The organism is Pseudomonas sp. TH39(2020) (assembly GCF_016650715.1).
GTDB classification, from domain to species: domain Bacteria; phylum Pseudomonadota; class Gammaproteobacteria; order Pseudomonadales; family Pseudomonadaceae; genus Aquipseudomonas; species Aquipseudomonas mandelii_C.
In genome coordinates this window covers 1816915-1873399 of sequence record NZ_JAEKFF010000006.1, presented here as the reverse complement: position 1 = coordinate 1873399, position 56485 = coordinate 1816915, and the positions used below count along the sequence as shown (strand labels likewise).

The 56485-nt window shown below is 59.4% G+C and carries 52 protein-coding genes and 3 pseudogenes (2 of these 55 running past the window's edge); 25 read left to right on the top strand and 30 right to left on the bottom strand.

The genetic code is table 11. The annotated features are described in order from the left end of the window. Both cysW and JFU47_RS16315 read left to right on the top strand, forming a co-directional pair. Positions 1 to 577, top strand: the 3' portion of a protein-coding gene (gene cysW / locus JFU47_RS16320) for a sulfate ABC transporter permease subunit CysW (protein WP_111449511.1). It extends 293 nt beyond the left edge of the window; the window shows 577 of its 870 coding nt (coding positions 294–870); the start codon falls outside the window, past its left edge; the stop codon is at positions 575 to 577. Between the two features lie 3 nt (positions 578 to 580). Continuing rightward, positions 581 to 1570: a sulfate/molybdate ABC transporter ATP-binding protein gene (locus tag JFU47_RS16315; protein WP_008148216.1), complete on the top strand. Its 990-nt coding sequence runs from the start codon at positions 581 to 583 to the stop codon at positions 1568 to 1570. A gap of 113 nt (positions 1571 to 1683) precedes the next feature. Here JFU47_RS16315 and JFU47_RS16310 read toward each other — a convergent pair whose 3' ends face one another. Then, positions 1684 to 2208: an Mpo1 family 2-hydroxy fatty acid dioxygenase gene (locus tag JFU47_RS16310; RefSeq protein WP_201184285.1), complete on the bottom strand. Its 525-nt coding sequence runs from the start codon at positions 2206 to 2208 to the stop codon at positions 1684 to 1686. A gap of 84 nt (positions 2209 to 2292) precedes the next feature. On the opposite strand from JFU47_RS16310, the gene JFU47_RS16305 reads away from it, so the two are divergent. After that, a complete protein-coding gene (locus JFU47_RS16305; RefSeq protein WP_201184282.1) occupies positions 2293 to 2979 on the top strand; it encodes a Crp/Fnr family transcriptional regulator in 687 nt (228 codons plus the stop codon). Between the two features lie 70 nt (positions 2980 to 3049). Further along, positions 3050 to 3415 (top strand): response regulator, encoded by a 366-nt coding sequence (locus tag JFU47_RS16300; protein ID WP_140680393.1) that lies wholly within the window; start codon positions 3050 to 3052, stop codon positions 3413 to 3415. 127 nt (positions 3416 to 3542) lie between these two features. Here JFU47_RS16300 and JFU47_RS16295 read toward each other — a convergent pair whose 3' ends face one another. Then, entirely contained in the window at positions 3543 to 4547 is a 1005-nt protein-coding gene (locus tag JFU47_RS16295; protein ID WP_140680394.1) for an AraC family transcriptional regulator, read from the bottom strand. 100 nt (positions 4548 to 4647) lie between these two features. Between JFU47_RS16295 and JFU47_RS16290 the strand changes: the two genes are divergently transcribed. From JFU47_RS16290 to JFU47_RS16275, 4 genes are all read left to right on the top strand, one after another. After that, positions 4648 to 5721 (top strand): fatty acid desaturase, encoded by a 1074-nt coding sequence (locus tag JFU47_RS16290; RefSeq protein WP_201184279.1) that lies wholly within the window; start codon positions 4648 to 4650, stop codon positions 5719 to 5721. Between the two features lie 470 nt (positions 5722 to 6191). Beyond that, positions 6192 to 6773, top strand: coding sequence for an alpha/beta hydrolase (locus JFU47_RS16285; RefSeq protein WP_140680400.1), 582 nt, complete (start codon positions 6192 to 6194; stop codon positions 6771 to 6773). Positions 6774 to 6846: 73 nt separating this feature from the next. Beyond that, positions 6847 to 7779 (top strand): sigma 54-interacting transcriptional regulator, encoded by a 933-nt coding sequence (locus tag JFU47_RS16280; protein ID WP_201184276.1) that lies wholly within the window; start codon positions 6847 to 6849, stop codon positions 7777 to 7779. 161 nt (positions 7780 to 7940) lie between these two features. Next, on the top strand, positions 7941 to 8723 hold the full coding sequence (locus tag JFU47_RS16275; protein ID WP_010464830.1) for a MetQ/NlpA family ABC transporter substrate-binding protein: 783 nt from the start codon (positions 7941 to 7943) through the stop codon (positions 8721 to 8723). A 465-nt stretch (positions 8724 to 9188) separates the two neighbouring features. Here the strand turns inward: JFU47_RS16275 and JFU47_RS16270 are convergent, their stop codons facing one another. Further along, positions 9189 to 10349 (bottom strand): AAA family ATPase, encoded by a 1161-nt coding sequence (locus tag JFU47_RS16270; RefSeq protein WP_201184273.1) that lies wholly within the window; start codon positions 10347 to 10349, stop codon positions 9189 to 9191. Between the two features lie 157 nt (positions 10350 to 10506). Between JFU47_RS16270 and JFU47_RS16265 the strand changes: the two genes are divergently transcribed. The 4 genes from JFU47_RS16265 (at position 10507) to JFU47_RS16250 (ending at position 18083) form a co-directional block, all read left to right on the top strand. Beyond that, positions 10507 to 11610 carry an efflux RND transporter periplasmic adaptor subunit gene (locus JFU47_RS16265; RefSeq protein WP_201184269.1) on the top strand — a complete coding sequence of 368 codons (1104 nt, stop codon included), beginning with the start codon at positions 10507 to 10509 and terminating at the stop codon, positions 11608 to 11610. Beyond that, the gene (locus JFU47_RS16260; protein ID WP_201184266.1) at positions 11607 to 12674 is read left to right on the top strand and encodes an efflux RND transporter periplasmic adaptor subunit; all 1068 of its coding nucleotides are present in this window, start codon (positions 11607 to 11609) and stop codon (positions 12672 to 12674) included. The genes JFU47_RS16265 and JFU47_RS16260 overlap by 4 nt, the downstream gene beginning before the upstream one ends. Further along, positions 12671 to 15724 carry an efflux RND transporter permease subunit gene (locus JFU47_RS16255; protein WP_201184262.1) on the top strand — a complete coding sequence of 1018 codons (3054 nt, stop codon included), beginning with the start codon at positions 12671 to 12673 and terminating at the stop codon, positions 15722 to 15724. The genes JFU47_RS16260 and JFU47_RS16255 overlap by 4 nt, the downstream gene beginning before the upstream one ends. Before the next feature lie 100 nt (positions 15725 to 15824). Further along, a complete protein-coding gene (locus JFU47_RS16250; protein ID WP_446739635.1) occupies positions 15825 to 18083 on the top strand; it encodes a glycoside hydrolase in 2259 nt (752 codons plus the stop codon). 40 nt (positions 18084 to 18123) lie between these two features. Here JFU47_RS16250 and JFU47_RS16245 read toward each other — a convergent pair whose 3' ends face one another. The 12 genes and pseudogenes from JFU47_RS16245 to JFU47_RS16190 form a co-directional block, all read right to left on the bottom strand. Then, entirely contained in the window at positions 18124 to 18753 is a 630-nt protein-coding gene (locus JFU47_RS16245; RefSeq protein WP_201184259.1) for a class I SAM-dependent methyltransferase, read from the bottom strand. 105 nt (positions 18754 to 18858) lie between these two features. Beyond that, positions 18859 to 19503: a methionine ABC transporter permease gene (locus JFU47_RS16240; protein WP_201184255.1), complete on the bottom strand. Its 645-nt coding sequence runs from the start codon at positions 19501 to 19503 to the stop codon at positions 18859 to 18861. Then, positions 19493 to 20614 carry a methionine ABC transporter ATP-binding protein gene (locus JFU47_RS16235; protein ID WP_201184252.1) on the bottom strand — a complete coding sequence of 374 codons (1122 nt, stop codon included), beginning with the start codon at positions 20612 to 20614 and terminating at the stop codon, positions 19493 to 19495. Before JFU47_RS16235 ends, JFU47_RS16240 begins: the two co-directional genes overlap by 11 nt. A 2-nt stretch (positions 20615 to 20616) precedes the next feature. Further along, positions 20617 to 21426 (bottom strand): MetQ/NlpA family ABC transporter substrate-binding protein, encoded by an 810-nt coding sequence (locus JFU47_RS16230; protein ID WP_140680419.1) that lies wholly within the window; start codon positions 21424 to 21426, stop codon positions 20617 to 20619. A gap of 159 nt (positions 21427 to 21585) precedes the next feature. Next, on the bottom strand, positions 21586 to 22944 hold the full coding sequence (locus tag JFU47_RS16225; protein WP_201184249.1) for an LLM class flavin-dependent oxidoreductase: 1359 nt from the start codon (positions 22942 to 22944) through the stop codon (positions 21586 to 21588). Then, positions 22944 to 24149 carry an SfnB family sulfur acquisition oxidoreductase gene (locus JFU47_RS16220; protein WP_201184246.1) on the bottom strand — a complete coding sequence of 402 codons (1206 nt, stop codon included), beginning with the start codon at positions 24147 to 24149 and terminating at the stop codon, positions 22944 to 22946. The genes JFU47_RS16225 and JFU47_RS16220 overlap by 1 nt, the downstream gene beginning before the upstream one ends. Positions 24150 to 24172: 23 nt before the next feature. Continuing rightward, positions 24173 to 25413 (bottom strand): annotated as a pseudogene (locus JFU47_RS16215) (SfnB family sulfur acquisition oxidoreductase). 292 nt (positions 25414 to 25705) lie between these two features. After that, on the bottom strand, positions 25706 to 26470 hold the full coding sequence (locus tag JFU47_RS16210) for a hypothetical protein (protein WP_201184242.1): 765 nt from the start codon (positions 26468 to 26470) through the stop codon (positions 25706 to 25708). A 501-nt stretch (positions 26471 to 26971) separates the two neighbouring features. Continuing rightward, positions 26972 to 27727 carry an L-cystine ABC transporter ATP-binding protein TcyN gene (gene tcyN / locus JFU47_RS16205; RefSeq protein WP_123367079.1) on the bottom strand — a complete coding sequence of 252 codons (756 nt, stop codon included), beginning with the start codon at positions 27725 to 27727 and terminating at the stop codon, positions 26972 to 26974. Positions 27728 to 27731: 4 nt separating this feature from the next. Then, a complete protein-coding gene (gene tcyL, locus JFU47_RS16200; RefSeq protein WP_033058489.1) occupies positions 27732 to 28397 on the bottom strand; it encodes a cystine ABC transporter permease in 666 nt (221 codons plus the stop codon). Beyond that, positions 28397 to 29197, bottom strand: a complete 801-nt coding sequence (gene tcyJ, locus JFU47_RS16195; protein ID WP_123367077.1) for a cystine ABC transporter substrate-binding protein — start codon at positions 29195 to 29197, stop codon at positions 28397 to 28399. Before tcyJ ends, tcyL begins: the two co-directional genes overlap by 1 nt. Positions 29198 to 29513: 316 nt before the next feature. Continuing rightward, the gene (locus tag JFU47_RS16190; RefSeq protein WP_140680431.1) at positions 29514 to 30506 is read right to left on the bottom strand and encodes a D-cysteine desulfhydrase; all 993 of its coding nucleotides are present in this window, start codon (positions 30504 to 30506) and stop codon (positions 29514 to 29516) included. 193 nt (positions 30507 to 30699) lie between these two features. Between JFU47_RS16190 and epsC the strand changes: the two genes are divergently transcribed. Together epsC and betT are read left to right on the top strand one after the other, a co-directional pair. Beyond that, positions 30700 to 31626, top strand: coding sequence for a serine O-acetyltransferase EpsC (gene epsC / locus JFU47_RS16185; RefSeq protein WP_201184239.1), 927 nt, complete (start codon positions 30700 to 30702; stop codon positions 31624 to 31626). A 428-nt stretch (positions 31627 to 32054) separates the two neighbouring features. Then, positions 32055 to 34010: a choline transporter BetT gene (gene betT, locus JFU47_RS16180; RefSeq protein ID WP_170206231.1), complete on the top strand. Its 1956-nt coding sequence runs from the start codon at positions 32055 to 32057 to the stop codon at positions 34008 to 34010. A 26-nt stretch (positions 34011 to 34036) separates the two neighbouring features. On the opposite strand, the gene JFU47_RS16175 is transcribed toward betT, so the two are convergent. Further along, positions 34037 to 34297: a hypothetical protein gene (locus JFU47_RS16175; protein WP_201184236.1), complete on the bottom strand. Its 261-nt coding sequence runs from the start codon at positions 34295 to 34297 to the stop codon at positions 34037 to 34039. Positions 34298 to 34498: 201 nt separating this feature from the next. On the opposite strand from JFU47_RS16175, the pseudogene JFU47_RS33650 reads away from it, so the two are divergent. The 4 genes and pseudogenes from JFU47_RS33650 to mgrA form a co-directional block, all read left to right on the top strand. Beyond that, positions 34499 to 34612: pseudogene (locus JFU47_RS33650) on the top strand (LysR family transcriptional regulator); the annotation flags it as partial. A gap of 125 nt (positions 34613 to 34737) precedes the next feature. After that, entirely contained in the window at positions 34738 to 34920 is a 183-nt protein-coding gene (locus tag JFU47_RS16170) for a type II toxin-antitoxin system HicA family toxin (RefSeq protein WP_046045491.1), read from the top strand. Further along, the gene (locus JFU47_RS16165) at positions 34917 to 35381 is read left to right on the top strand and encodes a type II toxin-antitoxin system HicB family antitoxin (protein ID WP_192409809.1); all 465 of its coding nucleotides are present in this window, start codon (positions 34917 to 34919) and stop codon (positions 35379 to 35381) included. The genes JFU47_RS16170 and JFU47_RS16165 overlap by 4 nt, the downstream gene beginning before the upstream one ends. Before the next feature lie 119 nt (positions 35382 to 35500). Continuing rightward, on the top strand, positions 35501 to 36538 hold the full coding sequence (mgrA, locus tag JFU47_RS16160; RefSeq protein WP_046052249.1) for an L-glyceraldehyde 3-phosphate reductase: 1038 nt from the start codon (positions 35501 to 35503) through the stop codon (positions 36536 to 36538). Positions 36539 to 36674: 136 nt separating this feature from the next. Here mgrA and tauD read toward each other — a convergent pair whose 3' ends face one another. From tauD to JFU47_RS16125, 7 genes are all read right to left on the bottom strand, one after another. Beyond that, positions 36675 to 37517, bottom strand: coding sequence for a taurine dioxygenase (tauD, locus tag JFU47_RS16155; RefSeq protein WP_201184233.1), 843 nt, complete (start codon positions 37515 to 37517; stop codon positions 36675 to 36677). Positions 37518 to 37658: 141 nt separating this feature from the next. Beyond that, a complete protein-coding gene (tauC, locus tag JFU47_RS16150) occupies positions 37659 to 38492 on the bottom strand; it encodes a taurine ABC transporter permease TauC (protein ID WP_201184230.1) in 834 nt (277 codons plus the stop codon). Next, on the bottom strand, positions 38489 to 39283 hold the full coding sequence (tauB, locus tag JFU47_RS16145) for a taurine ABC transporter ATP-binding subunit (RefSeq protein ID WP_201184226.1): 795 nt from the start codon (positions 39281 to 39283) through the stop codon (positions 38489 to 38491). The genes tauC and tauB overlap by 4 nt, the downstream gene beginning before the upstream one ends. Before the next feature lie 15 nt (positions 39284 to 39298). Further along, the gene (gene tauA / locus JFU47_RS16140; RefSeq protein ID WP_201184223.1) at positions 39299 to 40276 is read right to left on the bottom strand and encodes a taurine ABC transporter substrate-binding protein; all 978 of its coding nucleotides are present in this window, start codon (positions 40274 to 40276) and stop codon (positions 39299 to 39301) included. 252 nt (positions 40277 to 40528) lie between these two features. Further along, the gene (gshA, locus tag JFU47_RS16135) at positions 40529 to 42112 is read right to left on the bottom strand and encodes a glutamate--cysteine ligase (RefSeq protein WP_140680447.1); all 1584 of its coding nucleotides are present in this window, start codon (positions 42110 to 42112) and stop codon (positions 40529 to 40531) included. Positions 42113 to 42394: 282 nt separating this feature from the next. Further along, positions 42395 to 42778: a PaaI family thioesterase gene (locus tag JFU47_RS16130; protein WP_007903088.1), complete on the bottom strand. Its 384-nt coding sequence runs from the start codon at positions 42776 to 42778 to the stop codon at positions 42395 to 42397. Beyond that, complete coding sequence (locus tag JFU47_RS16125; protein WP_033058447.1) at positions 42778 to 45102, bottom strand: Tex family protein; 2325 nt, start codon at positions 45100 to 45102, stop codon at positions 42778 to 42780. The genes JFU47_RS16130 and JFU47_RS16125 overlap by 1 nt, the downstream gene beginning before the upstream one ends. 361 nt (positions 45103 to 45463) lie before the next feature. Between JFU47_RS16125 and ompR the strand changes: the two genes are divergently transcribed. Together ompR and JFU47_RS16115 are read left to right on the top strand one after the other, a co-directional pair. After that, positions 45464 to 46204, top strand: coding sequence for an osmolarity response regulator transcription factor OmpR (ompR, locus tag JFU47_RS16120; protein ID WP_123367064.1), 741 nt, complete (start codon positions 45464 to 45466; stop codon positions 46202 to 46204). 115 nt (positions 46205 to 46319) lie between these two features. Next, positions 46320 to 47633 (top strand): ATP-binding protein, encoded by a 1314-nt coding sequence (locus JFU47_RS16115; RefSeq protein ID WP_008149285.1) that lies wholly within the window; start codon positions 46320 to 46322, stop codon positions 47631 to 47633. Positions 47634 to 47777: 144 nt separating this feature from the next. Here the strand turns inward: JFU47_RS16115 and rimK are convergent, their stop codons facing one another. From rimK to rimA, 3 genes are read right to left on the bottom strand one after another with little or no spacing between them, the layout of a single operon-like run. Continuing rightward, the gene (rimK, locus tag JFU47_RS16110) at positions 47778 to 48683 is read right to left on the bottom strand and encodes a 30S ribosomal protein S6--L-glutamate ligase (protein ID WP_095127616.1); all 906 of its coding nucleotides are present in this window, start codon (positions 48681 to 48683) and stop codon (positions 47778 to 47780) included. Continuing rightward, complete coding sequence (gene rimB / locus JFU47_RS16105; RefSeq protein WP_123367063.1) at positions 48680 to 49159, bottom strand: retropepsin-like aspartic endopeptidase RimB; 480 nt, start codon at positions 49157 to 49159, stop codon at positions 48680 to 48682. The genes rimK and rimB overlap by 4 nt, the downstream gene beginning before the upstream one ends. Positions 49160 to 49175: 16 nt before the next feature. Then, a complete protein-coding gene (gene rimA, locus JFU47_RS16100; protein ID WP_201184221.1) occupies positions 49176 to 49955 on the bottom strand; it encodes a S6 modification regulatory phosphodiesterase RimA in 780 nt (259 codons plus the stop codon). 116 nt (positions 49956 to 50071) lie between these two features. Here rimA and JFU47_RS16095 point away from each other — a divergent pair, with 116 nt between their 5' ends. Then, positions 50072 to 50479 (top strand): S4 domain-containing protein, encoded by a 408-nt coding sequence (locus JFU47_RS16095; protein ID WP_201184218.1) that lies wholly within the window; start codon positions 50072 to 50074, stop codon positions 50477 to 50479. A 13-nt stretch (positions 50480 to 50492) separates the two neighbouring features. On the opposite strand, the pseudogene JFU47_RS33135 reads toward JFU47_RS16095, so the two are convergent. Next, a pseudogene (locus JFU47_RS33135) lies at positions 50493 to 50695 on the bottom strand (phosphatase PAP2 family protein); the annotation flags it as partial. Positions 50696 to 50799: 104 nt separating this feature from the next. Between JFU47_RS33135 and hslO the strand changes: the two are divergent. Next, positions 50800 to 51702 carry an Hsp33 family molecular chaperone HslO gene (gene hslO / locus JFU47_RS16090; protein ID WP_140680456.1) on the top strand — a complete coding sequence of 301 codons (903 nt, stop codon included), beginning with the start codon at positions 50800 to 50802 and terminating at the stop codon, positions 51700 to 51702. 182 nt (positions 51703 to 51884) lie between these two features. Beyond that, positions 51885 to 53426 carry a phosphoenolpyruvate carboxykinase gene (locus JFU47_RS16085; RefSeq protein WP_201184215.1) on the top strand — a complete coding sequence of 514 codons (1542 nt, stop codon included), beginning with the start codon at positions 51885 to 51887 and terminating at the stop codon, positions 53424 to 53426. A gap of 144 nt (positions 53427 to 53570) precedes the next feature. Here JFU47_RS16085 and JFU47_RS16080 read toward each other — a convergent pair whose 3' ends face one another. From JFU47_RS16080 to JFU47_RS16070, 3 genes are all read right to left on the bottom strand, one after another. Then, positions 53571 to 53924, bottom strand: coding sequence for a DUF1493 family protein (locus JFU47_RS16080; RefSeq protein ID WP_201184213.1), 354 nt, complete (start codon positions 53922 to 53924; stop codon positions 53571 to 53573). A gap of 231 nt (positions 53925 to 54155) precedes the next feature. Further along, positions 54156 to 54452: a hypothetical protein gene (locus JFU47_RS16075; protein WP_123367054.1), complete on the bottom strand. Its 297-nt coding sequence runs from the start codon at positions 54450 to 54452 to the stop codon at positions 54156 to 54158. Between the two features lie 435 nt (positions 54453 to 54887). After that, a complete protein-coding gene (locus tag JFU47_RS16070; protein ID WP_201184211.1) occupies positions 54888 to 55166 on the bottom strand; it encodes a hypothetical protein in 279 nt (92 codons plus the stop codon). A gap of 309 nt (positions 55167 to 55475) precedes the next feature. Between JFU47_RS16070 and JFU47_RS16065 the strand changes: the two genes are divergently transcribed. Both JFU47_RS16065 and JFU47_RS16060 read left to right on the top strand, forming a co-directional pair. Then, on the top strand, positions 55476 to 55979 hold the full coding sequence (locus tag JFU47_RS16065) for a polysaccharide deacetylase (RefSeq protein ID WP_201184208.1): 504 nt from the start codon (positions 55476 to 55478) through the stop codon (positions 55977 to 55979). A gap of 129 nt (positions 55980 to 56108) precedes the next feature. Continuing rightward, positions 56109 to 56485 carry the beginning of a RecQ family ATP-dependent DNA helicase gene (locus JFU47_RS16060; RefSeq protein WP_201184205.1) on the top strand. It continues 1558 nt past the right edge of the window, so 377 of the gene's 1935 nt are visible here — the first part of the coding sequence; it begins with the start codon at positions 56109 to 56111; the stop codon falls past the right edge of the window.

Sequence of the window (56485 nt, the reverse complement as noted above, 5' to 3'; positions counted from 1 at the left end):
GTTCCGTGGCAAAAGTATGCTGGTCACTCTGATCGACTTGCCGTTTTCGGTGTCGCCGGTCATCGCCGGTCTGGTCTACGTGCTGATGTTCGGTGCGCAGGGCCTGTTTGGTCCGTGGTTGCAGGACCATGACATCCAGATCGTCTTCGCCTTGCCGGGCATCGTGCTGGCGACGATCTTCGTCACCGTGCCGTTCGTGGCGCGCGAGCTGATCCCGCTGATGCAGGAACAAGGCACGCAGGAAGAAGAGGCCGCGCGCCTGCTCGGGGCCAATGGCTGGCAGATGTTCTGGCACGTCACCGTTCCCAACATCAAATGGGGCCTGATCTACGGCGTGGTGCTGTGTACGGCGCGGGCCATGGGTGAGTTCGGGGCGGTATCGGTGGTTTCAGGGCACATTCGCGGGGTGACCAACACCCTGCCGCTGCACGTCGAGATCCTCTACAACGAATACAACCACGTGGCCGCGTTCGCCGTGGCGAGCCTGTTGCTGATCCTGGCGCTCTTCATCCTGCTGCTCAAGCAGTGGAGCGAAAACCGTATTAACCGCCTGCGCGCCAGCGCCGCGGAGGAATAAGTCATGTCGATTGAAGTGCGTAACGTCAGCAAGAATTTTCACGCGTTCAAGGCGCTGGACAACATCAGCCTGGACATTCAAAGCGGCGAACTTGTGGCGCTGCTCGGCCCGTCCGGTTGCGGCAAAACTACGTTGCTGCGGATCATCGCCGGCCTGGAAACCCCGGATCAGGGCAACATCGTGTTCCACGGTGAAGACGTTTCCGGCCACGACGTGCGTGATCGCAACGTCGGCTTCGTGTTCCAGCACTACGCCCTTTTCCGCCACATGACGGTGTTCGACAACGTCGCGTTCGGCCTGCGCATGAAGCCGAAAAACCAGCGCCCGAGCGAAAGCCAGATCGCGGTGAAAGTCCACGAGCTGCTGAACATGGTGCAACTGGATTGGCTGTCGGATCGCTACCCGGAACAACTCTCCGGCGGTCAGCGTCAACGTATTGCTTTGGCTCGTGCCTTGGCGGTGGAACCGAAAGTCCTGCTGCTCGACGAACCCTTCGGCGCCCTCGACGCCAAGGTCCGTAAAGAACTGCGTCGCTGGTTGGCGCGGCTGCACGAAGACATCAACCTGACCTCGGTGTTCGTGACTCACGACCAGGAAGAAGCGATGGAAGTCGCCGACCGCATCGTGGTGATGAACAAGGGCGTGATCGAGCAGATCGGCTCACCGGGCGACGTCTACGAAAACCCGGCCAGCGATTTCGTTTATCACTTCCTGGGTGACTCGAACCGGTTGCATCTGGGTGAAGACAACCATGTGCTGTTCCGTCCTCACGAAGTGTCGCTGTCGCGTCATGAGCTGGAGGATCACCACGCGGCCGAGGTGCGGGATATTCGTCCGTTGGGCGCGACGACACGGGTGACGTTGAAGGTCGAAGGCCAGAGCGAATTGATCGAAGCTGAAGTGGTGAAAGATCACGACAGCCTGATCGGGTTGGCGAAGGGCGAGACGCTGTTTTTCAAGCCGAAGGTCTGGCAGAAACTCGCCAACATCTAAGATCAAAAGATCGCAGCCTGCGGCAGCTCCTACAGTGGATTTGGGTTAAGCACACGTGTGGCCAACCGAAAAACCTGTAGGAGCTGCCGCAGGCTGCGATCTTTTAAAGCGTCCTACGCTGCAGCGTTCTTCTGACGCAAACGCACCCCACCCACCCGCGCCTCGATCTGCTCTTTGAGGTCATGCCGCAACCCCAGCAAAAACGCCAACTCAACCACCACAAACAACGGCCCGACAATCAACCCCGTCACATCATCGACAAACGCCGGTTTGCGTCCTTCGTAGTGATGACCGACAAATTGAATCGCCCAACCCACCACAAACATCCCGATGCCGCTCACCAGCCAAACCAGCGTGCTTTGCTGCGCGAGCACATGACCCAGCCAAACGCAAAGGCCCAGCAATATCGTCATCAGCACACCCAGCCGTAACTCCAGTCGCAGATAAAACCACGCCGAAGCCAGCGCCAAAAGCACTGCCGGTGACACCCAAACCCCGGCCAGCGACCACTCGGGCCGTGACAGCAGCACCGCAACGGCGACAACGATCAGCGGAATACCGATAAAGTGGCTGGCAATATTGCGCGGGTCACGGTGGTAGGCGGCGTATTGACTGAGATGGTCAACGAGGCTTTTCATTGTTGTTCCTCCTGTTGGGTGATGGATCATGCCCCGGGTCCACATTTCGCTCTGTCAGGCAGGCGACAATCTCTAGGAGTTTTCATGGATATGCAGGTCTGGCGTCCACGCCTGATGAGCGGCCAGTGGTTCAGCCATTTACCTGTTTCCTTACAGGATAGTCTGCTGGCCGCCGCCAGGGTGCGGCGGTTGTCGCCGGGCCAGCGGCTGTTCAAGCGCGGCGATCCACCGTGCGGGCTGTACGCGGTGCTCGAAGGTTCGGTGCGCATCGGCGCAGTGAGCGAGCAGGGCAAGGAGGCGCTGTTGAGCCTGGTGGAGTCGCCCCACTGGTTCGGCGAAATCTGTCTGTTCGATGGCCAGCCGCGCACTCATGATGCGTTCGGTGTGGGTCATTGCACCCTGCTGCACATTTCGCAAACCGCGCTGCTGACGTTGCTTGATGAACAACCGGTGTATTGGCGACAACTGGCGTTGCTGATGAGCCACAAGCTGCGCCTGACGTTCATCAATCTCGAACAGCTGAGCCTCATGCCGGCAGCGGCCCGACTGGCGCATCGCTTGCTGATGATCGCCGAGGGCTATGGCGAGATCGACCCGCCGCGACGGGTGTTGCAACTGCCCCAGGAACAATTGGCGTCGATGCTGTCGCTGTCGCGCCAGACCACCAACCAGATTCTCAACGACTTGCAGGGGCAGGGGATTGTGAATCTCAAGTACGGCGAGATCGAGATTCTGGATGCGCAACGATTGCGGATGTTGGCGATTATCTAAAACCCGGCGTTAGTGGTGGGCTTTGGACGCGAAGGCGCCTAGCCTGTGATGACGACAATCGAGGTGTGCCATGCGTGTGCTGTTAGTGGAAGACGAACCCGAGACCGCCAAACTCCTGGCTAAAGGCCTGAGCGAGGCAAGTTACTCAGTCGATGTGGCGGTCAACGGTATGGACGGCCGACGCTTTATCGAGTCCGGCGAATACGAGCTGATCATCCTCGACGTGATGCTGCCCGGGCTCAATGGCTGGCAGTTGCTGCAGCAGATCCGCAAGCTCGGCGAAACGCCGGTGCTGTTCCTGACCACCAGGGACGGCATCGAGGATCGCCTGCGCGATCTGGAGTTGCATGAGGATGATTACCTGCTCAAGCCATTTGCCGTAAGCGAGTTGGTGAAGCGGGTGCGCAAGTTGTTGCGGCGGGATCGGGGGCGCTGAGGCGTTTCTGTAGCGTCTGGTCTGGCCTCTTCGCGAGCAGGCTCGCTCCCACATTGGAATGCGGTCAACTGTGGGAGCGAGCCTGCTCGCGAAGAGGCAAGACCAGACAACCCACTTTCAGAATCTGTTACCGCAACCCATCTCGAAATTGCCCCGGTGTCATCCCGGTCCAGCGCTTGAATGCGCGGCTGAAGCTGCTCGTGTCCGCAAATCCCAGCAGATAGCTGATCTCGCTCAATGAGCATTGCTGATCGCGTAAATGCAGCAGCGCCAGGTTCTCGCGACTTTCGTTGAGCAGCGTATCGAACCGGCAACCCTCGTCCGCCAGATGCCGTTGCAGGCTGCGCAAACTCAGATGCAGAGCCTGGGCGATGTGTTCGGCGCTGGGCTCACCTTCCGGCAATTGCTCCTCAATGGCGTCGCGAACCTTGCGTTCCCAGGTCAGGGGTTTGAGCTGGGCGAGGGTGCGTTTGAGCACGGCTTCGTTGTGTTCGGCCAGTTCCGGATTGGCGTCGTCCAGGTGGCTGTCGAAGTCCACGACGGCGAATTCCAGTCGGTCTTCATCGGCGGCGAAGTACACCGGTGAGCGGAAGACTTTGTGCCATTGATGCGGGTCCGCCGGTTCCGGGCGACGCAGGTACACCGCCAGCGGGGCGTAATCGCGGCCCAGGCGATTGCGGCAGGTGCGTACGTAAATCGCTGTGAAGGCGTCGATGGCTTCGAAGGCCGGGGCCGGATTGCCTGGCGGGATTTTCAGGCGGAAGCGGTAGCGGTCCTCGGTGCGGGTCAGTTCCAGGTCCAGGGCATCGCTGACCACCTGGTGATAACGCACGATGCGCTCGAACACTTCTCGCAGACTGCCGCTGGCCACCAGCGCATAACCGAGTGCGTGAAACGTGGTGGGGCTGACGAAGCGCGATACCCGCAAACCAATCGCCGGATCACCGCTGACCTGCACTGCGATTTCCCACAGGCGCGTGGTGCCGGACAACGGGTAACGGGCGTTCGGGTCGTCCATCAGTTGCGGGTCGAGCCCCGCCTGTTGGCACAGGGCGGTGCTGTCGAGGCCCAGCGCATCGAGTTGCTTGCGCAGGGCGCGGGTCCAGCTGGCGAGGGAGGTCGGTTCAGTCATGCTGATTGGCGCTTCCGGTCAACAGGTTGGCGTTCACGGCTACCGCGTTGCGAGGGTTCACAAGGCAGGATGCGAACATCAATAACCAGAGGATGGAAGCATGCACGGTACTTCTGCAAGTCCCCAGCGACTGAATGCAACTCAGCGATCAGCGCATATTCGCCAAGTGGTGCTGGCCAAGGGTGTCGAACTGCGTCAGCGCTATCCGATTCTCAACCATCAAGACGCTTTGGGCGCAGGTATTTTGGCCTTCGCGCTGATCGGGATGATCGGCTCGGCGACGCTCTACACGACCGGGCACATGGCCTGGTGGGCATGCCTGTTGCTCAACGCCTTTTTTGCCTCGTTGACCCACGAGCTGGAACACGACCTGATCCATAGCATGTACTTCCGCAAACAGCGCGTGCCGCACAACCTGATGATGGGCCTGGTGTGGCTGGCGCGTCCGAGCACGATCAATCCGTGGATTCGCCGGCATCTGCACCTCAATCACCACAAGGTCTCCGGCACGGAATCCGACATGGAAGAGCGCGCCATCACCAACGGCGAGCCTTGGGGTTTCGCGCGGTTGCTGATGGTCGGCGACAACGTGATGTCGGCGTTCATTCGTATGCTGCGGGCCAAGACCTGGGCTCACAAGATCAGCATCATCAAGCGCACCCTGAGGGTCTACGCGCCGCTGGCGTTGGTGCATTGGGGGGCGTGGTACCTGTTTCTCGGCTTCCATGCGGCCAATGGCATCGCCTATCTGATGGGAACGTCGATCGAATGGTCGGCGACCACGCTGTCGGTGATGCAGGTGATCGACATCGCTGCCGTGGTGATCATCGGCCCGAACGTCTTGCGTACCTTTTGCCTGCATTTCGTCAGCTCGAACATGCACTACTACGGTGACGTGGAGCCGGGCAATGTCATCCAGCAGACCCAGGTGCTGAACCCGTGGTGGATGTGGCCGTTGCAGGCGTTCTGCTTCAACTTCGGCAGCAGCCACGGCATCCATCATTTTGTGGTGAAGGAACCGTTTTACATCCGTCAGATGACCGTGCCGGTGGCGCATAAAGTGATGCGCGAGATGGGCGTGCGGTTTAATGATTTCGGGACGTTTGGGCGGGCGAATCGATTTGTGCGCAAGGAAACAACAGAGGCACAGGAGGTTCGTGCGGCTCAGGTTTGATCGATGTGTCCGGAAACTCAACACGGCAAAGGCGGCCGTCATCAATCTGACCCAAAAGGTCGCTACGTTATGACGCAAGCAGGGTTGCTGGGTGGTTACCGTATCGCTGATTGATATATGCGTTTTTGACCTAATAAAGTAATTAAATATTCCTTTATTGGATATCAATTTCAGCCAATCATCGCGCTTTCAAATGTTGAGTTTCCGGGGCCGTCTCCTTGGCAGGGTGCGGTCCCTTTTTTATTCCGGACAAACACCAGACCCTGTGGGGGCGAGCCTGCTCGCGATGGCGTCGCTACATCCAACATGGATGGTGACTGATCTACCGCTATCGCGAGCAGGCTCACTCCCACAGGTGATCGATTTTATATTCGATATAGGTCTTAATAAATAGCTTCTTATTCCTTAACGAATATAACTCTCCTCCCTATACTTGCTCGGGAACAGACAAGCAGCAGGAGAGCTCCCCCATGCGCAACGAATCAATTCGCTATCTGATTGTGCCGGGCTGGCAAGGATCGCCAGAAGATCATTGGCAAAGCCACTGGCAGAACAGCCTGCCGAACAGCGCGCGGGTGGAGCAGGCCGACTGGCTGACACCACGTCGTGAAGACTGGGTCGCGGCACTGGCTGAGGCGATTGCCGCCGACAGCACGCCGGTGATCCTGATCGCCCATAGCCTGGGTTGCATCACTGTCGCGCATTGGGCTGCCACGGCGCCCGTGCCGTTTTTGCGTCAGGTCCGCGGCGCCTTGCTGGTCGCCCCGGCGGACGTCGAGCGTCCGTCCTGCGCACCGGCCCTGCGCAATTTCGCACCGATTCCGACCCATCTGCTGCCGTTCCCGAGTCAGGTTGTCAGCTCCGACAATGACGGCGCCGTGAGCACGCCGCGTGCGTTGGAACTGGCACGTCACTGGGGCGCCGAGGCGGGGATTTTGTCGGGTGCCGGACACATCAACGTGAAGTCCGGTCACCAACGCTGGGAGCAGGGTTTTGCTTATCTCTATCGCCTGCAAAACCGAATGGAACACCACGCCCTGCGCCGCGCTTGAACCTTTTCTTTTTTGCTTTTGTTTTTTAAAACAACGCCCCCCGTCTCCCGGCGGTTTAGGGCGGGAGTCTGCCATGAGTTTTGAAGCCTTCGGTCAGCCGCTGCTGACCTTCCCCGACGCAGAAAAAAGCCCCCTGAGCATTCGCGCCAAGGCGCTGGTGTTTGTCGATCCGCGTTCGCGTCAGTTACGCCAGGAGCTGGAGCTATTGGCGCCGCGTTCGATCTCGGTGTTGATCCGGGGCGAAACCGGCAGCGGCAAGGAGTTGCTCGCGCGGCACATCCATCGCGCGAGTGATCGTGGTGGGTTGTTCGTCTCGGTCAACTGCGGCGCGATCAGCCCGACTTACGCTGATGCTGAATTGTTCGGTTATGCCGCTGGCAGTTACAGCGGTTCAGCCAGCAGTCGTGCGGGGTGGTTCGGTTCTGCCAACGGCGGGACGCTCTATTTGGATGAAATCGGCGACTTGCCGCTACCAATCCAGATCAAATTGCTCGTGGCGCTGGAAAACCACGAAGTCACGCGGGTCGGCGCTCACCAACCAAGCCCGGTGGACGTGCGCCTGGTGGCGGCTACCAGCATCGACCTGGCCCAAGCGGTGGCCGCCGGAAAATTCCATGAGCGTCTCTACCACTACCTCAGCGAAGGCCAGCTCGAACTGCCGGCCTTGCGTGAACGGGTGGGCGATATTCTGTCGCTGTCCGAATATTTCCTCGGCATCTATAGCCAGCGCCTGGACCTGCCAGTGCCACTGATCAGCGAAGCCGCGCAGCATTTGTTAGAGCAACACAGTTGGCCAGGCAACACCCGGGAGCTGGAGAACGTCATTCACTTTGCGTTACTGGTCAGTACTGGTGATGAGATTTTGCCGGAGCATTTGAATCTGCCCGAGGCGCCGCCGTCATTGGTGCAGATCGAGCAACAAGCGGCTCTGCTGATTAAAAACGGCACGGCTGGCGAGCGATCGGCACTCAAGCATTTGCTCGAAAGCCTGACGCAGACGCTGTAGCGATCTGTATGAACAAAATGGAATATGAAAGTGAATAAAAGATATTGTTCGGGAATAAAAAATCCCGGTATTGTCCGCGTCACGCCAGCGATAGCACTTCACTGGCACTCGTACTAAAAGCCGTCGTCGATGACGACCGTGATTTTCGATAAGGACACTGCATGAAAAAGGTTCTGTTGTTCACCGCATTGGCGGCTGCCCTGACTGCGGGCCTGGCCCAGGCTGGCGAGAAACTGGTGGTGGCGGCGACTCCGGTTCCACACGCCGAGATTCTGGAACTGATCAAGCCAACCCTCGCCAAAGAAGGCGTGGACCTGGAAATCAAAGTCTTCACCGACTACGTTCAGCCGAACGTACAGGTCGACCAGAAGCGTCTGGACGCCAACTACTTCCAGACCCTGCCGTACCTGAAAAGCTTCAACGAAGGTAAAGGCACCAACCTGGTGACCGTGATCGGCGTGCACGTCGAACCCTTCGGCGGTTACTCGAAGAAAGTCAAAACCCTGGCTGAGCTGAAAGACGGCGCAACCATCGCAATCCCGAACGAAGGCAGCAATAGCGGCCGTGCTCTGATCCTGCTGCAGAAGGCTGGCCTGATCGAGTTGAAAGACCCGAAAAACGCTCTGGCCACCCCGAAAGACATCGCCAAGAACCCGCACAACTTCAAGTTCAAGGAACTGGAATCGGCCATGCTGCCGCGTGTTCTGGACCAGGTCGACCTGGACATGATCAACACCAACTACGCGCTGGAAGCAGGTCTGAACCCGGCTAAAGACGCGCTGGTGATTGAAGGTGCCGATTCGCCTTACGTGAACTTCCTGGTGGCGCGTCCGGACAACAAGGACAGCGTAGCCATCCAGAAACTGGCCAAGGCTTTGACCAGCCCGGAAGTGAAAGCATTCATCGAGAAGAAGTACAGCGGCGCGGTATTGCCGGCGTTCTGATTCGCGAGGTAAACCCCTTCAAGGTTTCAACGCCGACGGCTGATATAGCGTCGGCGTTTTTTATGGACGCAATTCATGTGGGAGCGAGCCTGCTCGCGAAGAGGGAGTGTCAGTCGACATTACTTTTGCTGATACGCCGCTTTCGCGAGCAGGCTCGCTCCCACAGGGGAATTTACTCGTTCAGGCCACCCTGGCCTTCAACGCCCTGCGCAACGCCACCAGCAACTTCACGATGTCCTGCGGATCCAGCCGCTGTGGCACTTTTACGTCAGCCATTTTCTCTTCCTTGTGATGGTTCGGCCGGGGAGTCTGGCCAAAAGCTGTGCGTCCTTGGAGGGGGATTACGAAAAAAAGATCCTTCCTACAACGCAAAGAAAAATAGTCGTCTTCTGCTGCCTCAGCAAATTCGGAGGATAGTTTTTGCGCGATATGGATGATCGTTCCCACTCAGTGCGTGGGTCGGGGTTAGTCCGGCCAATACCAAGCCGGCTCATCCAGCATCCGCTGCCCGACAATCCCGGTCTGGCTCAGGTTCTTCTCCAGCACAATGCAATTGCACTCCGGGTCCTCCTGCAGCGCCGAAATCAACCGCCGTGCATGAGAAACCACCCACACCTGACACTGCTCCGACGCCCGGATAATCAACCGCGCCAACGCGGGCAACAGGTCCGGGTGCAAACTGGTTTCCGGCTCGTTCAGCACCATCAGCGTCGGTGGCCGAGGCGTCAGCAGCGCTGCGACCAGCAGCAAATAGCGCAACGTCCCGTCCGACAACTCGGCCGCCGACAAGGGCCTCAATAAGCCTTCCTGGTAAAACTCGATTGCAAACCGCCCCCCCTGAAGCGGCGCGATGTTCAATCGCGCGCCAGGGAAGGCGTCGCTGACGGCGGCCTGCAAGGCCTCGGGGTCGCCGATTTCGCGGATTGTCTGCAACGCGGCCGCCAGATCCCGACCATCGTGATGCAGCACCGGCGTGCGGGTGCCTAATTGCGGTTGGCGCACCGGCGCATCAGCGTCGCTGCGAAAGTGATCATAGAATCGCCAGCGGCGGATGAACTCACGCAACTGCATGACTTCCGGCGAGGTGCGAAAGCTGCCGACCTGATCGAACAGGCTGTCGAAATTCGGCGTGTGTTGGGCCAGCACCTCCCAGCCGCGCCCGGCCCGGGCCCGGATCATCGGGCCGTTTCGATCCACCAACAGGCTGGCCGGACGGTAAAACGGGCCGGACCAGATGCATTCCTTCTTGATTTCCGGGTCCAGAGAAAACGCGGAAAGGCTCGGCTCCGGCAGCCCCAGCGCGATTGAGTAGCTGAAATCTTCCCCGGCAAACCCCAGGCGCAGGCGTTTGGCACTGTGTCGAACGGTCGCCTCGATCGGGACTTCACCATTACGCATCCGTCGAGTGATGTTTTCCGGCCCGGCCCAGAAGGTCGAATCCAGCCCACCCTCGCGGGCCAAGGCATTGACCACGCCGCCCTGAGCGGTTTCCGCCAGCAGGCGCAACGCGCGGTAGAGGTTGGATTTACCGCTGCCGTTGGGGCCGGTGATCAGGTTCAACCTGCCCAGCGGAATCACCAATTTATTGATCGAGCGGTAATTGGCCACCGCGAGGGTTTTGAGCATGGGAGGCTTCCTGCTGCGTGGTGCGCGATTCTGCCTTATTGTCGACGTCATCGTGCGCCAGGCTTTATTTCAAACCGTGAGGCGCACCCTTGGAACCCTGTTCTACGCTCACAGTCGTATCGCCATTGGCACGTTCGTACAACGCAAAGGAGTCTGCATGGTAGGTCCCGGATTGAAAACAGTGGTTGGTCTGAGCCTCCTTGTCCTGCTGAGTGCCTGTGGCGATAAAAAACCGGTCGAAAAGGACCGTCCGCGGGTATTCGTGCAAGAGGTAAAACCTGCGGATTACGCGGCGACGGTAACCCTGACCGGTGATGTTCAGGCGCGGGTCCAGACTGACCTGTCGTTCCGCGTTGGCGGCAAGATCATCCAGCGCATGGTCGATGTCGGTGACCGGGTATCGGCCAAACAAGTGCTGGCCAAGCTCGATCCCAAGGACCTGCAAACCAGCGTCGACTCGGCCCAGGCACAGGTTGTTGCCGAGCAGGCCCGGGTCAAACAGACTGCCGCCGCATTCGTTCGCCAGCAAAAACTTCTGCCCAAGGGCTACACCAGCCAAAGCGAATACGATTCCGCCCAAGCTGCATTGCGCAGCAGCCAAAGCGCCCTGACGGCTGCCCAGGCGCAGCTGGCCAACGCCCGGGAACAACTGGGCTATACCGCGCTGATTGCCGACGCGCCGGGGGTGATTACCGCGCGTCAGGCCGAGGTCGGCCAGGTGGTGCAGGCCACTGTGCCGATTTTCAGCCTGGCCCGGGACGGTGAGCGCGACGCCGTGTTCAACGTCTACGAATCGCTGCTGAAAGAGCCTCCAGAGGATAAAACGGTGGTCGTCAGCCTGCTCGACAACCCCGCGATCAAAACCACCGGCACCGTTCGGGAAATCACCCCGGCCGTCTCCGCGCAGACCGGCACGGTGCAGGTCAAAGTCACGCTCAACGGACTACCGGAAGGCATGCAGCTCGGTTCGGTGGTGAGTGCCACGGCCAAGACGCCAGGCAAATCGGCGGTCGAACTGCCCTGGTCGGCTCTGACGAAAAATCTCAGCGACCCGGCGGTGTGGCTGGTGGACGGCGAGGGCAAGGCACAGCTGCACACCGTCACGGTCGGCCGCTACCTGACCGGCAAAGTGATCATCAGCGACGGCCTGAAAGGTGGCGAAAAAGTGGTCATCGCCGGCGGCCAGTTGCTGCACCCCGGCGTGAAGGTGGAAATCGCCGAAAACACCTATAAGGATTTAGCCGCGGGAGCCCAGCCATGAAGCGTCTGTTGCTGGTTTGCGCCGGAGTGATGCTGGTGGCCTGCTCGAAAAAGGAACCGCCGCCGGAGCCTGTGCGTCCGGTGCTGTCCATCAAGGTCCAGTCCCTGGACGAAGAAAGCCTGGGCCGCTTCGCCGGCAACATCCAGGCCCGGTATGAAAGCAATGTCGGGTTCCGGGTGCCGGGACGCATTGCCAGCCGTCATGTCGATGTCGGTGCCGAAGTCCAAAAGGGCGCGTTGCTCGCCACGCTCGACCCCACCGATCAACAGAACCAGTTGCGTTCCGCTCAGGGTGATCTGGCCAGCGTTCAGGCGCAATTCATCAACGCCCAGGCCAACGCCCGGCGTCAGCAAGAGTTGTTCGATCGTGGCGTGGGCGCCCAGGCGCAACTCGACATCGCACAGACCGACCTTAAAACCACCCAGGCCTCCCTCGATCAAGCGAAGGCTGCGGTCGATCAGGCCAAGGACCAGCTCAACTACGTTGAACTGCGCGCCGACCACAAAGCCGTGGTCACCGCGTGGAACGCCGAAGCCGGGCAAGTCGTCAGCGCCGGCCAGCAAGTGGTGACCCTGGCGCAGCCGGACATCAAGGAAGCCGTAATCGATCTGCCGGATACTTTGGTCGACCAGTTGCCGGAAGACGTGGTGTTTCAGGTGGCCGTCCAGCTCGACCCGAGCATCACCACCACCGCCATCATTCGCGAAATCGAACCCCAGGCGCAAAGTGCGACCCGCACCCGTCGCGCCCGCCTGACACTGACCGAGACACCACCGGGTTTTCGCCTGGGCACGGCCATCAGCGTGACCCTCAGCTCCGCGATCAAACCGCGTATCGAACTGCCCCTGACTGCGCTTCAGGAGGTCGATGGCAAACCGCGGATCTGGGTCATCGACCCGCAGACCCAGACCGTTTCCCCGCGAGACGTCAGCCTGCTCAGTCGCACTGACGCAACCATGGTCCTGGCGAACGGCGTGAAGTCCGGCGAGCGGGTGGTCAGTGCCGGCGTGAATAGCCTGAAACCGGGGCAGAAAGTAAAAATCGATGAGGACAGCCCGCAATGAAAGGGAGTTTCAACTTGTCCGAATGGGCCCTCAAGCATCAGTCGTTTGTCTGGTATTTGATGTTCATCGCGCTGCTGATGGGCGTGTTCTCGTACATGAACCTCGGCCGTGAGGAAGACCCGTCGTTCACCATCAAAACCATGGTGATCCAGACCCGGTGGCCGGGCGCGACCCAGGAAGAAACCCTCAAGCAGGTTACTGACCGGATCGAGAAAAAACTCGAAGAGCTCGACTCTCTCGACTACGTGAAAAGCTACACCCGCCCCGGCGAGTCGACGGTCTTCGTAAACTTGCGTGATACCACCAGCGCCAAGGACATCCCGCAAATCTGGTACCAGGTGCGCAAGAAGATCAACGACATTCGCGGCGACTTCCCCCAAGGCCTGCAAGGGCCGGGATTCAACGATGAATTCGGTGACGTGTTCGGCTCGGTGTACGCCTTTACCGCCGACGGTTTGTCGATGCGCCAATTGCGCGATTACGTCGAGCAAGTCCGCGCCGAGATCCGCGAAGTGCCGGGGCTGGGCAAGGTCGAGATGGTCGGCGAGCAGGATGAAGTCCTCTACCTGAACTTCTCCACCCGCAAACTGGCGGCGCTGGGCATCGATCAGCGTCAGGTGGTGCAGAGCCTGCAATCGCAAAACGCGGTGACCCCTGCCGGTGTGATCGAGGCCGGTCCCGAGCGGATTTCCGTGCGTACGTCCGGACAGTTTGCCTCCGAGAAGGACCTGGAAAACGTCAACCTGCGACTCAACGACCGTTTCTACCGTTTGGCCGACATCGCCGACATCAGCCGTGGCTATGTCGACCCGTCGACACCGGAATTCCGCTTTAACGGCCATCCTGCCATTGGCCTCGCCATTGCGATGAAGAAGGGCGGCAACATTCAGGTGTTCGGCAAGGCGTTGCACCAGCGCATGACCGACCTGACTGCCGATCTGCCGGTGGGCGTCGGCGTGCACAACGTTTCCGACCAGGCCGAAGTGGTGGAAAAAGCCGTCGGCGGCTTCACGAGCGCGTTGTTCGAAGCGGTGGTGATCGTGCTGATCGTCAGCTTCATCAGCCTCGGCGTACGTGCCGGATTGGTGGTGGCCTGCTCGATCCCGCTGGTGCTGGCGATGGTCTTCGTCTTCATGGAATACAGCGGCATCACCATGCAGCGGATTTCCCTCGGCGCGTTGATCATCGCCCTGGGATTGCTGGTGGATGACGCGATGATCACTGTCGAGATGATGGTCACGCGCCTGGAAATGGGCGAGACCAAGGAGCAAGCGGCCACGTTCGCTTACACCTCGACCGCGTTCCCGATGCTCACCGGTACGTTGGTGACGGTGGCCGGTTTCGTGCCCATCGGCCTGAACGCCAGCTCGGCCGGCGAGTACACCTTCACGCTGTTCGCGGTGATCGCGGTGGCCATGATCGTGTCGTGGATTGTCGCGGTGCTGTTCGCCCCGGTGATCGGCGTGCACATCCTCAGCACCAACGTGAAACCGCACGCCGCTGAACCGGGACGCATCGGTCGGGGGTTCAATTACGGCATGCTCTGGGCCATGCGCAATCGCTGGTGGGCGATCGGCATCACCCTCTTGCTGTTCGTGGCGTCGGTGTTTTCCATGCAGTTTGTGCAGAACCAGTTCTTCCCGTCCTCGGACCGCCCGGAAATCCTCGTCGACCTGAACCTGCCACAAAACGCTTCGATCGCCGAAACCCGCAAGGCAGTGGACAAGCTCGAAGCGACCCTCAAGGGCGACCCGGACATCGTGCGCTGGAGCACTTACATCGGCGAAGGTGCGATCCGTTTCTACCTGCCCCTCGACCAGCAATTGCAGAACCCGTATTACGCGCAACTGGTGATCGTCAGCAAAGGTCTGGAATCGCGTAACGCGCTTAGCCAGCGCTTGCGCGAACGGCTGCGTAAAGATTTTGTCGGTATCGGCAGCTACGTCCAGGCACTGGAAATGGGCCCGCCGGTGGGGCGGCCGATTCAGTACCGGGTCAGCGGCAAGGACATCGATCAGGTGCGCAAGCACGCCATCGCCCTGGCCACCGAACTGGATAAAAACTCGCACATTGGCGAGATCATTTACGACTGGAACGAACCGGGCAAAGTCCTGCGCATCGACATCGCACAGGACAAGGCACGGCAATTGGGACTGTCGTCAGAAGACGTGGCCAACCTGATGAACAGCATTGTGGTCGGTGCACCGGTGACTCAGGTCGATGACGATATCTACCTGATCAACGTGGTGGGCCGCGCGGAAGACGCCGAACGCGGCACCCCGGAAACCCTGCAGAATTTGCAGATCGTCGCGCCGGGCGGCACGTCGATTCCGCTGCTGGCTTTCGCTTCTGTGCGTTATGAACTTGAGCAGCCGCTGGTCTGGCGCCGTGACCGCAAACCGACCATCACCATCAAGGCTGCGGTTCGCGATGAGATTCAGCCGACCGACCTGGTGAAACAACTCCAACCCGACATCGACAAATTCGCCGCCAGTTTGCCGGTGGGTTACTCGGTCGCCACGGGCGGCACGGTGGAGGAAAGCGGCAAGGCCCAAGGGCCGATTGCCAAGGTCGTGCCGTTGATGCTGTTTTTGATGGCGACCTTTCTGATGATCCAGTTGCACAGCGTGCAGAAGCTGTTCCTGGTGGCCAGCGTCGCGCCGCTCGGCTTGATCGGCGTGGTGCTGGCGCTGATCCCGACGGGCACGCCGATGGGCTTTGTGGCGATCCTCGGGATTCTGGCGCTGATCGGCATCATCATCCGCAACTCGGTGATTCTGGTGACGCAGATCGACGCCCTGGAGAAGGACGGTCATGCACCGTGGGATGCGGTGGTGCAAGCCACGGAGCATCGTCGCCGACCGATTCTGCTGACGGCTGCGGCGGCGAGCCTGGGGATGATCCCGATCGCCCGGGAAGTGTTCTGGGGGCCGATGGCGTACGCGATGATTGGCGGGATTATTATTGCGACGTTGCTGACATTGCTGTTTTTGCCGGCGCTGTATGTGGCTTGGTACAAGATTCGGGAGCCGAAGAAAGAAGCGCAGTAATTGATGCGTTGATCGTTCCCGAGTGACGTTTGGGAACGGTCCTACTTACATGGTCGGTGCGTTGCTGTACGGTCCCTTTCCAAATGGAGGAGGGGCTTCGATGTCACCGATGACCTATTGTCTGCGCTATGTGCTGTTGCTCGGCGCTCTGTTGTGTTCACCCCCGACGCTGGCCGGCAGCGTGCTGGAAAATTCGCTGTGGCGCGTCGAACTCGATCCCGCCACGCTGGCGATCCGCGTCATCCCCGCACAACATTCGCCAGTGCAAGCCTCGTCGGGCGTTACCGGGTATAAGGTCAGCAACCTCAAGCAAAGCGCCAATCGCATGGACTGGCAGTGGGATGACGGCGCCTGGACGCTGAGTGCCGCCCTCGATCAGCGTGACCTGTCCCTGTCCATCACGGCCCGTGATCCCGGTGAGCTGAGCTTTCTAAAGCAGCCCGGCAGTTCTATGGGCAAAGGACTGATCTGGCCGCTGGCCGAGGGGCGTTATGTGCCTGCCGGTGATCGGCTGTGGCAAACCTTTCTGCTCGATCAGGGGGCGTTCAATACCACCCAAGACCTGAGTTTGCCGCTGTGGGGCGTTGATCACGGCGGCTTCACGCTGAACTGGCTGATGACCAACCCTTACAACAATCGCCTGATCTTCAGCGCCGAAAACAACAACACCCTTGCTCTGACTGTCCATCATCAATTCACCTCCCTTGAGCCCAATGCACCGTTAACCTTCAAGCTGTCGTTGGGTGATACCGATCTGTTGGCGGGTGCCAAGCGCTATCGGAAATGGTTGGTCGATAACGGGCAATACGAAACCTTGAGCGACAAACTGCTGAAGACTCCCGAAGCCAAAAAGCTCCTGGGAGCCAGTCATGTTTATCTGTGGGGTAACGACCTGCTCGGACCGGACGATGTTCGAAGCTGGCCAGCTTTGCTGAAAGGGTTGCGCGGTAACGGTGTACTGGCCAGCGAGTTACGTACCAGTTTTGACGCTGAAAGCTCGCAGTTACTGGCCCGGGCTGAGCCACCGCTTGATCGTTACCAGCAAGTCACGTTGCTACGCAGCCTCAATGCTGCGCTCAACAAGAAGGCACGCAGCGGCTGGCAGTCTGTCGTCGAACCGGACATGAAAAAACTGGCTGACGGCTACGGCTTGTTACGTGCAGAGCTGGCAGTGGCGTTCTCCGATGCTGTGACGATAATATCGGAACGCTGGGGCAATACCTTGTCACCAACGACTATCGAACAACTGAAAGCTGCGGGCTTGTCGCGATTATGGCTAGGCCTTGGCGAGGGTTGGGAAGGTGGTCTCTGGCACCCTGAAACGGTGCGGCAAGGCGTTGCCGCAGGTTATCTGGTGGCGCCTTATGATTCCTATGAGACGGCGTTGACCATCACTGAAAACCCGGACTGGACCACCGCGCATCTGGGCTCCAGAGCCAATCAGGAATGTGCGATCGTGCTGGAAACCGGGACGTTCAAAAGCGGGTTTCAGCAATCGGGGCATTACACCGATCCGCGTTGTGCTCGGCCATTGCTTGAGGCGCGCATCAAGGCTGTACATAGCAAGGCCGGGTTCAATAGCTGGTTTCTGGATGCCTACGCCACCGGCATGCTGTTCGACAGCTACCGTGTGGGCGCGACCATGACTCAGGTGCAAAATGCCGAGGGCAACATCGATGCCTCGCGCTGGGTCAACGAGACGTTGAAGCTACCGACCGGTTCCGAGGATGGCAACGCCACCACGGCCCAAGGCGTACTGTTTGCCCATGGGATGCAGACACCGGTGATCGGCTGGGGGGATTCGGACATGAGCAAGAATCCGCAGTCGCCCTATTACCTGGGCCGCTGGTTTCCTGATGAACAGCCGCAGGTTTTCTTCAAGACCGTGCCACTCAAGGAACCCTACCGCACGGTTCACTTTGCTCCGCAAACACGCTTGCCGCTTTATCAGGCGGTGTTCCATGGCTCGGTGATCACCACCCATCATTGGCTGTTCGACAGCCTTAAGTTGAGCAATGTGCGCGCCGAGAATGAGCTGACTCAATTGCTCTACAACGTGCCGCCGCTGTATCACCTGAGTGCGGCGACGCTGAAGCAGCGGTTACCGGTGATTGCGCGTCAGGATGTTTTCTTCCGCCCGCTGCATGAGCGTCTGGCGACTCAGGCGATGACAGATTTCCGTTGGCTGACTGAGGATCGTCTGGTACAGCAGACAACGTTCGCCGATGGCACCAGACTGGTGGCAAATTTTGATGTGCGCGAACGTGAGATTGATGGGCGACAGCTGGCCGATCGAAGCATCACCGCGTTTGACGCAAATGGGGAAGTGGCAACCTATCAAGTAGCTGTGCAACGCTAGAAAACCTTCGCGGGCTTGCTCGCGGTTGCGTCCTGACAGGCTACGCCGGCTTACGCCAGACACTCGCCAACCAAGGCTGCTGCTCGCGCGGCAGTCCCGCCGGCCGGTAGTAATGCTCCAGCTCCACAAACCCCGCCGCCGTCAGCAATTGCCGCCACGTCTCAAGATCGTGGTACGCCCCATAACGCGGCCCATTCCACCCTTCCTGATTCTCGCCACGCGGATTGGAACTGAACAACACCCCACCCGGCTTCAAAGCCCCGCGCAATTCCTTCAACACTCGAGGCAGTTCCTGGCGCGGAATATGAAACAACACCGCATTGGCGAAGATCCCGTCAAAGCGCTCGGCCGGCAAATCCAGCTTCAGAAAATCCTGCTGCCAGACCTCACAGCCGCTGTCTTCGCGTGCCATCTGCGCAAATTTCTCTGAGCCATCAAGCCCGACAGCGGTATGGCCCATGCGCGTGAAGGTTTGCAAATCACGACCCGGCCCACAGCCAAAATCGAGAATGTCGAACGGCGCCTCACCCTGAATATGCCGCAGCAGCGCAGCAATGTTCTGGCTGACATCGTGATCGCGAGTCCCTTCGCGGAAACTTTCAGCCACCGAGTTGTAATGGCCCAAGGTGGTGGAGGTGATCTGCTCAAGGTCGGTGGGGGTCTGTTTCATGGTGGGCTGCGCAGGCAATTGGGATTTGCCGAATATACGCCATGAGACAGAAGGCTGCTGCGCAGCCATCGCGAGCAAGCTGACGACCAATGACTTGAGCCAGACTCAACGCTTGTTCAACCCCCGAGCCAACCGATCCCCGCCCAACTGAATCGCCGCCACCAACACCACCAGCAACACAATCACCGTCAACATGATCTGGCTATCAAACCGCTGATACCCGTAGCGATAGGCGATGTCCCCGAGTCCGCCTGCGCCAATCGCCCCGGCCATGGCCGACGAGTTGATCATCGTCACCAGCGTAATCGTGAAGCCGCCGACAATCCCCGGCAGCGCCTCGGGCAACAACACATGCCAAACGATGTGCCAGCGCCGGCAACCCATCGCCTGCGCCGCTTCGATCAACCCTTGATCAACCTCACGCAAACTGACTTCGGCAATGCGCGCAAAGAACGGCGTGGCCGCAATCGTCAGCGGCACCACGGCCGCCCAAACGCCGTAAGTGGTGCCGACGATCAACCGCGTAAACGGAATCAGCGCCACCATCAAAATCAGAAACGGAATCGAGCGAAACAGGTTCACGAACGCGCCCAGCGTGCGGTTCAGCGCCGGTGCTTCATAGATTCCGCCCTTGGAGCTGGTGACCAGAATCACCGCCAGCGGAATGCCCGCCAGCAGCGCGATCAATGACGACACGCCGACCATCAGGAAGGTGTCGATGAAGCCTTGCAGCAAGCGATCAAACCACATAACCCAGCACCTCCACCTGTTGCGCCCAGTTGCCGGCGCGTTGACGCAATTCCTCTGCGCCGAGGGACGAGCCGGTCACCGCCAGCAGCAAATGCCCGAGGGCATGGCCCTGAATCCGTTCCACGCCACCTTGCAGCAAGCGCACGCGACCGCCGAGGGCGGCGAACAGTGCGGCCAGATCCGGTTCATCGCTCGCGCTGCCGGTGAACTGCAAACGCAGCACAACAGTGGCGTCCGAGGATTGTGGGTGTGGCTGCAAGCGGCTTTGCAATTCTTCCGGCAAACCGTGTTGGAGCGGCGCCAGCAAGGTTTTGCTGACATCGTGCTGCGGGTCGCCAAAGACTTCCCAGACCGGCCCTTGTTCGACGATTCGCCCGTGTTCCAGCACGACGACTCGATCACAGATATCGCGGATCACCGCCATCTCGTGGGTGATCAGCACGATGGTCAGGCCCAGGCGTTGATTGATCTCGCGCAGCAGGCCGAGGATTGATTGCGTGGTTTCCGGGTCCAGCGCCGAAGTGGCTTCGTCGCACAGCAGAATCGCCGGGTCATGCACCAGTGCCCGAGCGATGCCGACGCGCTGTTTCTGACCACCGGACAGCTGCGCCGGGTAGGTTTTGTGTTTCTCTTGCAGGCCTACCAGTTCCAGCAATTCGCGGACTTTCTGCTCGCGTTTTTCCTTCGGCACACCGGCGACTTTCAGCGGCAACTCGACGTTCTGCCAAACCGTCTTGGCCGACATCAGGTTGAAGTGCTGGAAGATCATGCCAATGCGCCGACGCAGTGCCACCAGGCGGTCTTCATCGAACTCGCCGATGTCGACCTGATCGATCAGCACGCGCCCCGTGCTCGGTTGTTCCAGACGGTTGATGGTGCGGATCAGCGACGATTTGCCGGCGCCGCTGCGGCCGATGATGCCGAACACTTCACCGCGCTGGATCGCCAGGTCGATGCCGCGCAGTGCCGCCACTGGGCCTTGCTGACCGTTGTAGGTTTTGCCCAGACCGATGAAGCGCACGTGAGCGCGGTTCAAATCCGGATGCAGTTCGGTTTGTTCGGCTTTATGTGGCTCTGGAATCTCCAGTCGCCGTTGGATCGCGGCCGTCATCCTCAGCTTTCCCAGCCAGCTTGATAGAGCTTGCCATGGGCTTTATCCAGCGCTGCACGAACGGCCGGCGAATGTTGGTAAATGTCGACGAATTTGATCAGGCGCGGGTCGGTTTTGCTTTTCGGCTGGATCACGAACTGGATCACGTATTCCTTGTGATCGAGGCCGTCGAACAGCAGGGCGGAGCCAGCATCGAAGGTCTTCGACAAGCGGATGTAGGCTGGGTAACCCTGGACCAGATCGGCGTCGTCATAGGCGCGTACCAGTTGCACGGCTTCGACCTGCAGGATTTTGATTTTCTTCGGATTGGCAATGATGTCTTCTTCGGTGGCCTTGTAGCCGACGCCCGGTTTGAGTGTGATCAGCCCGGCCTTGGCCAGCAGTTGCAGACCACGACCGCTGTTGATCGGGTCATTGGCGATCGCCACGCTGGCGCCTTCCGGCAGTTCGTCAAAGCTTTTGTATTTCTTCGAGTAGAGGCCGACGTTGTTGATGATCCCCGGTGCGAATGGCACGAGGTCAAAACCAGCGGCGGCCTTGGCGTTTTCCAGGAACGGGACGTGCTGGAAGTAGTTCACGTCGATGTCCCCGGCAGCGAGGCTGACGTTGGGCGCGATCCAGTCGCTGAACTCCACCAGGTCGACTTGCAAGCCTTGTTTTTTGGCTTCTTCGACGGCGGCCTCCAGGGGAATGGCGAAAGCGGCAGTGGTGCCGACCTTCAGCGGCGCGTCGGCAGCGAAGGTGATGGAGCTGAAAAGGCCGAGGGCCAGGGCCAGTGCTTTGACTGGGTGGTTGAACAGTTTTTTGGTCATGATGAGTCTTCCAGTCAGGGCATTGAATTTTTGGTGTTTGGTAGGGCCTCATCGCGAGCAGGTCGAATCGTCGCACCGTCGCTCCCACAGGGATTGTGTGAACACCAAAAATCCACTGTGGGAGCGACGGTGCGACGATTCGACCTGCTCGCGATGCTTTTAGCGGCGGAACGCTGAACCTGTGTGTTGTTCGGGCAAATGCGCCTCGCCGTGAAACAGTTTTTCTCGCAGGCTGCCGCTGTCGTAAGCGGTCTTGTACGACCCGCGCCGTTGCAACTCCGGGATCACCCAATCGATGAAATCCACATAGCTTTCCGGCGTGACTATTCGCGTCAGGTTGAAGCCATCCAGCCCGGTTTCCGTGATCCATGATTCCAGCTCGTCGGCGATCTGCTCAGGCGACCCCACCACGGTGATGTAGCGACCACCGAGGGCGTGTTGCTCGAGTAATTTGCGGCGGGTCCAGTCGTTGTTTTGCAGATTCCTGGTGGCGGACTGGATCGCGTTGCTCTTCACGTACTGGATCGGTTCGTCGATTTCGTACTCGGAAAAATCGATCCCGGTGGAGGCCGAGAAATGCGCCACGCCGGCCTCGGCACTGGCGTAGCTCAAGTACTCGGCGTGCTTGGCCCAGGCCAGCTCTTCGGTGGCGCCGACAATCACGTTCAGCCCCATGAACACCTTGATGTCCTCGGGGTTGCGCCCGGCCTCGACGGCACTGGCGCGCACCTTGTCCACTTGAACCTTGGTCGACGGTTTGTTCTGGCCGCTGATGAACACGCACTCGGCATGTCGCCCGGCGAACAGCAATCCACGATCCGAACTGCCAGCCTGGAACAGCACCGGTGTGCGCTGCGGCGAGGGTTCGCAGAGGTGATAACCCTCGACCTGATAGAACTCGCCCTTGTGCTCGACCTTGTGCACTTTCTCGGGCTGCGCGTAGATCCGCAGCTGCGGATCGTTAAGCACCGCGTCGTTTTCCCAGCTGCCTTCCCAGAGTTTGTAGAGCACTTGCAGGTATTCATCGGCCTGGTCGTAACGACGGTCGTGTTCGACCTGTTCGCTCAGACCCATGGCCTTGGCGGCGCTGTCGAGGTAGCCGGTGACGATGTTCCAGCCGACCCGGCCACGGCTCAGGTGATCGAGCGTGGACATGCGTCGGGCGAACAGATACGGCGGTTCGTACGTCAGGTTGGCGGTGAGGCCGAAGCCAAGGTTTTTGGTGACCGCGGCCATGGCCGAAACCAGCAGTAGCGGGTCGTTGACCGGAAGTTGGATCGACTCTTTGAGCGGCACATCGATCGAGTTTTGGTAGACGTCGTACACGCCGACGATGTCAGCGATGAACAATCCGTCGAACAGTCCGCGCTCTAGAAGTTGCGCCAGTTCGGTCCAGTATTCGATGGTTTTGTATTGAGTGGAGTTGTCCCGCGGGTGCGTCCACAGACCATGGTTGATGTGCCCGATGCAGTTCATGTTGAACGCATTGAGCAGGATTTTCTTTTTGGCATCGGCCATCAGATGGTCCCTCGCAATGGAGGGTTTTCATCGTTGAGGTAGTAATTGCCGACGGCGTGATATTTCCAGCGCACCGGGTCGTGCAACGTATGAACCCGGGCGTTGCGCCAGTGGCGATCCAGGCCGTGTTCGATCAGGGTTGCCTGGCTGCCGGCCAGTTCAAACAGCGTGCTGCCAGCGGTGAGGGAAATCTCGGTACTGATGGCGCGAGCTTCGGCGACGGCAATCGACGCGGCGGCGACGGTCTCGGCGTTGGTGTTGGCCTGGGCCTTGTCGAGAAATTCTCCGGAGCGTTCCAGCAGAGCCTCGGCGGCGTGTAGACGAATGCTCAAGTGACCGAAGCTCTTGATGGTCAGCGGGTCTTCGGTGGCTTTGTCGTTGCCGGAATCGATCCACGGCCGGGTCTTGGTGCGCACGAAATGCAGCGCATCTTCATAGGCGGCGCGGGCGATACCGGTGTCGATAGCGGCATGAAGAATCTGCGCCAGCGGACCGACGGTGGTCGGGCGCTCGAACGCACTTTGAAACGGGATCACGTCTTCGGCGGCGACGTAAACATCTTCAAACACCACCGAGCCGCTGCCGGTGGTGCGTTGGCCGAAACCGCTCCAGTCGTCGATTACCGTCAGACCCTTGGCATTACGAGGGACGAAAGCGAGTTGCTGAACGCCGTGTTCATCCACGACCGACGTCGGAATGCGCTGGGCATAAATAGCACCCGTGGCGTAAAACTTGCGGCCGTTGATGCGATAGCCGTCACGTTCTCCATGCAGATCAGGGGTCAGGCTGGTGACGCGGTCATGGGCGGTTTTGGTGCCCAGTTCCGCGAGGGCATTGCCGAATCGTTGGCCGGCCAGCACTTCTGCGTACAGGCGTTTTTTCTGCTCTTCGCTGCCATTCACCCGCAACACTTCGAGCGCGTAGAAATGGTTCTGCGGGATCTGGCCGAGGGAACCGTCAGCCTGGGCGATCAGCGCGATCACCTTGGCCAGGGTGACGTTGGAAACCCCTGCGCCGCCGTATTCTTTTGGCACGCTGATGCCCCAGAGACCCGAGCGGGAAAACACTTCCAGTTCCGGGTGTGGCAAACGGCGTTCGCGATCGCGCAGGGCGCTGTCGCGTTTGAAATCTTCGGCCAGGTCACTGGCGACGATCAGGGCTTGCTCATCGCTGGTGATGACCGCGACGTGGTGAGAAAGAGTCATGTGTTTCTCCAGAGATCTGGTCGTTAAATCCAGGAGTGGCGAGCGGGTAAAGTGCCGTTCAGGTGATACGTCCCGACCGCGTGATACTTCCAGCGCACCGGGTCGTGCAGCGTGTGCACGCGGGCGTTGCGCCAGTGACGGTCGAGGTTGAATTCGGCGAGGGTGGCGCGGCTGCCGGCCAGTTCGAAGAGCTTTTCGCTGGCGAGTAGCGAGATCTCGGTGGTCAGCACTTTGGCTTCGGCCACTGCAATCGAGGCGCGGGCGGCGGACTCGGCGGTGAGCGGCGCGGCGTTGACTTGATCGAGCACTTGCCCGGCCTTGCGCAGCAGCGCTTCGGCGGCGTGCAGTTCGATCTTCAGCTTGCCAATGTCGGCGATTACATAGAGGTCGTCGCTGGCCCTTTCGACCTTGGCGTCGATCCACGGCCGTGCACGGGTTTTCACGAATTCGATCGCATCGTCGATGGCGCCCCGGGCGATGCCGGCGTCAATGGCTGCTTGAATCAGCTGCGACACGGCACCCTGAATGTTCGGGCTGTCATTGATCTTCCAGTTGTCCACCACCAGCTCGGCGTCGACCTGCACGTTGTTGAGCAAAATGGTGCCGCTGGCGGTGGTGCGTTGGCCGAAGCCCGACCAGTCATCAACGATGCGCAGGCCAGGAGTGCCGCGACGAACGAAGGCCAGCACTTGCTTGCCGTCATCGTTCAGCGCCTTGACCGCGACCCAGTGGGCGAACAGGGCGCCGGTGGAATAGAACTTCTGCCCGTTGAGGACGAAGCCGTCGCCGCTGGCGGTGATTCGCGCCTTGAGTTCAAGGGTGTTTTTGGTGCCGCGTTCAGGTCCCGCGTTACCGATTCGCCAGCCGTCGAGCACGCTTTTGAACAGCTGTTTTTTTGCGATTCAGTGGCGCTGCCGAGCACCAGGTTGAGAATGCCGAACTGGTTCTGCGGGATCTGTCCCAGTGCCGGGTCGGCTGCGGAAATGATCGCAAAGACTTCGGCAACCGTGACGAACGAAACCTGCGGGCCACCGTACTCACGAGGGATGGCAATGCTGCCCAAACCGCTACGGGTGAACTGTTCGATTTCCGACCACGGTAGCTTGCGCTGCTGGTCGCGTTTGGCTGCTTGCAGACGGGCGACTTGCGCCAGGTCATGGGCGGCCTTGATGGCTTGTGCGTCGTTACGCAAGACCTGCGCGGGCAACAACAACGGCGCGATGTCCAGATCACTCTGGACGATTGCATCTGCCAGACTGGACATCAGTGCCGCTCCTTGGCTGCACGCAATGCCCTGGCGATCTGCACTGGGGTGATTGTGTTCCGGACCATACCTACCTCACATCTCATGGAAACGCCGCGAGGGTTGCGACGAACGAAAACAAGAATGTCCGGTGGTCCGGTGCATATACCCTAAGCGTGTATAAAAAATTAATAAACTAACTTTTAGGAATATGCATAGAAGGGGGTGCCACAGATTCATGTAGCCGCTGGCGAAGCCTGCGTTCGGCTCGGGCCGCGTTCGGACGCAGGCTTCGCCAGCTGCTACAGGGGTCTCAGTGTTTGCGGGGTTCGGCAGCCATGAGCATTTCCTTCGGCCGGGCCTTCAGATACGGATTGGCGCAACCGATCTTCAGCCAGCGCGGTGGCGCCCAGCGGGAATTGTTACCCACCCGGTCGAGGATGCAGTAAGTCACTTCCAGCCGCAGGTCTTCGCCGGCTTCGAGAATGATCGCCGACGGCACCCAGACCTGGATCGGCTGGCCGACATCGCTGGCCTTGAGTCGCGGCAGATCCATGCGCACATCGCCCCAGCGCAGGGTGATTTCGTCGTCGGCGGCCATGTTCAGGTAAGGCTCGATGGTCAACGGAACGCCGCGCTTGATCTGGTTCGGATTGACGCCCTGACGGCGAATGGTCTCGGGGATATTCACGGGCTCCAGACTCTGGTTTTCATCGCCGCACAGCGCCGACGGTTGGCCGCCGGGGCAGTCGAGTTTGATCTGCACCCGTCTGGTGGCTGAAAGGGTGGGTCCTTGCCCGATCTGCATGAGCCGGTAGTGAACGCGCGAGGTGCCATTGGCGATGAAGCTCTCGGGCACGCGCAGTTGGACTGGCTGGCCGACATCGTCGGCCGTCAGCACTCTGGAGGCCACGTAGCAGTTATCCCAGAACAGTTCGATCAGGTCGCCTTCGTCCATGCCGGAGTAGGGCGCCACATCGATCAGCAGGCGCGCCGCCGAGGTGATGTTGATGCAGGTCTTGTGAGATTGCGCCAGGGTCGGGGCCGCAAGTTCGGGTTTGTTCGAAGTGCTTGTCATGGGGTTTCTCCTTGAGGCCTTGCAGCGAAAGTCCGTTCCTGAAAGTTCGAAAGGCGTGAATTACCGAGCAACAAAACTGTTCACTGTGTGTGAAATTAAATAATGAATGGGTGCAAGGTTAAACGCCTGTTGAGACTAGATAAGAGTGCGCTTGAATAGGTGTCAATAGAGATGGCTAGTTAAGTATGGGATCTAGTGTTATTCAGAAAAATCCTACGCATTGACGTTAATAAGCTGCACCGCTCTGTCGAACTTGACCTTGTTTTATGGGCTTTCGGTGCGTTACTGACGGCGGAGACCGGTTCGGCGAGGGCGCTGGGCTTGGCGAATTTTAGGCGAGGTTATTCTGTTGCAGGACATATATATGTACCGCACACAGCCATAGAAAATTATCTATTGTTCAGGTGGGTGAATAAGTGAAGAGAACGTCGCGAGGGGTTTTCTTAGTAGGGGTAGTTGTCACTTCCGTCCATGGAAGTTGACAAGTAGTGCGGCGATGTTTCAGGGGTGAGCGTTATTCAGGAACTTGCTGAGAAACTGCTTCGTCCGCTCTTCTTTAGGATTGGCAAACAGCGCCTTGGCTTCGCCTTGTTCGACGATCACACCTTTGTCGAAAAACACCACGCGGTTCGCCACGTCCCGGGCAAAGCCCATTTCGTGGGTGACGATGACCATGGTGCGTCGCTCTTCGGCGAGGCTGCGGATGGTTGCCAGCACTTCACCCACCAGCTCCGGGTCAAGGGCTGAGGTGGGTTCGTCGAACAGAATCACTTCCGGCTCCATCGCCAGCGCGCGGGCAATCGCCACACGCTGTTGCTGGCCACCGGAAAGGCGTCGCGGGTACGCGTCTTCCTTGCCCGCCAGGCCAACCCGGGCCAACAGCTTTTTGCCCAGGGCAACGGCTTCGGCGTGCGGGATCTTCTTTACGATGATCGGGCCTTCGATAACGTTTTCCAGGGCGGTGCGATGAGGGAACAGGTTGAAGTTCTGGAACACGAAGCCCACGTGTTGGCGCAAACGTCGCACCAGGCCTTGCTGCTGGTTCAGCGGACGGCTGCCATCGATCTCGATGTCACCGACCTTGATCCGGCCACTGGTGGGTTCTTCCAGAAAATTCAGGCAACGCAGGAACGTGGTTTTGCCCGAGCCGCTAGGCCCGATGATCGCCACCACCTCGCCTTCCTTCACCTCCAGATCGATGCCGTTGAGCACCACTTGACCCTTGAACTGCTTTGTCAGTTTTTCCACGACAATCATTGGGTCAGGACTCCAGATCGTGCCGATTGACCCGTGCTTCCAACTGGTTCTGCAGGTGCGACAGCACCGTGGCCAGAATCCAGTAGATCAGCGCGGCGGCAAGGTACATGGTGAAAATTTCAAAGGTACGGGCAGTAATCAGTTGCGCCTGACGGAACAGTTCCGGCACCTGAATGGTGGCTGCCAGTGCGGTGTCCTTCACAAGCGAAATGAAACTGTTGCCCAGCGGTGGCAGAGCCGTGCGCATCGCTTGCGGCAGAATGGCCCGGCGCAGCGTCTGCGCGCGGGTCATGCCGATACTCGCGGCAGCTTCCCACTGACCGCGCTCGATGGAGCTGATCGCGGCTCGCAGGATTTCGCAGGCATAGGCCGCCATGTTCAGCGAGAAGCCGATCAGGGCCGCCGGCAGCGGATCAAGTTCGATGCCCAATTGCGGCAAACCGTAATAGATCACGAACAGTTGCACCAGCAACGGCGTGCCGCGAAAGAACGACACGTAGATGCGGGCGATCCAGCTCACCAGTTTGAAGCGCGACAGGCGCATCAATGCCAGGCCGAAGCCCATCACCAGGCCGAAGAACATCCCGCCCAGGCTCAGAATGACCGTGTAGTACGCGCCCTTCAGCAGGAAGGGCGCGGAGTCCAGCGCGAGTTGGAAAGCTTCTTCCATTATTTAGTGACGTCAGCGCTGAAGTATTTTTCCGAAAGCTTTTTCAGCGTACCGTCGGCACGCAGCTTGTCGATGGCTTTGTTCACCGCGGCCAGCAGCTCAGGCTCGCCTTTGCGCAGGGCGATGCCGGCTTCCTGGCGGGAGAACGCTTCGCCGGCGGCGGTGGTGTCCTTGGCCTTCTTGGCGTATTCCAGCGCGGCCAGACGGTCGATCAGAATGGCGTCGATGCGGCCGACACGCAGATCCTGGAACTTGGTCGGATCATCGTCATAGGTCTTGATGATGGCTTTTGGCTGATTGTCCTTGAGCCACTGCTCGTAGTTGGTGCCCAAGCCTACACCGACTTTTTTGCCGGCCAGATCGGCGGCAGACTTGATGTTCAGCTCCGCAGCCTTCTTGGTCAGCACCAGCGCCTGAATCCCGGAAACGGTGTACGGCTCGGAGAAGTCATACTTCTTCTTGCGCTCTTCGGAAATCGTTACCTGGTTGATCACCGCGTCCAGACGCTTGGATTCCAGGGCTGCGAGGATGCCGTCCCATTTGGTCGGCTGCAGTTTGACCTTCACGCCCAGCTCTTTGGCCAGGGCTTCGGAAAACTCGACTTCGAAGCCGGTCAGTTTGCCGTCGGCATCGACGAAACTGAACGGTGGGTAAGTGCCTTCCAGACCGACGTTGATCACGCCAGCGTCTTTGATTTTTTGCAGCTGCTCACCGGCAACCGCTTGCCCCAGCAGACCGGCGCTCAGCGCCAGGCCCAGCGAACCAACCAGCAGGTTTCGACGTAGTGCGGAAAAATTCATGACAAGCCCCTGTGTTTTCTTATGAAGACGCTTTTAGGAATGTTGGCAAAATCGGGATTTGGACGACTGCGATATCCTGCCCTAAAGCAGCGTATGCGTCTCGCTGCAAATTCGCCTGCGGCGCGACTATATGACGGTGCTTTTAGATTGGAAAATAATAAATATAAAGTTTTATATTCTTTTTTAGAATATAAGTTGCCTTCGAAAAGATCGCAGCCTGCGGCAGCTCCTACATGGATCATGCCCGGCGCAAATTCCGGGTAACGCCGATCAATGTAGGAGCTGCCGAAGGCTGCGATCTCTTGATCTTCGATACTTACAGAAAATTCGTATAGGCAAACAACGCCGGCGCCCCGCCGGTGTGCAGGAAGATGATCGGGCCATCATTGAAGCGCTGGCGGCCGATGCCATCGAGCAAACCCGCCATGGCCTTGCCGGTATAAACCGGGTCCAGCAGCAAACCTTCCTGACTCGCCACCAGCTTCACGGCAGCCAACGTCCCGGCATTCGGTTCGCCGTAGCGCGGGGCGAAATACTCGTCCCACAACTCGACCTTGAAACTCGCTGGCAGGCTCACGCCCAGCAGCTCGGCAGTGCGTTCGGCGAGGCCCTGGACTTTCGGGCGCTGGTCTTCGTCGCTGCGAGAAACCGTGACACCAATCACTGGCAAATCCGGCAGTGCTTCACTCAACGCCAACGCCAGACCGCTATGGGTCCCGGCGCTGCCCGAAGCCAGAACCACGGCCGCGAATGTCAGCCCGGTGTCCTTGATCTGCTCGGCCAATTCCAGCCCGGCGCGCACATAACCCAAAGCGCCCAATGCATTGGAGCCACCAATCGGCACCAGATACGGCTTCTTGCCGTTGTTGCGAAGACGCTCGGCCAAGGCGTGCAATTGTTCGTCCGCGTTGTCGAGGTTTTCCACCAGTTCGACCTTGGCGTCGAACAAGTCCAGCAACAGTCGATTGCCGTTACCGACATAGTTAGCGTCGTCGGTGCCGAGAGGGTTTTCCAGCAACGCAACGCAGCCCAGACCAAGCTTGGCCGCAATGGCGGCGGTCTGGCGCACGTGGTTGGACTGAAGCGCGCCAGCGGTGATCAAGGTGTCGGCGCCTTGTGCCAACGCATCGGCCGCCAGGTATTCGAGTTTGCGCAGCTTGTTGCCGCCCATCGCCAGCGGCGTCAGGTCATCACGCTTGACGTACACATCGCGGCCCAGCCAGGTCGACAGACGTTCGAGTTTTTCCAGGGCGGTAGGATGACCGAGCAGGTCGAGGCGGTTAAAGCGGGCAAGCTGTTGTTTGATCATGGGGTCCGTACTGGCGGAGGGAGATGAAAGGACTATAGGCACGCCTATTTAGCGGGGCAACTGCCAATCGGCCTTATGCCAAAAAGTGCTGAGCACAGCACAATCGGTTCTTAATTCGGCTTCCAGACCATGCCGTAAAGTAATCGCGGTTAACGCGGCCAGACAGTCCGGCCGCCCGTGAGGAGTTTTTACCGTGAGCGAGCGTTCCAGTCATTGGCAACTGCAGACCATCGTCAGCCAACTGCGCACGGCGCGTGACCAGTGGCGCCTACAAAATGGCCGCGCCAGCACCGAACAGGGCGGTCGCGAATTGCCTTCCCGAGCGGCCATGGCAGAGATTCTTGAGGCCCTCTGTGGCGCGTTGTTCCCGATGCGCCTGGGACCGGTGGATTTGCGCGAGGAGAGTGAAGACTTCTACGTCGGCCACACGCTGGACGTTGCATTGAACGCGTTGCTGGCTCAGGCGCGACTCGAATTGCGCTACGCCGCTCGCCACAGTGCCCAGGCCGACACTGAAGTCGAGGCCAAAACGATTCAGATCATTCAGGACTTCGCCCTCGCATTGCCGGGGCTGCGCAGTCTGCTCGACACCGATGTGCTGGCGGCCTATCACGGCGATCCGGCGGCTCGCAGCGTCGATGAAGTGTTGTTGTGCTATCCGGGGATTCTGGCGGTGATTCACCATCGCCTGGCCCATCATTTGTACCGCGCCGGATTGCCGCTGCTGGCACGGATCAGCGCGGAAATCGCGCACTCGGCCACCGGCATCGACATTCACCCTGGCGCGCAGATTGGTCGCAGCTTCTTCATCGATCACGGGACGGGAGTGGTGATCGGCGAGACCGCCATCATCGGTGAGCGTGTGCGGATTTATCAGGCCGTGACGTTGGGCGCCAAGCGCTTCCCGGCGGATGAAGACGGTCAGTTGCAGAAGGGGCAGCCGCGACATCCGATTGTCGAGGATGACGTGGTGATCTATGCCGGTGCGACGATTCTGGGCCGAATCACTATCGGCAAGGGCTCGACCATTGGCGGCAATGTCTGGCTGACCCGAAGCGTGCCGGCGGCGAGCAACCTGACTCAGGCGAATCTGCAGCATGATGACGGGACGCAAAAATAAATCCCGGGATCTCGACTGACTGAACCTGCCTCTTCGCGAGCAGGCTCGCTCCCACATTGTTTTCTGTCGTTCACGGATGTTGTGTTCACCAGAGATCTACTGTGGGAGCGAGCCTGCTCGCGAATGGTTTCAAAACCGAACCTGGATAATGGCATTTAGCTAATTCTCGACTGAACGAATCCTCCAAACCCCGCGTCATACCCTTCCTTGAGCTAGCGTACGAACAGTACCGCCGAGCCTTGCGATTAGTCCTTAGCCCCCTATTCATGTTTAACTTGAACGCTCATTCAAGTTAAACCGCCGGTTTGCTGCCCGCTCACAACAGGAGGCTTGCCTTTGCCGAGTCCGTTATTGATTGCCCTGTTTCACCCCCTTGAGGTGCACCTTTCATGAGTGCATCGCCCACCCCCGCCAGCGGTCAGGTCCGCATGAATCCGCCGGTGTTTTACTTCTCGGCGACGTTCATTTTGCTGTTCGGCATCATCGTCATCGCCATGCCTGAACAAGCCGGCGCCTGGCTTCTGGCAGCGCAAAACTGGGCGGCCAACACGGTCGGCTGGTATTACATGCTCGCGATGACCCTGTATCTGGTCTTCGTGGTGGTCACCGCCTTGTCCGGCTACGGCAAGATCAAGCTCGGTGCCGACCACGACGAACCCGAATTCAGTTACCTGTCCTGGGCCGGCATGCTGTTCGCCGCCGGGATCAGCATCACGCTGTTCTTCTTTTGCGTGTCCGAACCGCTGACCCATTTGGCGCAACCGCCGCAAGGCGAAGCCGGCACGGCGGATGCAGCGCGTCAGGCGATGCAGATTCTGTTTCTGCACTGGGGCCTGCACGGCTGGGGCGTGTTCGCCTTTGTCGGCATGGCGCTGGCTTACTTCGCTTATCGACATAACCTGCCGCTGGCCCTGCGTTCAGCGCTCTATCCGCTGATAGGCAAGCGCATCAATGGCCCGATCGGTTACGCGGTGGACGGCTTCGGCATCATCGCCACGGTGTTCGGCCTCGGTGCCGACATGGGCTTTGGCGTGTTGCACCTCAACTCGGGTCTGGACTACCTGTTCGGCATCGCTCACACCCAGTGGATTCAGGTCGGCCTGATCACGCTGATGATGGGCGCGGCGATCATCGTCGCGGTGTCCGGTGTCGATAAAGGCGTGCGCGTGATGTCCGACATCAACATGCTGCTGGCCTGCGCGCTGCTGCTGTTCGTGTTGTTCGCCGGCCCCACTCAGCATTTGCTCAACACTCTGATCCAGAACATCGGCGACTACCTCGGCGCGTTGCCGATGAAGAGTTTCGACCTGTACGCCTATGACAAACCCAGTGACTGGCTGGGCGGTTGGACGGTGTTCTATTGGGCCTGGTGGATCGCATGGTCGCCGTTCGTGGGCCTGTTCATCGCACGGATTTCCCGTGGCCGGACCATCCGCGAATTCGTCTTCGGCGTGCTGTTGATTCCGCTCGGCTTCACCCTCGCGTGGATGTCGATCTTCGGTAACAGCGCCATCGATCAAGTCCTCAACCACGGCATGAGCGCCCTCGGCATGTCGGCCATCGATAACCCGTCGATGACCCTCTACCTGCTGCTGGAAACCTACCCGTGGAGCAAAACCGTCATCGCGGTCACGGTGTTCATCAGCTTCGTGTTCTTCGTGACGTCTGCCGACTCCGGCACCGTGGTGCTGTCGACGTTGTCCGCCAAGGGCGGCAATCCCGACGAGGACGGGCCGAAATGGCTGCGAGTGTTTTGGGGCGCAATGACCGCGCTGGTGACCAGCGCGCTACTGTTCTCCGGCAGTATCGATGCGCTGAAGTCCGCGGTGGTGCTGACCTCGTTGCCATTCTCGATGATCTTGCTGCTGATGATGTGGGGGCTGCACAAGGCGTTCTACCTGGAGTCGCAGAAGCAGATCGCGCAACTGCATTCGCTGGCACCGGTGTCCGGCTCGCGGCGTGGCGGCTGGCGTCAACGCCTGAGTCAGGCCGTGCATTTCCCGTCACGGGATGAGGTCTATCGCTTCCTCGATACGACGGTGCGCCCGGGGATTGAAGAAGTCTCGGCGGTGTTCGTCGAGAAGGGTTTGAACGTGGTCACTCAGCCGGACCCGACCAACGACAACGTCAGCCTGGAAATCGGTCATGGCGAGGAGCATCCGTTTATCTATCAGGTGCAGATGCGCGGCTACTTCACACCGTCGTTTGCCCGTGGCGGCATGGGTTCCAAGGAACTCAATAACCGTCGCTATTACCGGGCCGAAGTGCATTTGAGCGAGGGCAGTCAGGACTACGATCTGGTGGGTTACACCAAGGAGCAGATCATCAACGACATCCTTGATCAGTACGAACGGCATTTGCAGTTCTTGCATTTGGTGCGTTGATCGAGAGCCGATGGCGCCGGGCCCTTTCAGGTCTCGGCGCTCAACACCATGAACAGCACCAGCGCCGCCACCGGCACACTGAACACCACCGTGCCAATCATCAGTTCCGAACTCAGTGACTGGCCGGCCGTGACCATGCCAACGGCGCTGTTGATCATCGTCAGCGCCAGCCACAAGACCACGAAGCTGAAGGTCAGTGTCTGTCGGCTAAAGCCGATTTTTTCGCCGATGAACAGCATCAGCGCCAGGAGAATCAGGCCGAAGGTGATGATGATCGTGGTGTGCATGGTGTGTTCCGCCCTTCAAATGTGTGTTGCTTTTGGTGCCGCCTTCGCGAGCAGGCTCGCTCCCACAAGGTCGTCGCAATCCTGTGGGAGCGAGCCTGCTCGCGATAGGGGCGCTGCGGTGTCAAGTGAGCATAGTTAAACCATGCTGCTGGAGAAGTTGATGATCCGCCCGCCAGCGTTCAGGCGGGTGGCGGCTTCACACCGCCGATGCCGGTTTCGGTGTTGTATCCGCACAACCGACACATGTCGCCACGGGTTCGGGTGTTTGTGGATTGGCTGGGGGAAGTGTTTGCTGGGGCGCAGTCTGGTCTATAGGGAAATCAGGTCTCTGCACGATAGGCTAATATTTATCCGGGTGTGTATGGTGTGTATGGTGTGTATTGGCATGAAGCTTCGTCGCGTAGTGTGCGCAGCAGATGCTGCCCACAAGGACGAAGGTGATGCGAAGTCGGGAAATGATCAGGATGATCGAGGAGGATGGTTGGTATCTGGTGGCCGTGAAAGGCAGCCATCATCAGTACAAGCATCCGTGCAAACCAGGGAGGGTGACAATAAAGCACCCGGATTCGGATCTTCCAAAAGGAACGATCAACAGCATATTGAAACAGGCGGGTCTGAAATGAGACCCGACACCGGATACGAAAGCCCCGAACGGGCCACATCACAGGAAGGACTTACCGAAATGAAATTCCCGGTCGTTCTACACAAGGATGCCGACTCAGAATACGGAGTAATTATCCCGGATGTGCCGGGTTGCTTCTCCGCAGGCGGTACTGTGGCGCAGGCATTTGAAAACGTGAAGGAAGCGCTATCGTTGCACTACGAAGGCTTGGTGGCCGATGGCGATCCACTGCCGCAGGTGCATGAGATCGACGCTCATCTTGATAACCCTGATTACGCGGGCGGCGTGTGGGGGGTGGTCGAATTTGATATCACGCCTTACTTCGGAAAGTCGGTGCGCTTCAATGCCACACTGCCCGAGCAGTTGCTTGAGCGTATCGATCAAACAGTCAGGCGGGATCAGCGGTACAGCTCTAGGTCCGGCTTTTTGGCTGCCGCTGCCCTGCGTGAGTTGTCGGCGTAAATATGTGAAACGTTTCAGCATTTTCTCGAGTCCGAGGTTTATCGGCGTTTGTCTGGGCGTATGCTGGGCAACTTGCGAAACAGTCGATACCAACTTCAAGACAGACAAGAGAGGATTCGATGACCTACACCGCTGCCGAAAACCGCTACGACTCCATCCCTTACCGCCGCGTGGGTCGCAGCGGGCTGGTGCTGCCGGCACTGTCTCTGGGCCTGTGGCACAACTTCGGCGACAGCACGCCGATCGACACCCAGCGTTCGTTGCTGCGTACCGCGTTTGATCTTGGCATTAACCATTTCGACCTGGCCAACAACTACGGCCCGCCGTATGGCAGCGCCGAGATCAATTTCGGTCGTTTGCTGCGTGAAGACTTCAAGCAGTATCGCGACGAGCTGATCATCTCCAGCAAGGCCGGTTGGGACATGTGGGCCGGCCCTTATGGTCAGGGCGGCGGTTCGCGCAAATACGTGCTGGCCAGCCTTGATCAGAGCCTGCAGCGCCTGGGCCTGGACTACGTGGACATCTTCTATTCCCACCGCTTCGACCCGGACACACCGCTGGAAGAAACCGCCAGCGCACTGGCCACCGCGGTACAACAGGGCAAGGCGTTGTACATCGGTATCTCTTCGTACTCGGGCGTTAAAACCCGTGAAATGGCCGCGCTGCTGAAAGAGTGGAAAGTCCCGTTGCTGATTCATCAGCCGGCTTACAACCTGCTCAATCGATGGGTGGAAAAAGACCTGCTGGATACGACGGACGAACTCGGTACGGGCGTGATTGCGTTTACGCCGTTGGCTCAGGGTTTGTTGACCGACAAGTACCTCAACGGTGTGCCGGCGGACGCGCGGGTCAATCGTCCGGGGGGTGGTTCGTTGCAGGCGGCGCACCTGTCCGAAGCCAATATCGCTCATGTGCGTGCGCTGAATGAGATCGCCAAGCGTCGCGGTCAGAGTCTGGCGCAGCTGGCATTGGCGTGGACGTTACGCGATCCGCGCGTGACGTCGGCGCTGATCGGTGCGAGCCGGCCGGAGCAGATTATCGAGAACGTCGGGGCGTTGAAGAATCTGAGCTTTAGCTCGGAGGAATTGGCGGAAATTGACCGGTTTGCCCAAGAGGGTGGGGTTAATCTTTGGGAAAAGCCTTCGACGGCTGAGTAAGTGTTCGGCGCCGTATGACCTAGCGTCTGTTCCGGCCCCTTCGCGAGCAGGCTCGCTCCCACATTAGACCTCGGTCACCTGTGGGAGCGAGCCTGCTCGCGAAGGGGCCATCAATGTCAGTAGACACTCCCAGGGGTTACCGGAAAAACGGCACATCCCCCAATACCGTCGCCCGTTGCATCACCCGCCGCGCCGGCCGGTAATCATCCACGGCGTAATGCTGTGTCACGCGGTTATCCCAAAACGCCACGTCGTCCTTCTGCCAACGCCAGCGAATGGTAAATTCCGGCCGTGTCGCGTGGGCAAACAGAAACTTCAGAATCACCTCGCTTTCGGTTTCCGACAGCTCATTGATCTTCGACGTGAAGCCTTCATTGACGAACAACGACCGACGTCCGCTCACCGGATGAGTGCGGATCACCGGGTGTGACAGCGGCGGGTTTTTCCTGCGCGCTTCTTCCCACTGAGCCAACGCTTCAGGGGTGTTGCCATAGCGCTCCAGCGGGAACGAACGAGTGAAATCGTGCGTGGCGGTCAGCCCTTCGAGCAAGTTTTTCATCGGCGCCGAAAGCGCTTCATACGCCGCGATACCGCTGGCCCACAGCGTGTCGCCACCAAACTCCGGTAACAACTTGGCGCTGAGCACCGCGCCCAGGGCCGGGGTCGGCAGGAAGGTCACGTCGGTGTGCCAGATCGCGTTGTCGCGCACGTCGGTGACGGCGGTGTCGAGGATCAGCACTTCGGGCTGTTCCGGCACATTCGGGTAAATCGGGTGAATGTGCAGGTCGCCGAAATTGGCGGCGAACCGCGCCTGTTGCTGCGGTGTGATCGGCTGATCGCGAAAGAACAACACTTGATGTTTGAGCAGCGCTTGCTCGATGGCGTCGCGCTGCTCCAGGTTCAGCGGTTGGCTGATGTCGACGCCGCTGATGTGTGCGCCGAGGGCGTAGCTTAAGGGGACGATGGTGAGGTTGCTCATGGTCTTTCTCTTCAATTCAGGACGCTTTCCTGTGGGAGCGAGCCTGCTCGCGATTGCAGAGTGTCAGGCGATATTGCTGTGACTGATACATCGCTATCGCGAGCAGGCTCGCTCCCACAGGGGATCTAACATGATGAACACTCAGTGCGCCTGGCCATGCCACGGCACCAGTTTGCGTTGCAGGGCGCGCAAGCCCATCTCCATGGCGAAGGCGATCAGGGCGATCACCAGAATCCCCAGCACCACCACATCGGTGACCAGGAACTGCGCGGCCGACTGCACCATGAAACCCAAACCACTGGTGGCGGCGATCAATTCGGCGGCGACCAGCGTCGACCAACCCACACCCAGGCCAATCCGCACACCGGTCAAAATATCCGGCAGCGCACTCGGCAGAATCACATGGCGAATCAACTGCGCCCGAGTCGCGCCCAACGATTGCGCGGCGCGCAATTTGGCCGGGTCGACGTTACGCACGCCGGTCGCGGTAGCGATGGCGATCGGGGCGAAGATCGCGAGGTAGATCAGCAAGACTTTCGACAGCTCACCGATGCCGCACCAGATCACGATCAGCGGCAGATAAGCCAGCGGTGGAATAGGGCGGTAGAACTCGATCAGCGGATCGAGAATGCCGCGAGCAATGCGGTTGTGGCCGATGGCGATTCCAACGGGCACGGCGGTCAGCACCGCGAAGCCCAGGCCCAGACCGATTCGGCTGAGGCTCGCGCCAAGGTGCTGCCACAACGTTGAATCCATGTAGCCGGTGGTCACCAGCAGCCAGCCTTTTTGCAGCACCGCGGAGGGTGGCGGCAGGAACAGCGGTTCGATCATTCCAGTGGCGGTGACGGCCCACCAGATAACCACGAGTACGACGAGCGTCAGCAGACTGATCCAGCGAGTACTGAGGCTGCGTCGAACAGGAATCACCGTCGAGTTCGTTTTGACCGTGACGGCCGGAATCTCATAGCTGCTCATACGGTCTCCTGCCGCTGGGCGGCGCTGCGTTGGGAGAACACTTTGGCGAGCACGTGTTCGCGGGTTTCGATAAAGCGCGGGTCGGATTTGATTGATCGGGCGGACTCACCGGCGGCATAACGCTGACCGAAATCGAGGCTCAGGCGTTCGACGATTTGCCCTGGATTCGGCGCCAGCAGAATCAGGTCCGTGGCGAGAAACACCGCTTCTTCGATGTCGTGAGTAATCAGAAATACCGGTTTTGCGGTGCGCTGCCAGACTTGCAGCAGCAACTCCTGCATCTGTTCGCGGGTGAAGGCGTCGAGGGCGCCGAAGGGTTCGTCCATCAGCAAAACGCGCGGATCAGCAGCAAGGGCGCGGGCCAGGCCGACACGTTGCTTCTGGCCGCCCGAGAGTTGCCAGATCCGACGGTTTTCGAAGCCGGAAAGGTCCACCAAAGCGAGCATTTCCCGAGCGCGGATTTCACGCTTGTCTCGGGAAACGCCAGCCAGTTCCAGACCGAAGCCGACGTTGGCCAGCACGTCCTGCCAGGGCAGCAGCGCATCGTCCTGGAACACCACGCCGCGTTCGGCGCTCGGGCCTTTGATCGGCACGCCATCGAGAGTGATGCGCCCGGCGCTGGGCTCGACGAAACCGGCAATCAGGTTCAACAGCGAGGTCTTGCCACTGCCGGACGGGCCGAGGGCGACCAGCAGTTGCTGGGGCCCAAGACTCAGGGAAATGTCCGCCAGCACCGGTTCGGGGCTGCCTGGGTACTGTGCGCTGATGCGCTCCAGCTGAAGCAAAGCCATCGCAATTAACTCCGATCAGTTGGTGATGTATTTGGCGCTGACGTAGGGGGCGTAGTCCGGCAGCACGGCTTCAACCTTGCCTTGTTCTTTCAGGAACGCGGCGGTGTCGGTGATGGCCTTGGTGGTCGGTGCGCCGAGGGTGATCACCTGATCAGCCGCCAGCGGGAAGACGTTGCCTTGCAGCAGCAATGGAATGTCGCTGGCCTTGGCGCCGGAGAGTTTCACCAGCTTGTCGACATTGGATGGGTTGGCGAGCCAGGCGTTCGGGTCTTTGCGGTAATCGGCGTAGGCATCGAGGGTCACTTTGGCGAACGCAGTGACGATTTCCGGATGCTTCTCGGCGAAGTCTTTACGCACGATCCAGGCATCGAAGGTCGGCGCGCCGAACTTGGCCAGTTCGCCGGAGGTGATCAGTACTTTGCCGTTTTCCTTGGCCACGCCGAGAGCTGGGTCCCACACGTAGGTGGCGTCGATGTCACCGCGTTTCCACGCAGCAATGATGGCTGGCGGGGCAAGGTTGAGGACGGTGACTTTCGACGGGTCGATGTTCCAGTGCTTCAGCGCGGCCAGCAGGCTGTAGTGGCCGGTGGAAACGAACGGCACGGCGATTTTCTTGCCGATCAGGTCCTGTGGGGTTTTGATCCCGGAACCGTCGCGGGCAACCAGGGCTTCAGCGGCGCCGATCTGCGTGGCGATGAGGAACGTTTCTACCGGGACTTTGCGGGTGATTGCTGCCGTCAGGGGGCTGGAACCGAGGTAACCGATCTGCACGTCGCCGGAAGCGATGGCGGCGATGATATCGGCGCCGTTGTCGAATTTGCGCCAGTCGATTTTGGCGTTGGTGGCTTTTTCGTACGCGCCGTCGGCCTGGGCGACTTTCGCCGGGTCTACGGTGGTCTGGTAGGCGACGGTGACGTCAGCCGCCTGGGCAAAGAAACTCACCGCAGCCAGAGACGCGGCCGCCAGGAGGCGAAGGGGGAAAGTCAGTTTCATTGAGAAGCTCCTTGTCAGGCGACCGAGAAGAGTCGGCGTGAAAGGAGACTAAATGATCTAAGAATCCGAAAATAAATAACTTTTTCGAATGAGCTTATGAGCGGAAAATTCTAAGGGAGACCGCAGTGCGGCTTTCGCGAGCAGGCTCGCTCCACAGTGGATTTTAGGGTGTTTACACAATTGTAATCACACCAAAAATCCACTGTGGGAGCGAGCCTGCTCGCGATTAAGGTCCGCTGGACCTTCAGAAGCTTAGTTGCTAATTGCCAGAATGCTCGCCTGATACGACCCGACAAACACATCGAAATCGCCGACTTCGTTCTGCTCCAGCTCAATCTGCTCGGCCAGCGACGAACGCGCCCGCTCTTCAAATTTCGCTTGGTCTTCGCTTGAAAGCGGCTCGCTGCGGAAAAACTCCGCATGCGCCTGGCTCTGGCGCAGGGAGAACTGAGCAAAGCTCTCCTTGTGCTCAGCCATCGCCGCCAGCACCTGGGCCGATGGCGTCAGCGATGGATCCTTGACCTTGGCCAATTGCGCATCCAGCGCCTTGCTATGCGCATCGCCGCCATGACTCTGATCCAGCATCGCCGCCAGTGGTGCAATCTTCTCCAGCAACTCGCTGGCCCACTCTTTCAGGTCCACCGGATGACCGTCGCGTTGCAGTTGCAGGCCCGGACGGCGACCTTCCTTGACCACGCTGAGGAAGTTCGAGGTCGCGTTGCCGCACGAGGTATTGGTCAGCAGCGGGCTGTCGTTCAGCGCGCAATACAGCAGGAACGCGTCGAGGAACCGCGATTCCGGCAGGTCGATGCCCATCGGCAGGAACGGGTTGATGTCCAGGCAGCGCACTTCGACGTACTGAATGCCGCGAGCCACCAGCGCCTGGATCGGCCGTTCGCCGGTGTAGGTCACGCGTTTCGGGCGGATGTTGGAGTAGTACTCGTTTTCGATCTGCAGGATGTTGGTGTTGAGCTGAACCCACTCACCGTCCTGATGCGTGCCGATTTCGACGTAGGGCGCGTAAGGCGTTGCGACCGCTTTGCGCAGGCTGTCGGTGTAGCTGGCCAGATCGTTGTAGCACGGCGTCAAACCGGCCTGGGCGTTGCTCTGGTAACCCAGGTCACTCATGCGCAGGCTGGTGGCGTACGGCAGGTACAAGGTGTCCGGGTCCAGTTGCTCCAGTTGATGCGAGCGACCACGCAGGAAACCGGCGTCCAGCGCAGGCGAAGCACCGAACAGGTACATCAGCAGCCAGCTGTAGCGGCGGAAGTTACGGATCAGCGCGATGTAGGCCGACGACTGATAGTCACGGTCGGTGCCGACAAAACCTTCTGCTTCCTTGAGCAGCGGCCAGAGCTTTTCCGGCAGGGAAAAGTTGTAGTGAATCCCGGCGATGCACTGCATGGTCTTGCCGTAGCGCAGGGCCAGGCCCTTGCGGTAGACGTACTTGAGCTGACCGATGTTGGAGGTGCCGTAATAGGCAATCGGGATGTCTTCCTCGGCCGGCAACGGGCACGGCATCGATGGACTCCACAGGTACTCGTTGCCGAGCTTGCTGTAGGCAAAACGGTGGATCTTGTCCAGGCTCGCCAGCGTGTCCGCCGGGTCGGGCAGGGCGGGCGTGATGAACTCCAGCAGCGACTCGGAATAGTCAGTGGTGATTTGTTCATTGGTCAGCGCGGAACCCAATTCTTCCGGGTGCGGCGTTTGCGCCAGGCGACCTTCGCCGGTCACGCGCAGGCATTCACGTTCGATGCCGTGAAGGCACTGTTCGAGCAGAGAGAGGTTAGCGCGCTCGCCGAGCAGAGCCAGGCGGCGGTTGAGAAGTTCGCTCAAGTTGGATTCCTTCACGCGTCAGTCGCCCCAATATGGGGGTGGGCAAGACGGTCTACAAGGGTGAAGTTGAAACTGGCGTTGTCGCCTGGTTTTTGAGCCTGACAGGCCATATGCCGATTATTCAAGAACCGCACGATCCCTGTGGGAGCGAGACCGGCTTGCCGGCGATGAGGAAGTGTCAGGCAACATTCTTGTCGTCTGACATAACGCCATCGCCGGCAAGCCGGTCTCGCTCCCACAAGTTTCTTAGCGCCGAAATTAACTCAAATTGATGGCGTTCATCTACAGGACAGCGAACGTGCCTTGTGCTTTTGCGACGAGCTTGTCGCCTTGCATCACGTCGGCTTCAACCACCAGCGTGCGCCGGCCCGGGTGGATCACCCGCGCCGTGCACATCACTTCACCGTCTGCGACGGCGCGAATGTAATTGATCTTGCACTCGATGGTCGCGCTCTGCTGGTCAAAGCCGTGGGTGCTGGAACAGGCCAGCCCCATGGCAATGTCCACCAGACTGAACAAGGCCCCGCCGTGCAGCTTGCCGCCGCGATTGCGCAGTTCTGGCGCAAGCCCGAGGGCGACTTGCGCCACCCCGGTCTCCAGACTGTGCAAGCGACACCCCAGCAACTTGAAAAACGCGCTTTCGGTCAGCCCGGCAGGGATTTCCATCAGCGTTTCTTCAACTGCTTGGCGTTGGCGAACAGCGAAGCCATGGCGTTGTTGGCCGGGGCAGCCGCCGTGGTTTCTTTACGTGGCGCGGTGTTCTGGGACTGGCGTGGCGCCGAACCCGGACGTGCACCACGGGCACCGTCGATTTTCTCGCCCGGGGTGTCGCTCATGCGCATCGACAGGCCAACGCGTTTGCGGGGGATGTCGACTTCCATGACCTTCACTTTCACCACATCACCGGCCTTCACCGCTTCACGCGGATCCTTGATGAACTTCTCCGAAAGCGCAGAGATATGCACCAAACCGTCCTGATGCACGCCGATGTCGACGAAAGCACCGAAGTTGGTCACGTTGGTCACCACGCCTTCGAGGATCATCCCCAGCTCCAGATCCTTGAGGTCTTCGACACCTTCCTGGAACTCGGCGGTCTTGAACTCGGGACGCGGGTCGCGGCCAGGTTTTTCCAGCTCTTGCAGGATGTCGGTGACCGTTGGCAGACCGAAGGTTTCGTCGGTGTACTTTTTCGGATCAAGACGCTTGAGGAAGCTGGCGTCGCCGATCAGCGAGCGAATATCACGGTCGGTCTCAGCAGCAATGCGCTGGACCAGCGGATAGGCTTCCGGGTGAACCGCAGACGAATCCAGCGGGTTGTCACCGTTCATGACGCGCAGGAAGCCAGCGGCCTGTTCGAAAGTTTTCTCGCCCAGACGAGCGACTTTCTTCAACGCAGCACGGGTTTTGAACGCGCCGTGTTCGTCGCGGTGGCTGACGATGTTTTGCGCCAGGGTCGCGTTGAGGCCGGAGATCCGTGCCAACAGCGCCACGGAAGCGGTGTTGACGTCGACGCCCACGGCGTTTACGCAGTCTTCGACCACCGCGTCCAGGCCGCGCGCCAGTTTCAGCTGCGACACGTCGTGCTGGTACTGGCCGACGCCGATGGATTTCGGATCGATCTTCACCAGCTCAGCCAGTGGATCCTGCAGGCGACGGGCAATCGACACCGCGCCACGGATCGACACGTCGAGGTCCGGGAATTCCTTGGAAGCCAGTTCCGACGCCGAGTAAACCGATGCGCCGGCTTCGGAGACCATGACTTTGGTCATCTTCATGGCTGGGTATTTTTTGATCAGTTCAGCGGCCAGCTTGTCGGTTTCACGGCTGGCGGTGCCGTTGCCGATGGCGATCAGGTCCACTGCATGCTTGGCGCACAGGGCGGCCAGAATCGCGATGGTCTGGTCCCATTTGTTGTGCGGCACGTGCGGGTAGACCGTGGCGTGATCCAGCAGCTTGCCGGTGGAATCGACCACGGCCACCTTGCAACCTGTGCGCAGGCCCGGGTCGAGGCCCAATGTGGCGCGCGGGCCAGCCGGCGCCGACAGCAGCAAGTCGTGCAGGTTATGGGCAAACACGTTGATTGCTTCGGTTTCCGCGCCGTCGCGCAGTTCGCCCAGCAGGTCGGTTTCGAGGTGGGTGTAGAGCTTGACCTTCCAGGTCCAGCGCACCACTTCGCCCAGCCATTTGTCGGCGGCGCGGTTCTGGTTCTGGATGCCGAATTGCTGGCCGATCATGCCTTCGCACGGGTGCATGGTGCCCGGCAGTTCATCGCCGACTTTCAGCGCGGAACTCAGAATGCCTTCGTTGCGGCCACGGAAAATCGCCAGCGCGCGGTGCGACGGCATGCTTTTCAGCGGTTCATCGTGTTCGAAGTAGTCGCGGAACTTGGCGCCTTCCTCCTCTTTGCCGGCGATGACGCGGGCGCTGAGGGTGGCTTCCTGCTTGAGGTAGCTGCGCAATTTGTCCAGCAGGCCGGCGTCTTCGGCGAAGCGTTCCATCAGGATGTACTTGGCGCCTTCGAGGGCCGCCTTCACATCGGCGACGCCTTTTTCGGCATCGACGAAGCGCGCCGCTTCAGCGTCTGGCGTCAGGGTCGGGTCGTTGAACAGGCCGTCGGCCAGCTCGCCGAGGCCGGCTTCCAGGGCGATCTGGCCCTTGGTGCGGCGCTTCTGCTTGTACGGCAGGTACAAGTCTTCGAGGCGGGTTTTGGTGTCGGCGAGTTTAATGTCGCGTTCAAGTTGCGGGGTCAGCTTGCCTTGTTCCTGGATGCTGGCAAGGATGCTGATGCGCCGTTCGTCGAGTTCTCGCAGGTAGCGCAGACGCTCTTCCAGGTGCCGCAACTGGATGTCATCGAGGCTGCCGGTCACTTCTTTCCGGTAGCGGGCGATGAAGGGCACCGTGGAGCCTTCATCGAGTAGCGCGACGGCCGCTTCGACCTGTTGTGGGCGTACGCCGAGTTCCTCGGCGATGCGGCTGTTGATGCTGTCCATAAAACCACCTGACAAATTGTGAAAGCAGGCTCGCAGGCGCAGAGATAAGGGCTCGGCGAGTCTGGTTGAGCGGCCTGGCCTGCGCCGCTACCTGGATCAACAGGTATCCCGTTGACCCGTGAAATCGAACAATTACTGCTTGCGCCATGAAAATAAAAAACGGCCACCTACAGTAATGATCAGACGTTGCCTGACACAAAAGGCCGCGCATTATAACCAGCGTTCTGTCATTCGGGGGCATCGCAGGCTGTAGGCATAAAGGCCGGATTTCTGGCGATGAAGGAAAAATCTGCTAACAATGCACTCGGTGCGTATAACGACAGCTACGCCATAATGCGCGCCGAGATCAAAGGAGCATCTAATGAGCAGCACTGCAAACATTGCTGAAGGCGAAAAAATTCTTATTGTTGACGACGATCCAGGGCTGAGCAGCCTGCTGGAACGTTTTTTCGTCAGCAAGGGCTACCGCGCCCGCGCCGTGCCGAACACTGAACAAATGGATCGCCTGCTGGCGCGTGAAGTGTTCAACCTGGTCGTCCTCGACCTGATGCTGCCCGGCGAAGATGGCTTGACCGCTTGCCGCCGCCTGCGCACCGCGAACAACCAGATTCCAATTATCATGCTGACCGCCAAGGGCGATGAGCTGAGCCGCATCAAGGGACTGGAGCTGGGCGCCGACGATTACCTGGCCAAACCGTTCAACCCGGACGAGCTGATGGCTCGCGTCAAAGCGGTTCTGCGTCGCCAGTTGGCTCCAGTACCGGGCGCTCCGGGCAGCGAAGACGAAAGCGTGACCTTCGGTGACTACGAGCTGTCCCTGGCGACCCGCGAGCTCAAACGCGGCGACGAAGTCCACATGCTCACCACCGGTGAGTTTGCGGTGCTCAAGGCGTTGGTCATGAACGCCCGTCAGCCACTGACCCGCGACAAGCTGATGAATCTGGCCCGTGGCCGCGAGTGGGACGCCCTGGAGCGCTCCATCGACGTGCAGATTTCCCGTCTGCGCCGGATGATCGAGCCCGATCCATCCAAGCCGCGTTACATCCAGACAGTCTGGGGCGTAGGTTACGTGTTCGTTCCGGATGGCGCCGCCACCAAGTGATCGGTGATTTGTAGGAGCGGGTCTTGCGAACAACGGGTCAGATGACCTTGTTCGCAGACTCGCGATCCGCAATATGCGAGCATCGCTCGCTCCTGCAAGTGTGTAGCGGTTATCCATGAAAACCCCCGTTTGGTTCCCCCAGAGTTTCTTCTCCCGCACCCTTTGGCTGGTGCTGATCGTCGTCCTGTTCTCCAAGGCGCTGACCCTGGTTTATCTGTTGATGAACGAAGACGTGCTGGTAGATCGCCAATACAGCCACGGCGTCGCCCTGACGCTACGCGCCTATTGGGCGGCCGATGAAGAAAACCGCACAAAGATTGCCGATGCCGCGACGCTTATCCGGGTAGTGGGTGCTGGCGTGCCGGAAGGTGAGCAACACTGGCCTTACAGCGAGATCTATCAGCGGCAGATGCAGGCGGAGCTGGGTGCCGACACTGAAGTCCGATTACGTATGCACTCGCCGCCGGCCCTGTGGGTTCGGGCGCCAAGCCTGGGTGATGGCTGGTTGAAAGTGCCGCTTTACCCGCATCCATTGCGCGGCCAGAAAATCTGGAACGTACTCGGCTGGTTCCTCGCTATCGGTCTGCTGTCCACTGCCTCGGCGTGGATCTTCGTCAGCCAGCTCAATCAACCGTTGAAACGTCTGGTCTATGCCGCGAGACAACTTGGCCAGGGCCGCAGTGTGCGCCTGCCGATCAGCGACACGCCGAGTGAAATGACTGAGGTCTATCGCGCCTTCAACCAGATGGCTGAAGACGTCGAACAGGCCGGCCGCGAGCGCGAACTGATGCTCGCCGGGGTGTCGCACGACTTGCGCACGCCACTGACCCGTTTGCGGTTGTCTCTGGAGTTGATGGGCGACCACAGCGACCTGACCGACGACATGGTCCGCGATATCGAAGACATGGACGCGATTCTCGACCAGTTCCTGGCGTTCATTCGCGATGGTCGCGACGAGTCGGTGGAAGAGGTGGACCTGAGCGATCTGGTGCGCGAAGTCGCGGCGCCGTACAACCAGAACGAAGAGAAAGTGCGCCTGCGCCTGGAGCCGATTCAGCCGTTTCCATTGCGTCGGGTGTCGATGAAGCGGCTGCTGAACAACCTGATTGGCAACGCCTTGCATCACGCGGGCAGCGGGGTTGAGGTGGCGGCCTATGTGTCCGGGGACACCAGCGCGCCGTATGTGGTGCTGAGTGTCATGGACCGTGGGGCGGGGATTGATCCATCGGAGCTGGAGGCGATCTTCAACCCGTTTACTCGGGGTGATCGAGCCCGGGGCGGGAAGGGGACCGGGTTGGGCTTGGCGATCGTGAAGCGGATTGCTTCGATGCATGGCGGGAATGTTGAGTTGCGCAATCGGTCCGGTGGCGGGCTGGAAGCGCGGGTGCGGTTGCCGCTTGGATTGATGCTGCCAAGGGATGCGGTTTAAGAGGCCCGCAGCGTTGTTGCGGCTGAGGGCCTTCGCGAGCAGGCTCGCTCCCACATTAGACCGAGTCGCTGGCTAAATACGCGGTCAACTGTGGGAGCGAGCCTGCTCGCGAAGGCGGCCTCCCGGCCGCCGCAAAAATGAGGGTTAACCCTTACCTTTGGTCCGAGTCATATTCGGCCCACCATTCTTCTCCAGATGCTCAATGATGATCCCCGCCACGTTCTTGCTGGTGGTGGTTTCAATTCCTTCAAGCCCAGGCGACGAGTTCACTTCCATCACCAGCGGCCCGTGATTGGAACGCAGGATGTCCACACCCGCCACCGACAACCCCATGACTTTCGCCGCGCGCAACGCCGTCATGCGTTCTTCCGGTGTGATCTTGATCAGGCTGGCACTGCCGCCGCGATGCAGGTTGGAGCGAAACTCCCCAGGCTTCGCCTGGCGTTTCATCGCCGCGATCACCTTGTCGCCCACCACGAAGCAGCGAATGTCCGCCCCGCCGGCCTCCTTGATGTATTCCTGAACCATGATGTTCTGCTTCAGGCCCATGAACGCCTCGATCACCGACTCCGCCGCCGTCGCCGTTTCACACAGCACGACGCCGATGCCCTGAGTGCCCTCCAGCACCTTGATCACCAGCGGCGCACCGTTGACCATCTCGATCAAGTCGGGAATGTCATCCGGGGAGTGCGCAAACCCGGTGACCGGCAAACCGATCCCACGGCGTGACAGCAATTGCAGCGAGCGTAATTTGTCCCGCGAGCGTGCGATGGCCACCGATTCATTGAGTGGAAAAACGCCCATCATTTCGAACTGACGCAACACCGCGCAGCCATAAAACGTCACCGACGCGCCAATCCGCGGGATCACCGCATCGAAACCCTCCAGCGGCTTGCCGCGGTAGTGGATCTGCGGCTTGTGGCTGGCGATGTTCATGTAGGCGCGCAGGGTGTCGATCACCACCATTTCATGGCCACGCTCGGTACCGGCTTCGACCAGACGACGAGTGGAATACAGACGCGGGTTCCGCGACAGCACAGCGATCTTCATGCAACACCTGTGGAGGAGGTAGATACCGGGAACACCGGCTTGTCTTGTACGTACTTAATGCCCGGATTGACCACCAATTGGCCGTCGATCAAGGCTTTGGAACCGAGTAACAGGCGATAACGCATGGACTTGCGGCAGGCGAGGGTGAACTCGACCCGCCAGACCCGATCACCGAGGGCCAGGGTGGTGCTGACCACGTAACGCATCTGCGCGTGGCCATTGGAGCTTTTGATGGTTTTCATCGTCACCAGGGGGGCTTCGCAGCGACGATGACGCAGTTGCACCACCGTGCCCAAGTGAGCAGTAAAACGCACCCACTGTTCCCCGTCGCGCTCGAACGGTTGTATATCGGTGGCATGCAGGCTGGAGGTGCTGGCGCCGGTGTCGATTTTTGCGCGCAGGCCCGCGACTCCCAAATCCGGGAGCGCCACCCACTCGCGCAGACCGACAACGGTCAAATGGTCAAATGTCTTCAATAGGAAAAACCGGCGATTAACGCGTCCAGGCCTCAGGCGTTACCTGAGCCAACGCTTTGAATGCAGGTTTGGCGAACCAGTAACCTTGCATCAGAAAAATTCCACAGTCCGCCAGGAAGTCCCGTTCTCCGGCGCTTTCGATCCCTTCGGCAATGACTGTAACGTTCAGCTCCGCACAGATTGTGACAATCCCTCGAACGATAGCCTGACGGACACGATCACGGTCGACATCGCGGATCAGTGCCATGTCGAGTTTGATCAGGTCCGGTTGGAAGTCAGCGAGCAGATTGAGCCCCGAGTAGCCCGCGCCGAAATCGTCGATGGCAGTCTTGAAGCCGAATTCGCGGTATTCACGCAGAATATTGGTCAAATGGCGATAGTTATCTACGTGCTGGCTTTCCAGGGTTTCGAAAATCAACCGGTCGATGGGGAAGTTGTGTTTTCTCGCTGCTTCCAGCGTGCTGCGAATACACAGTTCCGGGCGGTACACGGCGTTGGGCATGAAGTTGATCGACAGGAGTGTCTGCATCCCTAGATTCGCCGCCCCTTCAATGGCTCGCGTCCGGCAGAGCTGGTCGAAACGGTAGCGGTTGTCCTCGGTGATCTGATCGAGCACCGACAGCGCACCTTCACCGGCCAGGCCGCGTACCAATGCTTCGTGGGCAAAAATCGACTGGTCTCGCAAATCAACGATCGGCTGGTAGGCGAAGGCAAAATCGAAGCCCAGTGGCTCGCTTTGCTGACAACCCTGGCACCCGCCCTGAGGCGAGGTCAATGATGACGGAAATGTAGTCACTCGATCACTCCATGCCGGTGATCCGGCCAAGTTCGCATTCTAGCTGGAGGTCCGAGTTATTGCGCCCGACAGAAACGGTAGTACAGTTCCGACTATTGGCGGAGAGAGGAATTCAAGTGGCACAAAAACAGGAAGAGGACGACAAAGTCCGTCTCGATAAATGGTTGTGGGCCGCGCGTTTTTATAAAACACGTGCCTTGGCCAAGGCGGCGATTGAAAGCGGCAAGGTGCACTGCCGGGGCGAGCGCTGCAAACCGGGAAAGGAACCGAGGATCGGCGACGAGTTTCAGATTCGCACAGGGTTCGAGGAGCGCACGGTGGTGGTTCAGGCGTTGTCGATCGTACGCCGTGGTGCGCCAGAGGCTCAGGCGCTCTACGCCGAAACCGACGCCAGCATCGCCAAGCGCGAGGCGGCTGCGGCCATGCGTAAGGCCGGTTCGCTGGGCGTGAGCACCGATGGCAAACCGAGCAAGAAGCAGCGACGGGATCTGTTCAAGTTTCGTGGAAGCAGTAACGACGAGTAGTCAGTTGCTTCTGTGTTGCAATTGCCCAAACGTGTAGCCATATCGGGTTAATCGCCAGCAGCGCGTTGGATGGGTGAAAGCGCCACTCGTCGAAAACCACACACAGCTTCTGACCCGTAGGCCATAACCAGAAGGCCAGCAGCGTCAGAGGTAAGAAATTGCATCAGCCAACCGGCGGAGGTTCCACCTTGCTTGGAACAAACCCGGATTGTTCATAAAATGCCTCCCATGGCCGAACATCGTGCACACAAATGGTGCTGCAGAGGCGCATTTTCTCGCTGTTTCAAATCATTTTGTCATTACTTCAGATACCCAGACCTATGACCGATTTACCGGATACCGACTACACCCAACGCTTCATCTTCGATGACAGCGACACCCGCGGCGAGCTGGTTGCGTTGGAGCGTAGCTACGCCGAAGTCCTCGCTAAACACCCGTACCCGGAGCCGGTTGCACAACTGCTCGGCGAGCTGATGGCGGCGGCGTCGTTGTTGGTCGGCACCTTGAAGTTCGATGGCTTGCTGATTCTCCAGGCCCGTTCCGAAGGCCCGATCCCGCTGCTGATGATCGAGTGCTCCAGCGAGCGCGAAATTCGCGGCCTGGCCCGATACGAAGCCGACCAGATCGCCCCCGACGCGACCCTCGCCGACCTGATGCCCAACGGCGTATTGGCGCTGACCGTCGACCCGACCCAAGGCCAGCGTTACCAGGGCATCGTCGACCTCGATGGCGAAACCCTGTCGGAGTGCTTCACTAACTACTTCGTGATGTCCCAACAAGTCGGCACGCGTTTCTGGTTGTACGCCGATGGCCGTCGCGCCCGTGGCCTGTTGTTGCAACAACTGCCTGCTGATCGTTTGAAAGACGAAGAAGAACGCGCCGCCAGCTGGCAGCACATCACCGCGCTGGGCAGCACCCTGACCGCTGATGAATTGCTGAGCCTGGACAACGAAACCGTCCTCCATCGTCTCTACCACGAAGAGCAGGTTCGTCTGTTCGATGTGCAGAAACTGCGCTTCCGTTGCAGCTGCTCTCGCGAACGTTCTGCCAATGCGCTGGTCAGTTTGGGTCTGGAAGATGCTCAGTCACTCGTGATCGAACACGGTGGCAATATTGAGATTGACTGTCAGTTCTGCAACGAACGCTACCTGTTTGACGCTGCCGATATCGCTCAATTATTCGCTGGAGCGGGTGTCGATACGCCGTCAGATACCCGTCACTAAAACGGTTCAGCGCAGGTAAATTCACTGGTTTGTGCCGGAATAACGCCGTTCTGACGGGAGGGCCCTACTATTTTTGGGCTTTTCTGGCATAATCCGGCCCACTTTTTGTCGCGGTAGTAGTGCACGACTTTCTACTACAAAACGTTTGGAGCACACTCGGCCACTGGCCGACGGGGAATCTCATGACGCAAGCCAATAACGCCGTGTACACCGATCTGAGTGTTGATGATCTGGTAAAAGAAGCTCTGAGTCGCGGTGAGGGCGAGCTTGCCGATACCGGCGCGCTGACTGTTCGCACCGGTCACCGCACCGGCCGCTCGCCAGTCGATCGTTTCATCGTTGACGAGCCGTCCACTTCGGCTTCCATCGCCTGGGGCCCGATCAACCGCAAGTTCCCGGCCGACAAGTTCGATGCCCTGTGGGACCGCGTTGAAGCGTTCAACAACGCGCAAGAGCATTTCGTTTCCCACGTGCATGTAGGTGCGTCCGAAGACCACTACCTGGCCGTGAAGATGACCACCCAGACTGCCTGGCAGAACCTGTTTGGCCGTTGCCTGTTCATCAACCCGGAAAAGTACAACCCGGCTGGCCGTGATGAGTGGCAAGTGCTCAACGTTGCCAACTTCGAATGCGTGCCAGAGCGTGACGGCACCAACTCCGACGGTTGCGTGATCCTCAACTTCGCTCAGAAGAAAGTGCTGATCGCCGGCATGCGTTACGCCGGTGAAATGAAGAAAGCCATGTTCTCGGTGCAGAACTACCTGCTGCCAGCTGCCGACGTGCTCCCAATGCACTGCGCCGCCAACATCGGCGAAGCGGGCGACGTGACCCTGTTCTTCGGTCTGTCCGGCACCGGCAAAACCACCCTGTCCGCCGATGAAAGCCGTTACCTGATCGGTGACGACGAGCACGGCTGGGGTGAAGGCGTTGTCTTCAACATCGAAGGCGGCTGCTACGCCAAGTGCATCGACCTGTCTGAGAAGAACGAGCCGGTCATCTGGAAAGCCATCAAGCACGGCGCAGTCCTGGAAAACGTCGTTATCGATGACGCCAAGCACGCCGATTACGCCGATGTCAGCCTGACCCAGAACAGCCGCGCCGCCTACCCGCTGGAACACGTCGCCAAGCGTTCCGAGAAGAACCTCGGTGGTGAGCCAAACGCTGTGATCTTCCTGACCTGCGACCTGACCGGCGTGCTGCCGCCAGTGTCGATCCTCAGCGAAGAACAAGCGGCCTACCACTTCCTGTCCGGCTACACCGCACTGGTGGGCTCGACCGAAATGGGTTCCGGCAGCGGCATCAAGTCGACTTTCTCCACCTGCTTCGGCGCACCGTTCTTCCCGCGTCCGGCTGGCGAATACGCAGAACTGCTGATCAAGCGCATCCGCGGCTTCGGCTCCAAGGTCTACCTGGTCAACACCGGCTGGACCGGCGGTGGCTACGGCGTCGGCAAACGCTTCAACATCCCGACCACTCGCGGCGTGATCGCAGCGATCCAGAGCGGCGCGTTGATCGGCGTTGAAACCGAGCACCTCGACACCATCAACCTCGACGTGCCATTGGCCGTACCAGGCGTTGAAACTGGCCTGTTGAACCCACGTAACACCTGGGCTGACAAGGCTGCTTATGATGAAGCTGCTAAAGCACTGGCTGGGTTGTTTGTTGAGAACTTCAAGAAGTTTGAAGTGAGCGACGCGATCAAGGCTGCTGGGCCTAAGTTGTAAGTGTTGGTTTGATGGAATGAGAAAGCCGCCCTTTGGGGCGGCTTTTTTTATGGGCGCGATCCAGGCTGTCAGGGACACCATAATTGCCATTATTCCAGCCGAAAAGGCGCTAAACGACCAGAATAATGGCACTTACGCATTCGGTTAAATGCCTTCCAATTCCTGTGTATCCCACCGTTGCAACTTGATCGCTTGGTAAATCATTCCGATAGTCAGCGGGGCCTTATCGCCACGCCCCTTGGCCCGGCGCTTGAGGAATACGTCAAAGCCTTCGGGCTGGAAATACCGATAAGCGTCGTAGTCGATGAAGTCGATGGTGAATTGTTCTTCCAAGGCTTCCATCAGATGCCGAGCGTCCGCGCCATCGCAGCCCAGGTCGAAGTTGATCGAGGTGGTGAGGCTGATGGTTTTGCGTTCAGGCAGGCCGAGCTCTTCGTGCAGCAGCTGCATGAGCAGGTGCATGGCGTGGTCGTCGGGGAAGTTGGGGGCGAGGTTCATGGGGCGTCTTCTGTTTAGGGCCATTTCGTGAGGCGGATTAAGCCTGATCTTGCGATGTGTTGGATGTCGATCAGAGCTGCAAGCATGGAGTTCGCGGGAAGGCTGGCGTTCACCTCGTACGATCTCGTTCATTTGTTGCACGCTTTCCATCAGCTCATCAAAAAATTTGCTCAAGGTTATCCCAGGGTTTTGATCGTTCCCACGCAGCGTGGGAACGATCTTCGCTCAACGTCAGGTTGGTGCTTTCCAGCCCATCATGCGTTGTTGGGCGACTTTCAGTAGGTCGCAGCCGTCCTGAGTCAACAGGTAGAGGGCGTGGGTGATATGCGGGATGTCTTCCACGTCACCGTTTTTGAAGCATTGGCAATGTAGGGTTTTGAGCAGGTCGCCGGAGGCTCGGATGCGCTGGAGGGCGGCTTCGAGGATGTCTTGCGGATTGGCTTCTGTGTCGATGATCAGGGGTGGGGAATCGGTGAGGTTCGTTTGGAGGGGGCGGTAGCGATCGGGGAACGGGTTCAATTTATTCATTTTATGTATTCTCAAATGCATCAGATGAAACCACCACCATCGTGACCAAGCGATGGAGGCGGACTGTGTTCGGGTTGGTCAGCCGGAGGAATACATAAGACCGGCACGCCATAAGGCGTCCCAAACACAGCCACCATATAGCGTGCAGACACTTGAGGTGCCGGCAGCATACAACGGACGCGTTTATGTATTCCATCGAGTGACCAAGCCCGAGTCGCTGAATTGGCAGCGACAGTCCGACTATAGGTGCGAGTCGCCGGTCGGCGATAGTCGACAAGGGTGCCTTCGGTTGTAGGACCGGGATGAAGCTTTGATAGGGCGTTGCCTACGGACTTATCCCCGGCCGAAAACTCTCTCGTTTGATCGTTATCAGGTGCACCGCGTTATCGTTCATCGCGGGCAAGCCCGGCTCCCACAGGGATTTTCGCCCGGGCATTAACCTGCTGTGATTTTCGGCAGTCGTTGCCGGGCGATGTCGAGCAATTCGCTACCATCCTGCGTCAGCAGGTACAGCGCATTGACGATGTTGGGAATATCGCTCGCATCCGCCTGTTTGAAGCACAGGCAATACAGCGTTTCGAGCAGTTCGCTGGCGGCGCGGATGCGTTGGCGGGCGGCGTCGAGGATTTCGTGAGGGTCGGCTTCTGTGTCGATGACCAGCACGGGGGTGTCGCTGTAGCGGGATTTGAGCGGGCGATAGCGTTCTGTAAGCATCGAGGTTCGTCCTGTGCGAAATCGGGAGGTGGCTCCCGGCAGGCCGAGACACTGTTTTCAGCCGCGCCGCAGACTATAGAAGGGCACGGCGCCGCGCGGCAATACGGCCGCAATGGACAGGTTTTGTAGGGGTTTTACCCGCCTTTTCGGACCGAACCTACGCGTTTCCCAAGGTTTTTACGCCTAAACCCTTAGACGGCAAATTTCCTACGGGTTTGTCAGGCGCAACGCATCAAACCACTGTATGGTGCGCGCCAGAATCAGTAGGACGTTTCGAAACGTCCGTCCAACGCTTAAAGGGAATTAAGTATGCAATGGCTACGTATGGCCTCGATTTTGTTGCTGTGGGCCGGAATTTGTCGCGCCGCAGATGCTGCTGACACCGGTAACTCGATGGTCCTGGCCACCATGGATCGCACCGGTTGGCCGGATGCGCTGACCAGTCAGGCGAGCATGGACACCGCTTTGCGTGCTGAAGTGCTGATGTTCGGCAAGGCGTTACTGGCCAGCGAAGCGCTGGACGAACAGAGCCTGAAACAACGACTGGGCGTGCAGGATGTGAAGCTCAAGTCGGTCAGGCAAGTGCGTGACGGGCTGTGGGACCGGCTGCTGACCGCCTACCGCAGCGCCAGCCAGAACTGCGACGGTGAACCCTTCTGCCCCCGCGTGCGAAGCGTCGCTGATTTGCGTCAGTTGGCGGCGGCGTTCACCGGCGAAATCAGCCCGGCCCACGCCATTTGGGCGAGCAAGAGCCAGGTGTTTCATGAGCAGGCGCTGAATGAGCAGCTGCGGGTGGCGGTGCTGGTGCCGTAGCCTCATCGTCTGCTGACGATCGTTCGAAGCTGTATCATCCCGTATCGTTTTGGTCCCCGACCTTTTCTCGACTCGCTGCGTTTGCCGGCTAGGCTTTGGGCTTCGCAGCGGTCAACGGAGTGACAGCTTATGCACAACACCCTGGAACAGGTTTTCGGTTTTCCACAGTTTCGGCCCGGCCAGGAGGCGACGGTCAGCGCGGTGTTGGCCGGGCGCTCGGTGGCGGCGATTTTCCCCACCGGCTCGGGCAAGTCCCTTTGTTATCAATTACCGGCCTTGCTGCTGCCGCACCTTACGCTGGTGGTCTCGCCGCTGCTGGCGTTGATGCAGGATCAACTGGCGTTCCTTCAGCGCCACGGCATCGCAGCAGGCAGTATCGATTCGGCCCAGAGCCGCGATGACGCCAGCGATGTGATGGCTCGGGCCAAGTCTGGCGAGCTGAAGATTTTGATGATCTCCGTGGAACGCTTGAAGAACGAGCGTTTCCGTAATTTCTTGCAGCAGGT

Excerpts from the sequence above, each read along its gene's own strand:
- JFU47_RS16315 (WP_008148216.1), top strand. The coding sequence starts at position 581 with ATGTCGATTGAAGTGCGTAACGTCAGCAAGAATTTTCACGCGTTCAAG.
- JFU47_RS16310 (WP_201184285.1), bottom strand. The coding sequence starts at position 2,208 with ATGAAAAGCCTCGTTGACCATCTCAGTCAATACGCCGCCTACCACCGT.
- JFU47_RS16305 (WP_201184282.1), top strand. The coding sequence starts at position 2,293 with ATGGATATGCAGGTCTGGCGTCCACGCCTGATGAGCGGCCAGTGGTTC.
- JFU47_RS16300 (WP_140680393.1), top strand. The coding sequence starts at position 3,050 with ATGCGTGTGCTGTTAGTGGAAGACGAACCCGAGACCGCCAAACTCCTG.
- JFU47_RS16295 (WP_140680394.1), bottom strand. The coding sequence starts at position 4,547 with ATGACTGAACCGACCTCCCTCGCCAGCTGGACCCGCGCCCTGCGCAAG.
- JFU47_RS16290 (WP_201184279.1), top strand. The coding sequence starts at position 4,648 with ATGCACGGTACTTCTGCAAGTCCCCAGCGACTGAATGCAACTCAGCGA.
- JFU47_RS16285 (WP_140680400.1), top strand. The coding sequence starts at position 6,192 with ATGCGCAACGAATCAATTCGCTATCTGATTGTGCCGGGCTGGCAAGGA.
- JFU47_RS16280 (WP_201184276.1), top strand. The coding sequence starts at position 6,847 with ATGAGTTTTGAAGCCTTCGGTCAGCCGCTGCTGACCTTCCCCGACGCA.
- JFU47_RS16275 (WP_010464830.1), top strand. The coding sequence starts at position 7,941 with ATGAAAAAGGTTCTGTTGTTCACCGCATTGGCGGCTGCCCTGACTGCG.
- JFU47_RS16270 (WP_201184273.1), bottom strand. The coding sequence starts at position 10,349 with ATGCTCAAAACCCTCGCGGTGGCCAATTACCGCTCGATCAATAAATTG.
- JFU47_RS16265 (WP_201184269.1), top strand. The coding sequence starts at position 10,507 with ATGGTAGGTCCCGGATTGAAAACAGTGGTTGGTCTGAGCCTCCTTGTC.
- JFU47_RS16260 (WP_201184266.1), top strand. The coding sequence starts at position 11,607 with ATGAAGCGTCTGTTGCTGGTTTGCGCCGGAGTGATGCTGGTGGCCTGC.
- JFU47_RS16255 (WP_201184262.1), top strand. The coding sequence starts at position 12,671 with ATGAAAGGGAGTTTCAACTTGTCCGAATGGGCCCTCAAGCATCAGTCG.
- JFU47_RS16250 (WP_446739635.1), top strand. The coding sequence starts at position 15,825 with ATGTCACCGATGACCTATTGTCTGCGCTATGTGCTGTTGCTCGGCGCT.
- JFU47_RS16245 (WP_201184259.1), bottom strand. The coding sequence starts at position 18,753 with ATGAAACAGACCCCCACCGACCTTGAGCAGATCACCTCCACCACCTTG.
- JFU47_RS16240 (WP_201184255.1), bottom strand. The coding sequence starts at position 19,503 with ATGTGGTTTGATCGCTTGCTGCAAGGCTTCATCGACACCTTCCTGATG.
- JFU47_RS16235 (WP_201184252.1), bottom strand. The coding sequence starts at position 20,614 with ATGACGGCCGCGATCCAACGGCGACTGGAGATTCCAGAGCCACATAAA.
- JFU47_RS16230 (WP_140680419.1), bottom strand. The coding sequence starts at position 21,426 with ATGACCAAAAAACTGTTCAACCACCCAGTCAAAGCACTGGCCCTGGCC.
- JFU47_RS16225 (WP_201184249.1), bottom strand. The coding sequence starts at position 22,944 with ATGGCCGATGCCAAAAAGAAAATCCTGCTCAATGCGTTCAACATGAAC.
- JFU47_RS16220 (WP_201184246.1), bottom strand. The coding sequence starts at position 24,149 with ATGACTCTTTCTCACCACGTCGCGGTCATCACCAGCGATGAGCAAGCC.
- JFU47_RS16210 (WP_201184242.1), bottom strand. The coding sequence starts at position 26,470 with ATGACAAGCACTTCGAACAAACCCGAACTTGCGGCCCCGACCCTGGCG.
- tcyN (WP_123367079.1), bottom strand. The coding sequence starts at position 27,727 with ATGATTGTCGTGGAAAAACTGACAAAGCAGTTCAAGGGTCAAGTGGTG.
- tcyL (WP_033058489.1), bottom strand. The coding sequence starts at position 28,397 with ATGGAAGAAGCTTTCCAACTCGCGCTGGACTCCGCGCCCTTCCTGCTG.
- tcyJ (WP_123367077.1), bottom strand. The coding sequence starts at position 29,197 with ATGAATTTTTCCGCACTACGTCGAAACCTGCTGGTTGGTTCGCTGGGC.
- JFU47_RS16190 (WP_140680431.1), bottom strand. The coding sequence starts at position 30,506 with ATGATCAAACAACAGCTTGCCCGCTTTAACCGCCTCGACCTGCTCGGT.
- betT (WP_170206231.1), top strand. The coding sequence starts at position 32,055 with ATGAATCCGCCGGTGTTTTACTTCTCGGCGACGTTCATTTTGCTGTTC.
- JFU47_RS16175 (WP_201184236.1), bottom strand. The coding sequence starts at position 34,297 with ATGCACACCACGATCATCATCACCTTCGGCCTGATTCTCCTGGCGCTG.
- JFU47_RS16170 (WP_046045491.1), top strand. The coding sequence starts at position 34,738 with ATGCGAAGTCGGGAAATGATCAGGATGATCGAGGAGGATGGTTGGTAT.
- JFU47_RS16165 (WP_192409809.1), top strand. The coding sequence starts at position 34,917 with ATGAGACCCGACACCGGATACGAAAGCCCCGAACGGGCCACATCACAG.
- mgrA (WP_046052249.1), top strand. The coding sequence starts at position 35,501 with ATGACCTACACCGCTGCCGAAAACCGCTACGACTCCATCCCTTACCGC.
- tauD (WP_201184233.1), bottom strand. The coding sequence starts at position 37,517 with ATGAGCAACCTCACCATCGTCCCCTTAAGCTACGCCCTCGGCGCACAC.
- tauC (WP_201184230.1), bottom strand. The coding sequence starts at position 38,492 with ATGAGCAGCTATGAGATTCCGGCCGTCACGGTCAAAACGAACTCGACG.
- tauB (WP_201184226.1), bottom strand. The coding sequence starts at position 39,283 with ATGGCTTTGCTTCAGCTGGAGCGCATCAGCGCACAGTACCCAGGCAGC.
- tauA (WP_201184223.1), bottom strand. The coding sequence starts at position 40,276 with ATGAAACTGACTTTCCCCCTTCGCCTCCTGGCGGCCGCGTCTCTGGCT.
- JFU47_RS16130 (WP_007903088.1), bottom strand. The coding sequence starts at position 42,778 with ATGGAAATCCCTGCCGGGCTGACCGAAAGCGCGTTTTTCAAGTTGCTG.
- JFU47_RS16125 (WP_033058447.1), bottom strand. The coding sequence starts at position 45,102 with ATGGACAGCATCAACAGCCGCATCGCCGAGGAACTCGGCGTACGCCCA.
- ompR (WP_123367064.1), top strand. The coding sequence starts at position 45,464 with ATGAGCAGCACTGCAAACATTGCTGAAGGCGAAAAAATTCTTATTGTT.
- JFU47_RS16115 (WP_008149285.1), top strand. The coding sequence starts at position 46,320 with ATGAAAACCCCCGTTTGGTTCCCCCAGAGTTTCTTCTCCCGCACCCTT.
- rimK (WP_095127616.1), bottom strand. The coding sequence starts at position 48,683 with ATGAAGATCGCTGTGCTGTCGCGGAACCCGCGTCTGTATTCCACTCGT.
- hslO (WP_140680456.1), top strand. The coding sequence starts at position 50,800 with ATGACCGATTTACCGGATACCGACTACACCCAACGCTTCATCTTCGAT.
- JFU47_RS16085 (WP_201184215.1), top strand. The coding sequence starts at position 51,885 with ATGACGCAAGCCAATAACGCCGTGTACACCGATCTGAGTGTTGATGAT.
- JFU47_RS16080 (WP_201184213.1), bottom strand. The coding sequence starts at position 53,924 with ATGAACCTCGCCCCCAACTTCCCCGACGACCACGCCATGCACCTGCTC.
- JFU47_RS16075 (WP_123367054.1), bottom strand. The coding sequence starts at position 54,452 with ATGAATAAATTGAACCCGTTCCCCGATCGCTACCGCCCCCTCCAAACG.
- JFU47_RS16070 (WP_201184211.1), bottom strand. The coding sequence starts at position 55,166 with ATGCTTACAGAACGCTATCGCCCGCTCAAATCCCGCTACAGCGACACC.
- JFU47_RS16065 (WP_201184208.1), top strand. The coding sequence starts at position 55,476 with ATGCAATGGCTACGTATGGCCTCGATTTTGTTGCTGTGGGCCGGAATT.